Genomic DNA, 57671 nt, shown 5'->3' on the forward strand with positions numbered 1-57671 from the left:
CCCGACCCCGGCCCCCCCCGCCCGCGACGAAGCCCGCGGAGGACTCTCTGGCGGCTACCGTGCCGACTCTGCCGACTGACGCTGCGCGTTGATCCTGAGGAGGCCTTCGATGCCATACAGGAACGTCTCGGACACCATCGTCGGGTCGGAGAGGCATCCGGCCGCCATAGCGCCGTCGCGGAGCATGACGAAGTGACGCGCCGCGGGATCCGCCGTTTCTTTGTCGACCTGCGCCATGAGCATGGTGATGGTGTCCAGGAACCACTGCCGGTGGGCCATGAGTTCCTGGTGCACGGGATGGTTCGCGTCCGGATATTCCGCCGCGGCGTTCAGGAACGCGCACCCCCGGAACCCGGGGGACTGGATGTTCTGCGCGATGGAACCGGCGATGGCCAGCAGCGGATCGTTCGGCGACCGGTTGGCGGCGAGAGCCTCGTCCACCATGCCGCGTTCCATCTGCTGCACCTCACGCAGATAGGCCAGGATGAGGTCGTCTTTGCTGGGAAAATGCCGGTAGAAGGTGGCCCTGGTCACCTTCGCCTCGGCGATGATCCGGTCGACGCCGACGGAGTGGATGCCCTCCGTGTAGAAGATCCTGGTCGCCGTGCGGAGCAGCCTGAGTCGTGCCTCAGAGGGCCGGGCCTCGGGTTCTTCGCGCGTCATCCACCCATCTTAGCGAACAGAACGTTCGGTCGTGCCGTGTGACGTGCAGACCGACATTCGATGATCCACTCAATTCCACGATCTCGGCGACAGTGACCGCACGATGCTGGATTCTGAATGCGGCAATCCACCGGATCCGGGATGCGCGGCTGACGCGCGCGGCCCGGTCGATTCGGTTCCTCGCGCCGGCTCTGGCGAACGGCGAGGCACCTCGAAAGGAATCCCAAGATGAGCATCGCTCCTGACATGTCCGCCCAGGGTGCGGGGATGCCGACAGTGGTGCTGGTCCACGGGGCATTCGCCGGCTCGTCGAGTTGGAACGGGGTGATCGCCGACCTCAGGCGTCGCGGCTATCCGGTCATCGCCGTCGCCAACCCGCTGCGCGGTGTGCAGAAGGACGCCGCCTACGTTCGGGCTCTCCTGGACAGCTTGCCCGGTCCGGTCGTGATGGCCGCCCATTCCTACGGCGGGCTGGTCATGACCGAGGCCGCGGACGGCGCCGCCAACGTCAAGGCTCTGGTGTACGTCGCCAGCGTGAGCCCGGAGGTGGGCGAGAGTGTGATCGGGTTGCTCGGCAAGTACCCCGGAAGTCAGCTCGCAACGAGCATCGCGATGGTCGAGATCCCCGCCGACGGGGGCGGCACGACGATGGATCAGTACATCCTGCAGCGCTTCCTCGCCGATCGGGCGGGGTCCACGACGGTGGAGATCGCCGCCTCCCACGCTGTGGCGGTCTCCCGACCCGGCCCGGTCGCCGACCTCATCGACAGCGCCGCCCGCGCCACCATGAGTTAGGGGGTGGACGGCGTCGGTAGCCAGTTGCCGGATACCGACGCCGTCCGAGCCCGTGCCACTCAGGGACCGCCGATCACGCCCTGCCGTCAGCGGGCGGCTGGCTGGACCCGCTCGAACCGCACCCGGCTCAGCCAGCCGGGAAGGTCACTGAGCACGTACAGTTCGCCGTTCACGTCGGTGCCGATCGCGGTGGGTTGAATGGGGAAGTTGCCGATCGTCGCGGACTCGTACCCGCCGGTGGGCTTGGGACGCACGGCGAACGCGAGGGTCGAGCAGTAGTCGCTCGCCACGTAGACACCCCGCGCCTCCGGGGTGGCGGACCCTCGGTACACCACGCCGCCGGTCACCGAGCAGTTCTCCGTGAGGTAGTGCTCGTACTCGAAGACCGGGTCGGTGTACCGCGTGCCCGGCCGGCACTGCGTCTGGTCGAAGACCGGAGTGCCCTCCCGGCAGGACCAGCCGAGGTTCGCCCCACGCTGCCACGGCCGGATGTGGTTGATCTCCTCGACCAGGCCCTGGCCGACATCACCGATCCACAGCGAGTTGTCGACCGGGTCGATGGAGAACCGCCACGGGTTGCGCAGCCCGAAGACCCAGATCTCCGGCCGTGCACCTGGTGTGCGGACGAACGGGTTGTCGGAGGGCACGCAGTACGGCTTCCCGCCGCAGGCGCGGTTGACGTCGATCCGCACGATCTTGCCGAGCAGGGTGCCGAGGTTCTGACCGGACTTGAACGGGTCGTTCGCGTGACCGCCGTCGCCGAGGGACCAGTAGAGGTAGCCGTCGCGGTCGAACGCCACCTGCCCGCCGTTGTGGTTGCCGTACTCGGCGTGCTCCTGGGTGAGCAGCACCTGCACCCGGTCAGGGGCCCCGATGGGCACTCGCGCCAGGGTCAACGCCCCGGCCGGCAGGCTCGTGTAGGCCACGTAGAGGATCCCGGTCCGCGCGAAGTTCGGTGCCGGCGTGATGCCGAGCAGGCCGCGCTCGTTGTCCGAGGTGTCGATCCGGGAGGTCAGGTCGAGCACCGGCTCGGCCGCCAGGCCGGTGTCGGGGTGATAGGCGCGGACGGTGCCGTTCTTCTCCGCGATCAGCATCCGGCCGTCCGGCAGCCCGGTGATCGCGATTGGCCGTTGCAGACCGAAGGCCACCTGTTCGGAGACCACGGTCAGCTCGGCGAGGGGCACCGCGCGGGTGCGGGGTGGGCTGGCGGCGCCGGCTACCGGCGCCGGCGGTAACAACAACGCACACAGGGCCAGAATGAGCAGCCCGGCCAGCATGGTGGCCGGGCGACGACGCCGTCGCGACATGTTTCAGCTCCTCAAGCAGGGTGGAGGTACGGGACGCAATCTGGGAGCGTTCCCACGATACATCGATTCGCACCAATCTCAAGCCCGTGCTCGCGCCGCCTCGGGCTGGGTGGCCGGACGAGTCCACGTTGAATGCCGTCGATGTTGCACGAGCCGATCAGACGTGTTGGAATGGCTCATATCGCCGCAGCGCGGGGGCAACCGCGCTGGGAACGGCCAGCACGGGAGCATCGCAGTGCCAGCGGGGCGTCGCTTGTGGCGGGCGCTCGCATGGCGCATCGCCGGGCCATCTCCCTGTCGACGGGCACGTGCCGGGCAGGCACCCCTCGCCCGCCCGTGCCCATCTCCGGTCAGTGTCCCCGGCGGTTGACGTGCTCGACGTCTGACCTGCCAGGGGCGTCCGATGTGGTCTGCCAGCGCACCAGAAGCGGCGACGAGGTGAGAAGCAATCATGATTTCCCGAGAGAGTTTCGCGGGCTGGTACCGGAACCGCTTCGTGTGGGTGGCGGTGATCGTGCTGGTGGTGTCGGTCGGCGCGGTCGTACTGGTCAACCGGGCCGAGTCGACGACGGAGCCGGTGGATCTGCAGGGCCAGATCACGGCCCGGATGCGTACCACGCTCGAACAGGCGGACCCGGGGCAGCACAACCACGCGGGGCACGGTGCCCAGCAGGCGGCCACCGCGGAGAAGCCGCCGGTGATCTGCGGGGTCCGCGTCTACGGCTACGAGCCGTCCGACGTCACGGCGCTCGCCGACGTGCGCACGGTGTACGGCTTCCACCTCTGCGGCGTCGCCGAGCAGAAGCGCCCCTGGGACGTGGCGGTCAAGCTGGCCGGGCCCGTGATCATGGACATGTCCACCCAGCCTCCCGGGATCCAGGTGGTCGAGGCGACCGCCGACGTCATGTTCGTCGACCGGCTGCGGGAGATGTTCCCGGACAAGTACGAGGAGGTGGCGCTCAAGGAGGCGCTCACCGAATCGGAGATGGCCGAGCAGCGCCGTCGGTACGACGCCGCAGCCGGGCTGTGACCGTGCCGGACGGTCGGGCGGGGTGGTCGTACCCGCGGGGCCGCCGGTTCCGAACCTGCGGCTGGGTGTCTCCTTCGCGGGTCCTGCGGTAGCGGCGAGCCGAAGGGGCCCCGTCGCGCGCGATCCGTTCGACGGTGCTGCGGATCTCGGTGTGCCGGACCGTCGTTGGCGCGTCGTCGGGTCAGCGGTCAGTGCCGCGGCGCCCCGGTGGGTGTTGGTGAGGCGGCTTGTCCTTTCAGCATGCCCCGATCGGGGGACCTCGTCGGCTTGATCCACATTCGACCATTAATGAATCCGTATTGATATTTACGGCCATGGATGTAACAGTTGGTTTGGGAGCGTTCCCATTGTGATCTCTCGTACCGAAGAGCGGAGGATGAACAGTGCGTTCACACAAGCCCGATCAATCCGGTGGGCGATCTCGGTCACCCGTCCGTCAGTCCATCCGGGCGGTCGTCCTGCTGTTCGCCATGGTGGTCGGCACGCTGCCCTGGACCGGCGCGGCCCAGGCCCACGGCACCATCATCAACCCGGCCAGCCGGGCCTATCAGTGCTGGAAGACCTGGGGCAACCAGCACATGAACCCGGTCATGCAGCAGCAGGACCCGATGTGCTGGCAGGCGTTCCAGGCCAACCCCGACACCATGTGGAACTGGATGAGCCAGCTGCGCGACGGCCTCGGCGGCCAGTTCCAGGCCCGTACCCCGGACGGGCAGCTGTGCAGCAACGGCCTCTCCCGGAACGACTCGCTGAACCAGCCCGGAGCGTGGAAGGCGACCAACGTCAGCTCCAACTTCACGGTCCAGCTGTACGACCAGGCCAGCCACGGTGCTGACTTCTTCCGGGTCTACATCACCAAGCAGGGGTTCAATCCGAGCACCCAGAAGGTCGGGTGGGGCAACCTCGACCTGATCGCGACGACCGGGCGCTACGCGCCGGCGCAGAACATCTCGTTCAACGTCTCGGCCTCCGGGCGCTCCGGAAGCCACGTCCTGTTCGTGATCTGGCAGGCGTCGCACCTGGACCAGGCCTACATGTGGTGCAGCGACATCAACATCACCTGATCGGCGAGATCGACAACCGCAACGCAATCCGGCCCAGGACGGTGACGTCCTGGGCCGGATTGTTCCTGGGGCCAGAGTCCGGCGCCGACGATCGAACGTACGGCATGAAGACGTCGACCTGGCCGGTGTTCAGCCGGCGCGGATCGGCGGCGCGGGCGACTACGGCGCGAGGACCAGTTGGCCGAGTTCCTGGGTGCACCGGGTGAGCGCGACGTACAGGCCGTTCCAGCCGCGCGGTTCAGCGGCGATGCCCTGCGGGTCGACCAGTAGCGTCGCGTCCCATTCCAATCCCTTGGACTGGGTTGCGGTGAGCACCGGCACGTCACTCACCACGGAGAGGAGTTCGGCGACGCGGTCCGCGGGGGCGATGACGCCGACAGTGCCGCCCTGCCACCGTTGCCGCAACCGCCGCACCGCCTCGACGACGGCACCGGAGAGCTCGGCAGGTGTGATCGTGAGTTCCCAGGGGGCGATGCCGGAGGAGCGGACCGCCCGGGGTGGCGTGCTGTGGCTGCCAGCCTTCGCCAGGACCGGTCCGGTGAGGTCCATGACCTCGCGCGGGGTCCGGTAGCAGATGGTGAGTTCCGCAGCGGTCCAGCGGTCTCCGAAGGCGGCCCGCACCGCTTGTGCCCAACTGGTGTGCCGGTGCGCTGCCTCGGCCTGGTCGATGTCGCCCACGGCGGTGATGGAGCGGCTGGGGCACCGCCGCAGAACCATCTGCCACTGCATCTCGGACAGCTCCTGCGCCTCGTCGACGACGACGTGGCCGTACACCCAGCCGCGCTGGCGCCGGGCACGGTCGGCGACGAACTCGCCCTGTGGTCGCGGGGTTTCGACCTCGCCGAGCAGTTCGGCGAGGGCGTCGAGCAGGGGGATGTCGCTCGGTGCCCACCCGGCCGGCTCGGCCGAGACGGCAGTGATCTCCTCGGGGGACAGCTGTGGGGCGATCCGGGCCAGCCGGGCGGGATCGGTCAGCAGGCCAGCCAGCAGGGTCTCGGCATCGAGGGTGGGCCACCATGCCTCGATGAACCGGGCGACAGCGGCGTTCTCGGCGATGCGGGACCGCAGATGCTCGATCTCCTCCTCGGAGAGCAGCCCGTCGACGTCGCTGCCGGTGGACGTCCGGGGGGCGTGATGCTCGTGCTCCATGCTCTTGTCGACGCGGGCGAGGATGTCCTCGAAGCCCTCCTCCATCTCGTCCATCAGCGCCTCGCGTTGCTCGGCGACGACATCGGCGAGGAGGTGGTGCAGCTGCTCGGCGAACGCCGCGCGGGCGCGGTGGTACGGGCGTCCCTGTGTCGCCGAGGCGAGCGCCTGTGCCACCGTCGCGGCCGCGATGACGTAGAACTCGCCGTCCCAGCGCAACTTCAGCTCGCGCGGCCGGGGGAGCAGTGACGCGACGTAGCCTTCGAGCGTGGCCTGCCAGAGCGCGCGGCCCTTGATCTCGGCGAGAAGCCTGCTCTCGTCGCGACTCACCTGGACGTCGGCCAGCAGGGTGTCGCAGGTCGCCGAGACGACGGCGGTCTCACCGAGCGCGGGCAGCACCTGGGCGATGTACCGGAGGAACCGCGGCGAGGGGCCGAGGACCAGGACCGCCTGCTCGGCCATCTTCCGGTACGTGAACAGCAGGTACGCGACGCGGTGCAGGGCCACAACCGTCTTGCCCGTGCCGGGGCCACCCTGAACGATCAGCGGGCCGGTCGCCTCGGCCCGGATGATGTCGTCCTGTTCCCGTTGCAGTGTGGAGATCGCCGTCGACATGCGGCCCGTGCGCCGCTGGTCGAGAGCGGCCAGGAGGGCGCCTTCGCCGACGAGTTCGGCGGTGATGCTCCCGTCCAGCGGCTCGTCGTCCACGCCGACGACTGTTGATCCCGTGGTGCGGATGTGCCGGCGCCGTGCCTGACCCTGCGGGTCGCCGGCCGTCGCGGTGTAGAACGGCCGAGCCGCCGGGGCGCGCCAGTCCACCAGCAGTGGCTCACCGCTGTCGCCCTCGTCGCGGAGGCCGATCCGGCCGACGTGCCGCACCGTGCCGTCAAGGCTGTCGAGGCGACCGAAGACCAGCCCGTCCTCCGCTCGCCGTAGCTCGTCGTACTGCTGGCGGAGCATGCGCTGCCGGGCCTGCTCCATCGGGTCCACTGCCGCTGTCGAAAGCTCGACCCGCAGGTGGTCGGCCAGCCTGTCCCGCCGGGCGGTGGCCACGTCCAGAAACGCCTGTTCCTCGGCGACCGCGGATCGCAGTGCGGCACCCTCTGCGGTGGCGGTCAGGTGGCCGTGTGGCGTCTCGTCGCTGACGCCGGCGGTGCTGTTGCTCGGAGCAGACTTACGGCGCATTCGCGAATCCCCGTATCGGTTCCCCCTCGGCCCGGACGGGCCGCCGTGCATTCGGCGGCAAGCATAGAGTCGGTTGCCAGCACCGCCCAGGAACTCCGCCCGCAGAGACGGTAATCTCAATCCCTTGCAGGTCCCGGGGCTCAGGTGGCCTTTATCCGCTGTGGTCAGCCCAACGTGAAGGTCACGTCGTCGACGTCGAAGGCGGTGACGCCGTTGCCGGCCGTCTCGCTGCCGAGGAAGCTGACCGTCGCGGTGCGCTCGGTCGTCGCCGTCCCGCTCGACATGGTGTACTGCCGCCACAGCGCCCCGCCGTCGAAGGCCAGCGAGAACCTGGTCTTCGGCGGTATTCCGGTGACCGCCATTCCGACGTTCAGGTAGTCACCCCGGCTGATCTCCGTGGTGGTGGTCCGCACCCAGAAGCTGACCGTCAGGTCGCAGTTGGCCGGGACGGTGACGGTGGTACGCAGCAGGTCGCTGCGCGTCACGTCCAGCCCCGCGAAGGTGGCGTACCCGCGCCCGGTGTGTGCGGGCCGGGTCGCGTCGCCGAAGACGACGATGCGGGGGCCGGCGGTCCAGCCTGTCGCGCCGCGCTCGAACCCCGGGTTCGGGTGGATCTGCCCGGCGCAGGGCGGGTCGGCGACCGGCTGGCCGTGGGATGCGCTGCCCGTGGTCAGGAGCAGGGCCGCGGCCACTGCGGCGGTGACGAAGGCTTTCATCAGGTCTCCCCGCGTCGATACATTCGAGACTGTCGATATGTGTCGACGATGCGCGATGGACGTGGGCGCGTCAAGCCCTTCCCGAGATGGGCTCGCACGCGGGGCGGCAGGTGACCGGCACTACTGGCGGCGGCGGGCGTCAGCCTCTGTGTCGAGCAGGTCGTTGAGGGTCAGCGCGGAGTTGATCAGGGAGAGGTGGCTAAACGCCTGGGGATAGTTGCCGATCTGCTCCCCGGTGGCGGCGATCTCCTCGGCATAGAGGCCGAGGTGGTTGCTGAAGGTGAACATCTTCTCGAAGGTGAGTCGGGCGTCGTCGAGGCGGCCGGAACGGGCCAGCGCCTCGACATACCAGAAGGTGCACATGTTGAAGGTGCCCTCGTGGCCGGGGAGGCCGTCGGGGGAGTGGACCGGGTCGTACCGGTGGACCAGGCTGTCGGAGACCAGCTCGCGTTCGATCGCCAGCAGGGTGGACTGCCACAGGGGGTCGCTCGGCGTGACGAAACCGACCGCCGGCATGGCGAGCAGCGCCGCGTCCAGCACGCTTTCGTCGTACGCCTGCACGAACGTGCCCCGGCCCCGGTGGTATCCGCGGGCCATGACCTGGTCGTAGATGCGGTTGCGTTGCTCGGTCCAGCAGGCCATGTCCCCCGGGCGGCCGGTACGGGTGGCCAGTCGGATCGCCCGGTCCAGCGCCACCCAGGACATCACCCGGCCGAAGGTGTAGTTGCGGGGGTGGTGCCGGCTCTCCCAGATGCCGGCGTCGGGCTGGTCCCAGTTGCGGCAGAGCCAGTCGACCAGCCGCACGGTGCTCTTCCACACCTGGTGCGAGACACGGATGCCCTGCTCGTCGGCGAGGTGCATGGCGTAGAGCGCCTCGCCGTGGATGTCGAGCTGGAGTTGGTCGGCGGCGCCGTTGCCGATCCGCACCGGGCTTGATCCGCGGTAGCCCTCCAGATGGTCAAGCACCTCCTCGTGCAGGTCGGAGGAGCCGTCCACCCGATACATGATCTTCAGTGGATCCTGGTGGTCGCCGGCCTCGCGGATCCGCTCGTCCAGCCAGTTCATGTACCGGCTGACCTCCTCGGTGAAGCCGAGGCCGAGCAACGCGTGCACGGAGAAGGACGTGTCGCGTACCCAGGTGTAGCGGTAGTCCCAGTTACGGGTTCCGCCGACCAGCTCGGGCAGCGCGGCGGTGGGCGCGGCGATCATCGCGCCGGTCGGCGCGTACGTCATGAGTTTCAGCGTGATCGCCGAACGCTCGACCATCTCCCGCCAGCGGCCGGTGTAGCGGGAACGCTCAAGCCAGCGCCGCCAGTAGTCCTGGGTCCACTCGAACATGCCCTGGATCTCTTCCGGCGGGAAGATGCGCGGTTCGCTGCCGCCCGTCTCCAGGACCACCCCTCCCGTGTCACCTTCGTTCAGCGTGCCGTACGCGACCAGGTCGCCGCCCTCAAGGTGGATGTCACCCTGCTCGGAGATCAACCGCCGTACGGGGTCGACCGGGTTGAACGTCAGCGAGGCCGACCGGCTGCGGAAGACGTAGCCGTTGTGGTGGCGCTCCAGCTGATGCTCGTCGCGGGCGTAGTTGAACCGCGGTCGGCACTCCACCCGGAAGCGCATGCTGCCCCGGACCATGGTGACGAGGCGGACCAGGCGGTGCGCGTCGGTGACCCGCTCGCCGGTGACCGGCATGAAGTCCATCACCTCGGCCACACCGTCGGCGCTGATGAACCGGGTGATCAGGATGGGCGTGCCGGGGAGGTAGAGCTGCTTGGTCACGTACCGCACGTCGTGCGGCGCGATCTGGAAGTAGCCGCCCTTCTCCTTGTCCAGCAGCGCGGCGAAGATGCTCGGCGAGTCGAATCGCGGCGCGCAGAACCAGTCGACAGTGCCGTCACATGTCACCAGCGCGGCGGTCTGCAGATCGCCGATGAGCCCGTGATCCTCGATCGCCGGATAGCTGTCCACGTCTCTCCCCGGTTCGGCGGCGTCCTGCGCATCGAACCTAGGGAAAAGATTGTCGACTGAGGTGAGATTCGCGTTCTGCCACCCTGTCGCGTGCCCCGGGGCGCGCCGACGAGTTCGCCGAACCCGTCCAGGGTGCCGCGCCCGCCTCGGCGTCAGCGGTGCGGGCGGCAGGAGGAGCGGATGACCAGTTCCGTCGGGAGCCGGATGTGGGTGTCGCGCTCGACGCCGGCGATCAGGTCGACGAGCAGGCGCAACGCCTCGGCGCCCATCCGCTGCAGTGGCTGCATGATGGTCGTCAGCGGCGGGTTGACGAGCGCCGACTCCGGCACGTTGTCGAAGCCGATCACCGAGAGGTCGTCGGGCACGCACAGGCCCATGTCGCGGGCCACGGCCATCGTGGATATCGCCGAGAGGTCGTTACCCGCGAAGATCGCGGTCGGCCGGTCGGCGAGGGCGAGAAGCTCCGCCGCCGGGCCGGCGGCGGTCTCGATCCGGAACCCACCGGGGCGGACGAGCCGCTCGTCCACCGGCACGCCGGCTTCGGCCATCGCACTGCGAAAGCCGGCCTCGCGCAGCTGCGCCGACATCAGGTCGGTGCGTCCGCTGATGTGCCCGATCCGGGTGTGGCCGAGGGAGAGCAGGTAGTTGGTCGCCAGCACCGCGCCCGCGAAGTTGTCCGAGTCGACGGTGGGCAGGTGGGACGGGCCGGTGTGCGGGTCGACGGCCACGACGTGGAAGTTGTTCTCGGTCTCGACCACTGTCGGCGTGACGATCACGGCGCCGTCGATGAGGGTGCCGGAGAGTCGGGCGAGCGAGCGTCGCTCCCATCCGACCGCCGCTCCCTCGCCGTCCCCGCTGGAGTAGGCCAGCAGCTGGTAGCCACTGCCCGCGACCTCCTGGGACGCGCCCTTGAGAAGCTCGGTCGAGAACGGCTCGAACTCGGCCAACAGGATGCCGAGCACGTTGGTCCGGTGGCTGCGCAGGCTCTGCGCCCCCAGGCTCGCCTCATAGCCGAGTTCGTGGATGACCTGCTGGACGCGCTCCACCGTCGCTCGGGCCACGCCGTATCTGCCATTGACAACCTTCGATACGGTCGCGACCGAGACGCCGGCAGTGCGTGCGACATCGGACATCTTGACGCGCTGCTGAAACACCACGTCGATGATGATAGGGCCGCAGTCGACGAGGTGTCGCCGCCGATTCGAAAACGTTATCGATACCGATTGACATCAAGTTACATGACTGTAAAACTTCGCCGCAGGCCGAGTACCGCGACTGAGTAGTCGAGGAGACATCGATGGCAACGAAGCGACGTAGAAGTGCCGCCCTGGCACTGTTGATGACAGGTGTTCTCGTTGCCGCCGGGTGCAGCGGCGGCGGCGAAGAGGCAGCCCCTCAGGGCGAGCTCTACAAGGACCCGGTGACCCTGACCTGGTGGCACAACGCCTCGCAGGACGGGCCCGGCAAGACCTACTGGGAGAAGGTCGCCAAGGACTTCTCCGCACTCCACCCCACGGTCAAGATCGAGATCGAGGCGATCGAGACCAACCAGCTCCAGCGCACCCGGATCCCCGCCGCGCTGCTGAGCAGCGACCCGCCGGACATCTTCATGACCTGGGGCGGCGGTGAGATGACCGAGCAGGTGGAGGCCGACTACCTCAAGGAGGTCACCGACCAGGTCAAGGACGAGGTCGCCAACATCGGCAGCGCCGCAGAGATCTGGCAGGTGAAGGGCAAGCAGTACGGCCTGCCGTTCCGGATGGGCATCGAGGGCATCTGGTACAACAAGGACATGTTCGCGCAGGCGGGCATCTCGGCTCCGCCGACCACCTTCGAGGAGCTCAACGCAGCTGTCACCAAGCTCAAGGCGATCAACGTCGTTCCGATCGCCGTGGGTGCCGGTGACAAGTGGCCGGCCGCGCACTGGTGGTACAACATGGCGCTGCGCGCCTGCTCGGTCGACACCCTCAAGAAGGCGGCCTCGGAGAAGACCTTCGACGATCCGTGCTTCGTGAAGGCCGGCCAGGACCTGAAGGCGTTCATCGACACCAAGCCGTTCCAGCCCAACTTCATCGCCACGCCGGGCCAGAACGACCCGACCAGCGCCAACGGCATGCTCGCCAACGGCAAGGCCGCAATGGAGCTGATGGGTGACTGGAACCGCGGCACGCTGGACACCGTCGCCACGGACAAGACCAAGCTCGCCTCGTTCCTCGGCTGGTTCCCGGTGCCGGCGATCTCCGGTTCGCCGGGTGACCCGAAGGCGGCCCTCGGTGGGGGCGACGGGTTCTCCTGCTCCAAGAACGCGCCCGCCGAGTGCGTCGAGTTCCTCAAGTACATCGTGAGCCCCGAGGTGCAGAAGGGCTACGCCGAGACCGGCACCGGCCTGCCGGTGGCCAAGGGCGCGGAGGGGGCCGTGAAGGACCCCGCGCTGACCTCCATCCTGCAGGCCACCTCCGGATCGAGCTACGTCCAGCTCTGGTTGGACACCGCCTACGGCAGCACCGTCGGGACCGCGATGAACGACGCGGTCGTCGCCATCTTCGCCGGCAACGGGACGCCTGAGAAGGTCGTCTCGGCGATGAAGGCGGCCGCAAGCAAGTGACCTCCGCCAACCAGCTCCGTATGCCCGCCGGCGGCGCTTCCGCGTCGCCGGCGGGCCCCCGCCAGGCTGGGCGCGCGTCCGCCCGCCGCGCCGACAACCGTCGCAAGTGGTACGAGATCATCGGCCTCACCACGCCGGCGATCCTCGTCTACGTGATGTTCGTGCTGGTGCCGATGGGCTTCGCGGTCTACTACAGCCTGTTCCGCTGGCGCGGGGTCGGGCCGCCCACCGAGTTCGTCGGCCTGCGGAACTACACCCTCGCCTTCCAGGATCCGATCTTCCTCGACGCGTTGCGCAACAACGCCATCATCGTGTTCGGGTCGCTGCTGATCCAGGGCCCGATCGCCCTCGGCGTCGCCCTGCTGCTCAACCGTCGCTTCCGTGGGCGCGCCGTGTTCCGCCTGCTGGTGTTCGTGCCGTACGTGCTCGCCGAAGTCACCGTCGGCATCATGTGGAAACTGCTCCTGACCGGCGACGGCACCGTTGACGCGCTGCTGCGGTCCCTGGGCATGGGCGGCCTGGTGCAGGCCTGGCTCGCGGACCTGGACGTGGTCATCTGGACCCTGCTGGCCGTCCTCACCTGGAAGTACGTCGGCTTCGCCATCATCCTGCTCCTCGCCGGTCTGTCCAATGTGCCCGACGAGCTGACCGAGGCGGCGGCCATCGACGGCGCGAGCTGGTGGCAGATCCAGTGGCACGTCACGATCCCGCTGCTCGGCCCGACCATCCGGATCTGGATGTTCCTGTCCATGATCGGTTCACTGCAGATCTTCGACATGATCTGGGTGACCTCGGTGCCCGCGGTGCGGTCCCTCGGCGCATCGGCCACCATGGCGACCTACATGGTCGACAACGGCTTCTTCGCCCGGCTGTGGGGCTACGGCAACGCCGTGGCGGTAATCCTATTCGTCATCTCCTTCGTGGCGGCGCTGCTGTTCCAGCGGTTCCTGCTCCGCCGCGACATCGAGGGCGCCATCACCGGAAGGGCGAAGTGACGATGGCCGTGAACAGCGTTCTCCCCCAGTCCACCGGGCGTCGTCAGATTTCCTGGGGCACGCCGCTCACCTACGCGATAGCGCTCGCGGTCGCGGCCGTGTCGATCGCCCCGGTCATCTACGTGGTCATCGGCGGTTTCCGCACCACCCCGCAGATCGCGGCGGACCCGGCCGGCCTGCCGGACCCGTTCGTGTGGAGCAACTACGCCCGGGTGCTGACCCAGAGCAACTTCTGGCAGCAGGCGTTCAACAGCGCGGTCATCGCCCTCGGCACCACACTCGCCGTCGTCGTGCTCGGTTTGGCCGCCGCGTTCGTGCTCGCCCGCTACAGCTTCCGCGGGCGGGAAGGGCTCTACACCTTCTTCACGCTCGGCCTGCTGTTCCCGGCCGGAGCGGCGATCCTGCCGCTCTACCTCATGCTGCGGGACCTGAATCTGATCAACTCCTACTACGCGGTGATCCTCCCGCAGGTCGCCTTCTCGCTACCACTGACGATCGTGATCCTGCGTCCCTTCCTCTCGGCCATCCCGAGAGAGCTGGAGGACGCCGCCGCCATCGACGGTGCGAGTCGGCTCGGTTTCCTCTGGCGTGTCGCGATGCCGCTGTCGCGGCCCGCGCTCGTCACCGTTGGCGTGCTGGCGTTCGTGGCGAGCTGGAACTCGTTCCTGCTGCCGCTGCTCGTCCTCAGCGACGTCGACCTGCACACCCTGCCGCTGGGCGTGCAGAACTTCTCCAGCCAGTACACCACCGACACGGCCGGCGTCCTCGCCTTCACCTCGCTGGCGATGCTGCCGGCACTGCTGTTCTTCACGCTCGCGGAGAAGCAGATCGTCGGTGGCCTGCAAGGTGCGGTCAAGGGCTGAGCGGCAGCGGTACGAGCACAACCAGAGAGGCACAGCATGACTGAGGTCCACGAGGTGGTGGGCGGGCCGGCGCCGGCTCAGGCAGATCCGAACAACAGCCGACAGGACGGGTACGACGGAGGGGACCGCCTCCACGATCTCCTCGGCCGGATGACGATCGATGAGAAGATCGCCCAGCTCGTCGGCTTCTGGGAGAAGGAGGACGGCGAGGCGGTCGCACCACTGCAGGGGGAGTTCGGCGACAACTCCAAGCTTGAGGACTTCACCCGGCACGGGCTCGGTCATCTCACCCGCGCCTACGGCACCCGTCCCCAGGATCCGGTGCAACGCGCGTCCTGGCTGTGGAAGTTCCAGCGGGACCTGGTCACCGGGACCCGGCTGGGCATCCCGGCGATCGTCCACGAGGAGTGTCTCACCGGGCTGTCGGTGTGGAAGGCCGCCACCTTCCCCACCCCGCTGGCCTGGGGTGCCGCGTTCAACCCCGAACTGGTCACCGAGATGGCCGCGGCGATCGGCGCCTCGATGCGGACCCTCGGCGTCCACCAGGGGCTCTCCCCGGTGCTCGACGTGATCCGCGACCCCCGCTGGGGTCGGGTGGACGAGTGCATCGCTGAAGACCCGTACCTGGTCGGCACCATCGGCACGTCGTACGTGCGCGGCCTGCAGTCGCAAGGGGTGCACGCCACCCTCAAGCACTTCGTCGGCTACTCCGCCTCGCGCGCCGGGCGCAACTTCGCCCCCGTGCACGCCGGCCGCCGGGAGCTGGCCGACGTGCTGATGCTGCCGTTCGAGATGGCGATCATCGACGGCGACGCACGCAGCGTCATGCACTCCTACACCGATATCGACGGGGTGCCCGTCGCCGCCGACCCGACGATGCTGACCGGGATCCTGCGTGACCAGTGGGGCTTCGACGGCACCGTGGTCGCCGACTACTACGGGGTCGCGTTCCTGAACCTGCTGCACCACGTGGCGAGCGATCACGCGGAGGCGGCCGGGCAGGCGTTGACGGCCGGTCTCGACGTCGAGCTGCCGACCGGCGACGCCTATCTGACCCTGCGGGAGTCGGTACGGACCGGCAGGATCGACGAGGCGATCATCGACCGCGCGGTGCTGCGGGTGCTGCGCCAGAAGCAGGACCTGGGCCTGCTCGACGCGACCTTCAGCGACGAGCCGCCGCAGGCGATCGACCTCGACTCACCCGAGCACCGGTCGATCGCCCGCCGGCTCGCCGAGGAATCGATCGTGCTGGTCGCCAACCGGGACGCGCTGCCACTGCCGGCGGGTCGGCGGATGGCCGTCATCGGCCCCAACGCCGACCGGCAGAGTGCGCTCTTCGGGTGCTACTCGTTCCTCAACCACGTCCTCGTCCAGCATCCCGGCGTGGAGACCGGCATCGAGGTGCCGACAGTGCTCGACGCCGTGCGGGTCGAGTTCGGCGACGACCTCGTCACGTGGGCCCGCGGCTGCGACGTGGACAGTGACGACCGGTCCGGCTTCGACGAGGCGGTCGCCACGGCGTCCGCCGCGGACGTCGCCGTCCTGGTCGTCGGCGACCACGCCGGCCTCTTCGGACGCGGCACGGTCGGCGAAGGGTGCGACCGGGACGACCTGGAACTGCCCGGCGTCCAGCGCGAACTGGTCGAGGCGGTGCTGGCCACCGGCACGCCGGTGGTCCTGGTGCTGCTCACCGGGCGGCCGTACACGATCGGTTGGGCGCTGGCGCGCTGTGCGGCGGTCGTGCAGGCGTTCTTCCCGGGCGAGGAGGGCGCCGGGGCGATCGCGGGAGTGCTCTCCGGGCGGGTCAACCCGTCGGGCAAGCTGCCGATCACCATGCCCGGGCCGGCCGGCGCGCAGCCCTACTCGTACCTGCACCCCACCCTCGGTCAGGGCAACGAGGTGACCAGCCTGCCGGCGATACCCGTGGCGCCGTTCGGCCACGGGCTGTCCTACACGACGTTCGCCCACACCGATCTCACCGTGTCCGGCACGGTGCCCACCGACGGGGCGATCGGGGTGAGCGTGCGGGTGACGAACACCGGCGCTGTCGCCGGCGACGACGTGGTCCAGCTCTACGGTCGCGACCCGGTCGCGTCGGTGACCAGGCCGTTGGCGCAGCTGCTCGGCTACCAGCGGGTCCATTTGGAGCCGGGTCAGTCCGTCACTGTCGAGCTGACCGTCCCCACCACCCGCCTGGCCTTCTCCGACCGCACGTACACCCGGGTCGTGGAGCCCGGCGAGGTCGAACTCTGGGTCGGCACCAGCGTGCAGCGGGACACCCAGGCGGTGACCACGCTGGTCGGTGACACCGTCCCGGTCACCAATGCCTCCCCCCGCTGGACCGTCACCACCATCCGCTGAGACCGGTCCGCCGGCCGTCCCTCCAGGTCGGCCGGCGGACCGCGGTCATTCGGGTGCCGGCTCGCGGCTTCGCTGATCTCGCCCGGCCGGGTCGGTCACGCCGGTGCCGGTGCCCTCTCCGTCGCCGCGGTCGTGCTGCGGGCCGAGCTGGCTGATCTCGTACCCGTCGGGGTAGCTCCTGGCCCGGATGCCGTCGGCGAACAACGCCGTCGCCCGTGGCGCGCCGAACCACCGCTGCGACAGTGCGCGCGTCTTCAGGGCGAGGTGCAACCCCGCCCGGACCGGCCAGGCCGGCGTGTCCACCCGCGTCGCGCGCCGCAGCGGCGCGTCGTACATGGCACTGACCAGTGCGTTTCCCAGCGGCGCGAGCATCCGGGGGAGCCGGGCGAGCATCAGCATGCGGGTGGCCCGTTCGATGGCGGCCGCGTCGTCGTTGGGTTGCAGGTGAACCGCGTCGTGCGCGTCGAACCAGGTCTCGAACTCGTCGTACGACGCGGGGATGTCGGTGATGCCCATCCGTCGGCCGAGTTCGCGGTAGAACAGGTACGTGGCGTGCCGTTCGTGGCAGCAGGGCGGGCGCCAACCGTACGCCTGCAACCACCGGGTGGGGATCACGACCAGGCAGCCGAGGACGTAGCGGAAGTCGTCGTTGCTGATGTCGTACGGGCGGTGAATCTGGTTGACGCGCCGCAACGCGTCACGGCCCCGGGGCTGCTCGAAGCCGTTGAGCACCATCTCGTACATCAGCAGGCCGGTGTCGTCGATCCGCTTCTGGGTGCGTTCGGTCAGCTCACCGGTGGCGGTGTGCACAGTGGCGATGGCGGGGACCGAGAAGGACCGGTTGAAGGCGAGGTTGAGCCCGAGCTTCATGTCCCACGGGAACTCGTAGCGCAGCATCGTCTGGTAGATGTCCAGGTAGTCGCGCTCCGGATCGAGAGCGCGGGTACGGGTCAGGTTGTCGTAGCGGCCTCTCATCGGTGGGCGTCTCCCCTGGTCGGCCCTGGTGACCGGCGGTCCGGGGCGGCTCCCGGCGCCGGTTCCTCCTCCGGGAGGTGAGCACCCGTCCAGGTGACGGTGGCCAGCCGGGCACCGAGTAGCCGCCGTGCCCGGGCGGCCTCCCGGGCGTTCGCGTTGACCAGCACCGGCTGCTGCGCGGCGCTGAGGATGGGGAGATCCGACAGCGAGTCGCTGTAGGCCACCCGCCACGGTGGCGTCACCCCGTGCGCGGCGAGCTGCGCCACCTTGGCCGACCCGTGGTTGTGCACGATCAGCTTCGGCCCGCGAATGCGCGAGGCCACGAGCTCGACCTCGGCGAGGCCGATCACGTCGAGCACCGCGCGCGCCAGGGTGTGCTCGCAGGCGGTCACCACGATGACCCGGTCGCCCGCGTCGAGGTGGGACCGGACCCGGCGCAGGCCGGGCACGATGATCCGCCCCGGCTCTTCGCCGAGGTCCGCGCCGAAGCGTGCGAGCTCTGCGGCCAACTCGTCGGCGTTGCGGCCCGACAAGCCGATCCGGCTCACCTACCGCGCCGCCCACGGACGCGCTGCGGGAATGGCGGCGACGGGCGCGAGGAGGACCAGGAGCGCGACGGCGAGCGGCAGCCGGGCGCCGACGAAAGCAGTGCGTCGCAGGAACAGGCCGAATGCGTCGCCGCGCAGCAGCACACCGTCAAAGTCGACGATCACCGTGCCGGCGGTCGACGCCCCTGTCGCACTACCGACCACTGTGCCACCGGCGGTTCGCCATCAGTCGAGTGTACGGGCGGCCGGCGTCGACGGCGTTGTCCGGCCGCCCGGCACTCGACGGTGATCCCGCCAGCGACGCTCAGTACGGATATCCGGGAATGTTGAGTCGCACGCTGTACAGCCCGGAGTCGCCCCACGAGCCCGACGTGATGAAGAGGGTCTGCCGGTCGGGGCCGCCGAACGCGACGTTGGTCGTGCCGGTGTTGCCGGGCCGGATCGTGCCGAGCGGGGTGCCGGCCGGGGAGTAGACGTGGACCAGCGAGTCCCCACCCGAGGTCCAGTAGACGTTGCCGGCGCAGTCGACGGTGCCGCCGTCCGGACCGCCGATGTAGTTCACGAAGACGCTGCGGGCGCCGACGCTGCCGTCGGGCTGGACGACGTACTTGTAGATCTTGTTCTCGGCGTAGGCGCCCACGTACAGTGCGCTCCCGTCGGGCGACAGCGAGATCCCGTTGGGTTGGCGCAACCTGTCGTCCACCAGCGACACCTGCCCGCCGGAGACGCGGAAGACGCTGGTGCGCCCGCTCATCTGGTCGGGCCGGTTGCCGCGCTGGAAGTTCGGGTCGGTGAAGTAGACGACACCGTCCGATCGGACCGCGACGTCGTTCGGCGAGTTGAACGCCCGGCCCTGGTAGTTGGCCGCGATGGTGCTGCGGGTCCGGTCGCTCAGCCGGTACGCGGAGACGCTCCGCTGGTCGTGGGTGGCCGCGACGAGCTGCTGGGCGTCGGCGGTGAGCGCCAGCCCGTTGCTGCCGGCGTTGGCGATGAACGTGTCGAAGGTTGCCGGCGGGGTGAACCGGCGGATCGTCGACGGCTGGACGTTGTACGGCCCGGTGCCGGCGGTCATGTCGGACATCAGCAGGTAGCCACCGTCGGCGACCCAGACCGGCCCTTCGAGGAAGGTGAACCCGCCCCGGATCCGCGGGGCCGTCACGGTGCTGGCCGGCAGTGGTGGGCCGTAACTGACACCGGTCGGGCAGGCACCGGGCGGTGCACCGGGCGGACCGGCGAGCGCGGCGTGGGCGCTGGCCTGCGCAGCGTCGGCGGCAGCACCGGCGGGCACTGTGGTGGTGGTGACCGCGAGGCACAGGCCGGCCAGTGCGGCAAGGGTGGGACGCCAGGTCATCGAACACTCCAATCGGCGTCGAGGGTGGCGATGGCCGGCGTGCGAGGTCGGGGGCTGGCACGGCGTGAGGACGGGGCCGTCGACGTGAATATTCGGGAGCCTAAATCATGAAGCAGTGATCCGCAGCGGTTTCGCCGTCAGATATTTCGAAGCGGATCCGGTTTGTCGACAAAGACGCTGGTCAATGCGATAAGAGGGCCGTGGAATAGTTCCGAGCGGACCACAGTGGACCGTCCGGCGGTGGTCCGGGACATCGGGCCGGGACGTGGCCAATAGGGTTGGGCCATGACCGGCCTGCTCAGTGGTGCCCGAACCGCGGCCAATCCGCTCCGTCAGCTCACGATCGACCAGCTCCGGCAGCGGACCAGCCTCAAGTGGCGGGAACACCCGGACGACGTGCTGCCGCTCTGGGTGGCGGAGATGGACGTGCCCCTGGCCGAGCCGGTCGCACTGGCGATCACCGACGCCGTCGCGCGCGGCGACACCGGCTACACCGCCGGCACCGCGTACCCGCAGGCGTTGGCGGAGTTCGCTCGGCGGCGGTGGGGTTGGGACGGGCTGGCCGTGGAGCGCACCGCGCTGGTGCCCGACGTGATGCACGGCGTCGTCGAGGCGCTGCGCCTGGTCACCGAGCCGGGGGACGCGGTGGTCGTCAACTGCCCGGTCTACCCGCCGTTCTACGAGTTCGTGGCGCACGCCGACCGCCGGATCGTGGAGGCGCCGCTCGGCGAGGACCTGCGGATCGACCTCGGCGCGCTGGAGGAGGCGTTCCGGCGGGCCCGCGCCGGCGGACGGCCGGCGGCGTACCTGCTGTGCAGCCCGCACAACCCGGCCGGCGTCGTGCACACCGCGGCCGAGTTGACCGCCGTCGCCGCTCTGGCCGAGCGGCACGGGGTGCGGGTGGTCGCCGACGAGATCCACGCGCCGGTGGTGGCCGGCGGAGCGCGGTTCGTGCCGTACCTCTCGGTGCCCGGCGCGGAGAACGGCCTGTCGCTGATGTCCGCCTCCAAGGGATGGAACCTGTCCGGCCTGCGCGGCGGGCTCCTCGTCGCCGGCCCGGCCGCGGCCGGGGACCTCGCCCGCGTCCCGTTCGGGGTCAGCGTCAGCACCAGCCACCTCGGCGTGATCGCCCACACCGCGGCCTTCCGCGACGGCGGCGAATGGCTCGACGCCCTGCTGACCGGCCTGGACGACAACCGTCGGCTGCTTGCCGAACTGCTCGCCGAGCACCTGCCGGCCGTCCGCTACCAACCCGGTCAGGGCACCTACCTGGCCTGGCTCGACTGCCGGGCGTTGGGCCTCGGCGACGATCCGGCGACCGTGTTCCTCGACAGTGCCCGGGTGGCGCTCAACTCCGGGTTGGCGTTCGGCACCGGCGGTGGTGGGCACGTCCGACTGAACCTGGCCACCGCCCCGGAGCTCATCACCGAGGCGGTACGCCGGATGGCCGGCGTCGTCGGCTGAGACCGGCACGGGCATCGGTTGGTCGCTCCACGGTGTGCCCCGTGAACCCGCGTTAGGCCGGGCCGGGACACCCCCGGCCCGGCCGAGTGGTCCGCCTTCCGACCGTACTTCGCGGGGGACGCAACCTGATGGGCGTCCGGCCCCGTCGAGCGTGCGGAGGAGGGAGCCTTGATGGTGGATGCCGAGGGTGAGTTCGTGGAGTACGTCTCCGCGCGACTGCCGAGCCTGCATCGGACCGCGTTCCTGATGTGCGGTGACGCCCATCTGGCCGACGACGTGGTGCAGCAGACGATCACGGCGCTCTACGTGAACTGGCGCCGGGTCAGCCGGGCCGACAACGTCGACGCGTACGTCCATCGGATGCTGGTACACAAGCTCGTCGATGAGAAGCGCCTGAGCTGGGCGAAGGTCCGGTTGTTGGGGTCTGCGCCGGTGCCGGAGCGCTCGCCGGCGACCCCGCATGACGACCTGGCCGAGCGGGACAACCTGCTCACGGCGCTCGCCCGTCTGCCGCGCGGCCAGCGCACAGTGCTGGTCCTGCGGTTCCTGTGCGACCTGTCGCTGGCCGACACGGCCGCCGCGATGGGCTGCTCCGAAGGCAACGTGAAGGCGCAGACGGCCCGGGCCCTGGCGGCTGTCCGCCAGGTGCTCGACGTCGCCGAGATGTCAGTGAGGAGTCCGAGATGACCACCGTGGACGATCAGCGGATTGCCGTGCTGCTGCGGTCGGTGTCGGTTCCCGAGCCGCGGGTCGACGTGAGCCGGGCGGTGCGCGACGGCCGGCGACGCCGCCAGCGGCGCCGCGTCGCCGGGGTCGCCGCTTTGACGGTGCTGGCCGGGGTCGGCGTCGTGGGTGCGGTTCAGGTCGGCGGGACCGCCAGTTCGCCGGCGCCGACCACGCCGGCACTCGCGGTGTCGCCGGCCGCGACCGGATCGGCCGCTTCCCGCCCGCCGGTCACCTGCCAGGCGTCGTGGTTGTCGCAGCCGATCGACGGTCCGGTCGCGGTGGCCGTCGGGGTCGACCCCACCGGGCGGTACGTCGTCGGCGACATCGGCACCGGGCAGGAGGACGGGCGGGTCGTGCTGTGGTCCGACGGCAGTCCGGTCGTCCTGCCCAAGACCGCGCGGCACGCGGCAGCGGTCAACGCCAGCGGCCATGTGGTGGGCACCAACGGCGACGGCACCGGCTGGGTGTACCGGGACGGGAAGCTGCGTCTCCTGGCCACCCCGCCCGGCTTTGACGCGGTGCTCGTGCACGCGGTCAACGCCCGGGGTGACATCGTCGGGACGGCCCGCAGGTCGGACGACTCGCACCAGGCCGTGCGGTGGTCGACGGCGCAGCCCCAGACGTACCGGCTGATCGGCCAGCGGGGGTCGACCGCAACCGGGATCACCGACGACGGCACGATCGTCGGCGGGATGGACCAGCAGCCCTACCGGTGGACGCCGCAGGGCGTCGGTGCGGCGCTGGCGGTGCCCGAGGGCTACCCGCGGGCGTCGGTCGAGTCGGCACAGGGTGGGTGGGCGGTCGGGATGGTTCCCGGCGGCAGCAACGGCGGCGCCGTGCAGATGCTGCCGGTGCGGTGGAACCTCACCACCGGGGCGGTGAGCCTGCTGCCCTTCCCCGGGGCGAGCGGCATCTCCGGCGAGGGTGAGGTGCTCATCGGCGACGGAGCGCCGCTGATCGTCGCCCCGGACGGCACCTCCCGCCGGCTGCCGGGCCGACCCGAGGTCCGCGCGACCGAGCCGGGCACGTACACGGCGGAGGGGATCAGCGACGACGGTCTGACGGTGGTCGGGGCCGTCTACGAGAACCAGGCGTACCGGCCGTTGGTGTGGCGCTGCGGACGTTGACGGATTGAGCGGCCCCGTTCACCGTCGCGGTGGGAGCGTGCCGTCCGGGTCGTTTCCACCGGCCGGGCCCGTAGGTACGCTCCCACCCGGCTCAGGCGAGGGCGGACGGTCGCGGTGCCCGGGTGCCCACGGCGCTGGCGAGCAGGAGCGCCACCGCTGGGAGGAACGCGCCACCGATGCCCAGCCCGAGCAGCAGCCCCCAGCCGGTGATGACGAGCGCGGCCACCAGGTCGGCGGCCACCGTCAGCCGACCGAACCGCTGCGCGAGGACGGGCAGCACCGCCGCGACGACGGGGACGCCGAGCAGATAGCCGGCCGCGGCGCCCGAGTCGTCCACCGTGAACGGAGTCAACGCGGCGGCCACCAGCACGGTGATCGCCAGGGCCGACCAGCGGAGCACCGACCGGGTGTCGGCCGGCCGGCGGAGCAGGACCAGGAGACCGACGAGCAGGACGCCCACGACGGCCCCGACGCTCACCACACCGATCATGATGTTCTCCTCGACCGCCACAGGTGGTGTCTCATCGACGACGGCGGATCGTCGTCTCTGCGTCCACCATACGGCTGCTCCGGCCACCGACACGAGGTCAGAACGTCAGCCGGCGTCCAGCACCTCCCGCAGCCGCGCGGCGAACTCCTCGGGCTTGCCCGCGTAGCCGAACTCGCCGCCGAGGAACCCGCCGTGGTGACTCGGGAACACCACGGCCTCCTGGCCGAGCAGCGCCGCGAGGCCCATCGCGGTGCGGGCGGTGTACGTCCCGGCCGACTCCTCGCCGACCGCGACCACGATCCGGGTGGGCACGGCGGTGAGCACCTCCGCATCGGGGCGGTAGTCGGTGATCGCCCACGAGTTCTGCGACAGCAGCGGATCGTCGCGGCTGCCGTCGTCGTCGGCGGTCATGCCGAACATCGCCGGGTCGGGGGTGGGCTGGGCGAAGTAGGCGTCGGTGAACTCGCCCTGCCAGGAGGTCATCGCGATGAACGCGGCCATCCCCGCGCCCGAGCCCTTCGCCTGGTACGCCTCGTAGAAGCCGGCCCGGGCGCGCTCGGCGGCCGTGGCGTCGGGGAGCACGGCGTTGATCGGCGGTTCGTGCGCCACCAGGGTGGCGACGTCGCCGGGATGGGTGGCGACCAGTTCGAGGGCGGTCACCGCACCGCCGCTGCTGGCGAAGAGGTCGACCGGACCGACGTCGAGCGCCTCGACGAGCGCGTGCAGGTCGGCCGCCTGCTGCTGCGGCGTGTGGTCGGACCGACCGTCCATGCGGACGCTGCGGCCCAGGCCACGCGGGTCGTAGGTGAGGACCGTGCGGTCCGTGAAGTGCGGGGCGAGGGCGGTGAAGCCCTCCGCAGTCATCGGCTGGCCGATCAGGAGCAGCGCACGATGGGCGCCGGTGGGAGGTAGCGGGCCGCGGACGTCGTAGACCAGGTCGACGCCGGGAATGTCCAGGGTGTGTGTCTGGATGTCCTGCATCCGATGAGACTACGACCGGGCAGGGGAAATTGGCGGCGGCTGGCGGAGCGCGTCGTCGATGATGCCGGGCATCCGCCGGGCCACCCCCGCGAGGAGGTCCGCGACCTGGACGCGCGGATCGTCGCGGGAGTCGACCATCACCAGCCCCGCCAGGGGTGACACCCCGGTCGGCAACGCGGCAGCCCGGTTGCCGCCGACCGCCGACGCGTCGCCGTTGGCGGCCAACACCCGCTGAAGGCGGGTCAGCCGGTCGGCCGTCAGGGCACTCTGCTCGTCGTGGGTCACCAGCACCTGCCGCTGGCCGCCGCTCCAGGACAGGACCGTTTCGGCCAGCGCCGGCAGCAGCGGTTCCAGCGGAGGAGGGACCGTGCGGTCGTCGGCGTCGAGCCTGGCCACCACGGCCCGCACCTGGTTCGGGCGGAGCCCGTCGAGGACGGCGTCGGCCACCGTGCCGAGGCCGTGTCGCCGCAGCGCGTCCCGGGCCTGGAAGAAGCGCCGCACCGTCTGGTCGACCGGAAGTCGCCGCTTCATCCGGACCAGATCGACGAACGCCGACAGGAAGGCACTCCAGTCGCTTCCGGTCGAGCGTCCGGCCTCGTACAGGGCGAGAGCGGCCGGATGGTGCTCGCGAGCCAGGCGGGTGCCGGCCGCGTACGACGGCTCGGTCAGCAGGAGGTCCACGATCCGGGTGACGAGGAAGAACTCCTTGTCGATGAGGTGGACGTGCGCGCGGCCGGCCAGCGCCGCCAGGAACCACTCCAGTGCCTCCTGCGCACCGGAGCCGCGCAGGAACCGGCCGGATTTGAGCTCGTGCGGCGCGAACCGGAACCCGGACCGTAGGGCGGCGATGATCGCGACCGCCTCGTCGGCGGCCAGGTCGACGCTCGCGTGCGTGATCACCGGGGCGGTCGAGTGCAGCAGATTCGTACCCGAGAACCCCGACTCGTCGCAGGCGATCCGCACGACGGCCCCGACCACCACCGCGCCACCCGGCGGTAGTCCGCCCTGAAGGGGCGATCTCACCGCCGTCCTCCCGCCATGCCGCCCATGGTCACCCGTGATCTGGCGGAGAACAACCCGATTGTGGACGCGAGAGCGCCGTGCACGGTCGGCGTGGTGGCGGTGCTCGGCGCATAACCGCAGCCGGATCGCCGTACATCTGATGTATGTCCTTGCGGGTGGGGCGTTGGCGGCGGCATCGTGGCCCATCGCCCGGCGCTGCCGGCTCGCTCCCTCGCTGATCACCCGCCCGTGCATCTCGCTGAGCGGGCGTAGGGGCGCGGTGTCCACGCATTGATCGACCGTTGCCTATTCTGTGGCCCCGGAGTAACCTTCCCGAAACACATCGGATGTCTGGCGCGTCACTGCCGGGCGTCGGCCTGCTCAGGCAGGGTCCCGGTTGGCTTCACCAAGCGGATCCCCATGTCGAGTCCCACAGTTGTCACGCTTCGGGGTGGCCGGACTGGTCACCGTTTGGAGGATCGATGTCAGACCTGACCCGACGGCAAGCCCTCAAGATCGGCGCAGCCGGCGCGGGTGGCGCCCTCCTGCCGGTGCCCTGGACCGCCGTGGCACGTGCGGACTCGGTGGCGCCGCCGCAGGTGCTGGCCGCCGGTGACCTCGCGCTGTGGTACGACGAGGGGGCCGGCACCGACTGGCTGCGGGCGCTGCCGATCGGCAACGGCCGACTCGGCGCCATGGTCTTCGGCAACGTCGACACCGAGCGCCTTCAGCTCAACGAGGACACCGTCTGGGCCGGCGGCCCGCACGACCCCAGCAACACCCGGGGCGCGGCGGCGTTGCCGGAGATCCGGCGGCTGGTCAACGCCAACCAGTGGACCCAGGCCCAGGATCTGATCAACCAGACCATGATGGGCAACCCCGGCGGCCAGTTGGCCTACCAGACCGTCGGCAACCTCCGGCTCGCCTTCGGATCCGCCAGCGGCGCCTCCCAGTACGACCGGACGCTCGACCTGACCACCGCCACCGTCACGACGTCGTACGTGCTCAACGGTGTTCGTCACCAGCGGGAGGTGTTCGCCAGCGCGCCGGATCAGGTCATCGCGATGCGACTGACCGCCGACCGCAGCGGCTCGATCAGCTTCACCGCCACCTTCGACAGCCCGCAGCGCACCACAGTGTCCAGCCCGGACGGCACCACGATCGGCCTGGACGGCATCTCCGGGAACATGGAGGGCGTCACCGGTCAGGTCCGTTTCCTCGCACTGGCCAACGCGACGGTCAGCGGCGGCAGCGTGTCCAGCTCCGGCGGCACCCTGCGGGTGACCAACGCCAACAGCGTGGTCCTGCTGATCTCCATCGGCTCCAGCTACGTCAACTACCGCAATGTCGGCGGCGACTACCAGGGCATCGCCCGGCAGCGCCTCACCGCCGCGCGGGCCAGCAGCTACGACCAGTTGCGCAGCCGGCACGTTGCCGACTACCAGGCGCTGTTCGGCCGGGTCACCCTGGATCTGGGTCGCACGTCCGCTGCCGACCAGACGACGGACGTCCGGATCGCCCAGCACAACAGTGTCAACGACCCGCAGTTCTCCACGCTGCTGTTCCAGTACGGCCGGTACCTGCTGATCTCGTCATCGCGGCCCGGCACCCAGCCGGCGAACCTCCAGGGCATCTGGAACGACTCACTGGCCCCGGCGTGGGACTCGAAGTACACCATCAACGCCAACCTGCCGATGAACTACTGGCCGGCCAACACCACCAACCTGGCCGAGTGTCACAACCCGGTCTTCGACATGGTCAGAGACCTGGCGGTCGCCGGAGCGCGGACCGCTCAGGTGCAGTACGGCGCCGCCAGTGGCTGGGTCACCCACCACAACACCGACGCCTGGCGGGCCACCGCCGTGGTGGACGGCGCGTTCTGGGGCATGTGGCAGACCGGCGGGGCCTGGCTGTCCACGTTGATCTGGGACCACTACCTGTTCAACGGCGACATCGAGTTCCTGCGGACGAACTACCCGGCCATGAAGGGCGCGGCACAGTTCTTCCTCAACACCCTGGTCACCGAGCCGACCCTCGGCTACCTGGTGACCAACCCGTCGAACTCGCCGGAGCTGAGCCACCACTCGAACGCCAGCGTGTGCGCCGGCCCCACCATGGACAACCAGATCCTGCGGGACCTGTTCGACGGCGTCGCCCGGGCGAGCGAGATCCTCAACGTGGACAGCACGTTCCGCGCCCAGGTTCGTGCCACCCGGGACCGGCTCCCACCGATGAAGGTCGGCTCGCGGGGCAACATCATGGAGTGGCTCTACGACTGGACGGAGACCGAGCCCAACCACCGGCACATCTCGCACCTCTACGGGCTGGCCCCGAGCAACCAGATCACCAAGCGCGGCACCCCGCAACTGTTCGAGGCGGCCCGGCGGACCCTCGCCCTGCGCGGCGACGACGGCACCGGCTGGTCGCTGGCCTGGAAAATCAACTTCTGGGCCCGGATGGAGGAGGGCAAGCGGGCCCACGACCTGATCCGCTACCTGGCCACCACCGCGCGACTCGCGCCCAACATGTTCGACCTGCACCCGCCCTTCCAGATCGACGGCAACTTCGGGGCCACCGCGGGCATCGCCGAGATGCTGCTGCAGAGCCACATCGGCGAGCTGCACATCCTGCCCGCGCTGCCGCCGGCCTGGCCGAGCGGTCGGGTGACCGGCCTGCGCGGTCGGGGCGGGCACACGGTCGGCATCACCTGGAGCAACGGGCTGGCCAGCGAGGTGCTGCTGCGTCCGGACCGCGCCGGCAGTGTCCGCCTGCGTGGTCGGCTCTTCACCGGCACCGTCACGGTGGTCGACACCGCCGACGGCACGGCGGCCCGGACCACCCGGATCGAGTCCGACCTGATCGAGGTCACCGTGCAGGCCGGACGCACCTACCGGGCCACCAGTTCGGGGGGGACCACCAGCCCCACGCTGGAGCAGAGCTTCAGCAATGCCGGCATCACCAGCGACAGCAACACCAACGTCGGGAACTTCGACGGCAACGGGGCCTCCCTGTCAGCGCAGGCCCTGACGTCAGCCGGGGCCAGCCCGGGCGCCACGATCAGCCGCAACGGGGTGAACTTCCGGTGGCCCAACGTCAGCCCCGGCACCGCCGACAACGCCATCGCCTCAGGCCAGACCATCGGCATCAGCGGCACCGGCAGCACGCTGGGCTTCCTGCTCACCGGCACCTACGGCGCGGTGTCCGGCACCGGCACCGTGGTCTACGCCGACGGCACCCGCCAGACGTTCACGCTCAGCTCGCCCGACTGGTACGGCGGGCCGCACTCCGGAGGAACGGCGGCCGTCGTGTCCGCGTACCAGAACCGGCCGAACAACGTCCGCCAGAACACCGCCGCGTGCATCTACTACGTCGGTGTCGGGTTGCAGAACAAGGCGGTGGCCTCGGTCGTGTTGCCCAACATCAGCGCCCGACCGGCGACGAACGTGCCGACCATGCACATCTTCGCCATCGCGATCGGAGGCTGACGGCAGGGGCCGCAGCCTCGGGGGAGCGTGACCGGGCCCGTCCCAGCTGGGACGGGCCCGGTCACGGATTTCGGCGGCGCTGTCGGGGTGGCTGCGCCATACCGCTCATCAGCACATCGACATGCCGGGCCAGCCGGAGCGCACGGTCAGCGGACGCGTTCCCCGTGGCTCTTGATCCGGAAGTAGTCGAAGGCGACGTCGAGGTCGGTGGAGGTGCCGGCCCGGTTGAAGGCCAGCAGCCCTGCCTTCGTCGGCTCGACGTTCAGCGTCTGCGAGCCGATGTAGCGGTAGACGCTCCCGTCGCTGGAGTAGTAGGCGCGGTAGCGGTCCCCGACCTTGCTCAGGCGCAGCCAGATGGCCCCGTCGGCTCCGACGATGCGCTGGGCGTCGGCACCGGTGATCTCCAGCGTCGACGCCGTGCCGTTCTGTTCGCGCAGGAAGACGATCCGGGTCTTGTTGATGGCCGCTGTCGCGTTGCCCATCTCCCAGGCGAGCTTCACGTAGTTGTTGTCGTCCGCGTACCCGAGAACACCGCCCTGCTCGTTGTTGCCGGCGAGGGGGCGGGAGAAGACCACCCGGGACTCGGCCGTCCAGTCGCCGTCGACGTCCTGCACTGCCAGGTTCCTCGCGGTGTTGACGTTGCCCTGGAGGTCACCCTGCTGCGCGGTGACGACCAGGGACCCGTCGGCCAGTCGCCGCCTGCTCTCGTCCGGCCGGACCCACTGCCACTGCGGGCCGAGCGGGGTTGACCCGAACTCGTCGCTGCCGGTGAGGGTGGTGTTCAGGTCCACCGTGTAGACCGACGACGCCGCGCCGTTCGTGACGGTGACCCGGGCCTGCCCGGTGGCGGTGGCCGCCTGCTCCACCGCGACCGAGGCGGCGGGGTCGGCGGCGGTGGCGGTGACCGTCGGCACCGTCGTGGTGCCGGCCGGCGTGAGGGCGTTGTAGCGCAGCACCGTCGGCGCGAAGGACGTCAGGCGCTTGCCGTCGACGCGCAGCGCCGTCAGCGTGGTGTCGGGCACCAGGTTGAAGACGTAGTTCTTCACGAGGGGTCCGAAGAAACTCTCGGTCGTGACCTTGACGACCGCCTGCCCGGGTACGCCGGCCGCCTGGGAGATGATCTCGTAACGGGCCTTGCGGTCGGCGGTCCGCACCTTGGTGATGGTCGGCGACGCTCCGGCCGGCAGCGGGATGGTGTACGAGGCGTCCGAGAGGTTGAAGCCGCCGAACGTCTTCCCGTTCACGACGATCGCCGCCGACAGTGGCGCGTCGTCGACCGGGATGTCCCGCCCGCTGAACTCCTTCCAGTAGTTCACCGAGGTGTCCCGCCAGTCGGCGGCGTCCGCCTCGTGGACCGCCAGCTTGGTACGCACCTCGGCGAACCGGCGCGCGTCGATGTCGGGCTGGAGCGCGTCCCAGGTCTCCCGCATCCAGGTCACGTACTGCACGCCCATCTGGTAGCGGTAGACCAGCTCTGCCCAGAACGTCCGCCCGCCGTCCATCCGATGGCCCCACGGCACGTGGTGGAACCACATCAGCAGGTTCTCCGGGATCGAGTCGATGGTGCCGTAGCGCTGCTGCAGGCGGGGGAAGTACTGGGCGGCCAGGTTGCTGCCGGTGGGGGAGCGGTCGAAGCCCAGACCGACGCTGTCGGCCTTGTTGTAGTAGATCGGGCTCCAGTCGTCACGGCCCGCCCAGTCGGCGGGGTCGGGACGGTAGTGGGCGCCCTCGGCGAACTGGTGGCCGATGCCCAGCGGCGTCTGGTAGCTGACCAGCGACTCCCACGAGCCCATCATCATCTTCCGGATGGTGTCGACGACACGCCGGTCATTGCTCCAGGTCATCCGCGTCCAGTCGGTCGCGATGTCCGCCGAGTCGAGGGTCCAGTCCCACGCCTGACGTCCGAAGGCGAAGAGGTTCGCCTGGGCGAAGTGGTGCCCGGTCAGGTTGTCGGCGTTGCCGAGGTTCGCGACACCCACGATGGCGGTGTCCGAGTGGTGCTGCGCGGTCCCGTCGACGATGTCGCCGACCAGCCGCTCCTTGAGCAGCTTCCCGTTCGCGTCGGTCGCGTAGGTGTCGGTCTTGAGGATCTCCTCGTACATCGGGCCGAGGTAGGCCAGCATCCAGTTCTGGCCGGTGTACTCCTGCGTGATCTGGAGTTCCAGGGCCTGGTTGGTGTTCTCCATCCGGCCGAACATCGGGTGGATGGGCTCGCGGGCCTGGAAGTCCAGTGGCCCGTTCTTGGTCTGCAGGAACACGTTGTCGGCGAAGCGTCCCCGGCTGCCGTCCGGCTGGACCTCGTCGTCGATCGGCCCGAACTCCAGGTAGGCCCGCTTGAGCCGGTCGTTGTCGACGTCGGCGTTGTAGACGAACGTCCGCCAGTGCACAGTCATCCCGAGTGGCGCCACCGCGGCGGCGATGGCGTTGGCGCCGTCACCGTGGTCGTACCCGAAGTCCTGTGGCCCCGGCTGGCCCTCGGAGTTGGCCTTCACGGTGAGTCCCATGAAGTCCGGGATCGCGGCCTGGATCTGCTGGGCCCGGCGGTGCCACCAGCCCCGGAAATCCGCACCGTACGGGTCGAGCTGGCTGTTGGTCAGCGTGTCCGGCGCGAACCGGCTGTCGGTGGGCGCGGTGTACCGGATCGACAGGCCCAGCCTGATGCCGTACGGCCGCAGCGCGTCGGCGAGTGCCGCCTCCTGCGCGATGCGGGTGCTCGTCAGGTACGCGTTGTCGGCGTTGACGTTGTTGATGGTGATGCCGTTGATGCCCAGTGACGCCAGCGCGCGGGCCATGACGACGTAACGGTCGAGGATGACGGGCAGGTTCCGGCCGGCGCTGGCACCGGTCGCGGCGAAGTTGAAGATCGCCCCGCTCTCCCCGTTCAGCCCGCCCAGCCCGGAGGCGTTGTTGCCCGCGTAGAGACGCTCGGTCTCCCAGTTGTTCAACAACCGGTTTTTGATCTTCGGTGACTCCGCGACCCGGAGGTGGTCGATCGGTTTCCGGGTCTGCAGGAGCCGGAGGAAGGCGAAGGTGCCGTACAGCGCGCCGAGGTCGGTGTTGCCGGCGATGACGGTGAACCGTGCCCCGCCCTTCGACACCGTGCGGACGAGGTAGCCCTCGTCGCCCACCGTGGCCAGGTCGCGGGTCGCGATGGTACGGCCCACCAACGGTGAGCTCGCCGGTGTGCCCACCACCACCGAGCCGTCCGGGACTCCGTCGGCCGGCAGCGTCGGTGTGGACTGGTCGAGCAGCCCGTTCAGGCCGCGTACCAGCTCGTCCCGGGCGGCGCCCAGCGTGGTCTCGACGAGCTTCTCGGCGGAACCGGGAGCCATGGCGAGGTCCGTGGTGTGCCGGTGCAGCTTGGTGGCGTCGGCGTTCTCGACCACGACCGCCGTGGCCGCGCGGCGGTAGTCGCGCAGCAGCTGCGCGTCGTCGACCGGCACGTAGCGCAGCCACAGGTCGGAGCCGTCGTAGTCGTCGGGTGACGCAGCCGCGGCGACCGGTGTCGCGGCGACCGGCGTCGTGGCGACAGTGAGGGTGGCCGCGACGGTGGCGAGCACCGTGCCCAGCACGATGAGAGTTCGCCGTAGCCGGGGCACCGAAGCTCGGTTCATCGCCATCTCCTCGTTCGTCCGCTGGGGACGCCGCTGCGCCCGTCCCGCGAGCGCCCGACGTTGACGGATGGATGCGCGTCGATCGTGGGCGGCGCTGCCGCGCCTCGGCAACCAGTTGTCGTTTCTTGTCGTGGGCCGGGCGGCCTCACGGCCGGCGGGCCGCCGGGTCCGGTGCGGACCGGTCCCGCGCCCACTGCGGGCGGGCGCGACCCGGGCCCGGGTTACGCGCGGCCGTCGAGTCGCGGACCACGAGGCGTACCGGCAGGACCATCGGCCGGCCGGTGTGCCCGGGCGCCCCCGCGATCATCGTGAGCAGGTGCCGGGTCGCGGCCGAGCCCTCCGCGTAGAGCGGCGCCGCGACGGTGGTGAGCCCGGGCGTGACGATGTCGGCGGCGAGGATGTTGTCGAAACCCACCACGCTGACGTCACCCGGGACGTTGACGCCCATCCGGCTGAGACCACGGATGATCCCGATGGCCATCTGGTCGTTGAAGGCGAGGACCGCCGTCGCCGGGCGGGCGCACAGCTCCCGCGCGGCCCGCTCACCGCCGGCCATGGTGGGGCTGAACGGCCCGATCTGACGGACCTTGATCTCCAGCTCCATGCCCGCCTCGAGCAGCGAGCGCCAGCGGATGCCGTTGGGCCAGGACGCCTGCGGCCCCGCGACGTAGGTGATGTGGTCGTGCCCCAGCTCGCCGAGGTGCTCGGCGGCCCGCCGTACTCCCCGGGGGTCGTCGGTGACGACGCACGGCACGTCGGCGAGAGCGCGGTTGAGGACCACCACCGGCCGCTGTTTGGCGACCATCCGGATGGCCGAGTCGGACATCCGGCTGCTGGCCAGCACGATGCCGTCGACGGTCGACATGGTGCGTTCGACAGCCGCCCGTTCCAGCCGGTCGGACTCCTGGGCGTCGATCAGCACTGTGGTGTACTCGCCGTCGGTCGCCGCCTCCTGCGCGCCGCGCACGATCTCCGCGTACACCGGGTTGGTGATGTCGGCGATGACCAGCGCGATCATCCGCGTGCGGGAGGTGGTGAGGGCGCGGGCGAGGGGGTTGGTCCGGTAGCCCAACCGCTCGGCGACCCGTCGGATCCGATCGGCGGTCTCGGAGTTGACGCGACTCGGTCGGGAGAACGCCCGGGACACCGTCGAGGGTGAGACGTCCGCCTCGGCGGCGACGTCGTAGATCGTGACTCTCTTTTCCGGCGGCCTGGTGTGGTCGGGCATCTGCATGCTCCTCCCGGCTACGCGCAGTGATCATGGTATGGCGGCAGTGAATGGTCGGCAATGCCCCCGCAACAATCCGGTCGGCCGATCGCATTCGCGCGAGGCAATACATGGCAACCCGTTGCCGCCGTGGCGCGTCGGCTGAATCAATCAGCACCGATGACACCTGGCGGAGGGAACGGCTCATGGGTATGACGCGGCGCGGCGCTCTCCTGGTCACGGCATCGTCGCTGCTGGTGGGCGCGGTCGGGTGTGGAGCACCCGAGGCTCCCGGTGACACCACCGGTGACACCACCGGCGAGGTGCCACAGCGGCCCGGCAAGGCCGTCACCCTCAACGTCCTCGACGTGGCGGGCAACCTCCAGTTGACCCAGGGGATGATCGACGAGTTCGTCTCGAAGAACCCCGACGTGATCTCCCGGGTGACCTATTCAAAGGCACCGGCACCCGAGCTGGCCGGGAAGATCAAGGCGCAGCAGGGGGCGGACCGGGTGGACATCGGTCTCGTGCTGACCGGCGTCGACGGCCTGGCCGCCGGGATCGAGCAGGGGCTCTGGATCGACGTTCTGCCGACCTTCCAGGACCGCCTCGGCGGCATGCGCGACTACCTGGCACCGGCCGCCGCGATGCAGCAGCTCGCCGGCAACGCCGGTGTCACCGTCACCTACTACCCGTCCGGCCCGCTGCTCGAATACCTGCCGTCGCGCCTTCCGACGCCACCCACCAGCGCGGACGCGCTGCTCGCCTGGGCCAAGGCCAACCCCAGGAAATTCCAGTACGCCCGCCCGGCCAACTCCGGCCCCGGCCGGACCTTCCTGATGGGACTGCCCTACATCCTGGGCGACTCGAACCCCAAGGACCCCACCGCTGGATGGGACAAGACGTGGGCCTTCCTCAAGGAGCTGGGCCAGTACGTCGACTACTACCCGTCCGGCACCACCGAGACGATGAAGAACCTCGCCAACGGCACCGCGCACCTCATCGTCAGCACGACCGGTTGGGACATCAACCCGCGGGTGCTCGGCACCGTGCCCAAGGAGGCCAGGATCACCCCGATCGACGGCTTCCACTGGGTCACCGACGCGCACTACGCCGTCATGCCCAAGGGCGTGTCGACCGACACCCAGGCCGCGGTGCTGGCCCTGTTGGCGTTCATGCTCACCCCCGAACAGCAGGCGAAGGCGTACGACGAGGGTTACTTCTACCCGGGCCCGGCGATCAAGGAGGTCCAGCTCTCCTCGGCCCCGCAGAAGAGCCAGGACGCGATCCGGGAGTTCGGTCGCCCCGAGTACGACGCGCTGATCGCCGGAAACCCGACCGAGGTCCCGCTCGACGCGAAGAGCCTGGTGGCGGCGTTCAGCCGCTGGGACCGTGAGATCGGCGGCGGGAAGGTCAAGCAGGGATGAGCGCCTTCTCCCAGCTGCGGCTGGACGGGGTGTCCCGACGGTTCGGCGGCCAGGCCGCGCTCACCGAGCTGGACCTGACGATCGGGGCGGGGGAGTTCATCGCCCTGCTCGGCCCGTCCGGCTGTGGCAAGTCGACGGCGTTGAACTGCCTGGCCGGGCTGCTGCCGTTGACGGCGGGGAGCATCTGGCAGGACGAGCGGCGCATCGACACACTGCCGCCGGAGCGGCGCGGCTTCGGCATGGTGTTCCAGAGCTACGCCCTCTTCCCGCACCTGACCGTCCGGGCGAACATCGCCTTCGGGCTGCGCATGCGGCGACTGCCCAAGGAGGAGACGCGCCGGCGTACGGACGAGGCGGTGCGGCTGGTGCGACTGGAGGACCACGTCGACAAGCTGCCCGGTCAGCTCTCGGGTGGACAGCAGCAGCGCGTCGCCATCGCCCGCGCCGTCGTGTTCGAGCCGTCCCTGGTGCTGATGGACGAGCCGTTGAGCAACCTCGACGCGAAGCTGCGCCTGGAGATGCGGACCGAGATCCGCCGACTGCACCAGTCGCTGGGCCTCACCACCGTCTACGTGACCCACGACCAGGAGGAGGCGCTCTCCCTGGCCGACCGGCTGGTGGTGCTGCGGGAGGGGCGGGTGCAGCAGATCGGCTCGCCGCGCGAGCTGCACACCCGGCCGGCGAACTGGCACGTCGCCGACTTCATGGGCTACCGCAACCTGTGGCGGGGGCGGGTGGAGCGGCTGGACGGCGCGCGGGCCACCGTCGAGTCGTCCGGGCACCGTCTGCTCGGCGAGGTGCTGGGCGACGTCGCGGCCGAGGCGGAGGCGGTGCTCGCGGTGCGCCCCGAGGACATCCGCGTCGACGGGCCCGGCGAGACCCACAACGCCCTGTCGGCGACCGTCGAGGTGGTGGAGTATCAGGGCCGCGAGTTGGCGGCCGAGGCCCGCACCGACAGCGGGCTGCTGCTGCACCTGCGCACCGAGCGGCGGATTGCCCCGGGCGACCAGGTCAGGCTCGCAGTCGACCCGCAGCGGCTGCTCGTCTATCCCGCCGACGCGGCGGCGGCGCAGACCGACCGCGTCCCGCAGGCCTCGGGGGCGACGCGGTGAGCCGGTCCGGGAGCGGACGGCCGCTGACGCACTGGCAGCACCGGCTCGCCGAGCGGGGCGTCGACCGTCAGCTCTGGTTGCTGGTCCCGGCGCTGGTCTTCGTCATCGCCCTGTTCCTCTACCCGTTCTTCTACGGGCTGACGCTCTCGTTCCAGCCGACCAAGGGCGGGCCGTTCAGCGACTACGCCCGGTTCTTCTCCGACTCCTACGAGCGGGGCACGATCGGCATCACGCTGCGGATCGCGTTGCCCGCCGCGCTGCTGAACGTCCTCGCCGCGGTGCCGATCGCCTACCGGATGCGCGGCCGGTTCCGGGGCAAGCGACTGGTCACCACGCTGCTGGTCGTGCCGATCACGCTCGGCACCGTCCTCACCGCCCAGGGGTTGTTGAACTTCCTCGGCCCGACCGGCTGGTTCAACCGGATCCTGCTGTCCAGCAACCTCGTCGACGAGCCGGTGCGGCTGACCCACAACTACTGGGGCGTGTTCCTCTCGCTGGTGATCACCGGCTTTCCGTTCGCGTTCCTGCTGGTGCTGTCGTACCTGTCCGGCATCGACCCGACCCTGGAACGGGCCGCCGCGACGCTGGGCGCGGACTGGCGTCACCGGTTCACCCGGATCACCCTGCCGCTGCTGATGCCCGGCCTCGCCACGACCTTCTGCCTGACGTTCGTCCTGGCGTTCAGCGTGTTCCCGTCGGCCGTTCTGGTCGGCAACCCGGCCGGTGAGACCCGGGTCATCTCCCTCGCCGCCTACCAGGCGGCGTACGAGCAGTACGACTATCCGTACGCGTCGGCGATCGCCATGATCATGGGCTTCGTCGAGCTGGTCGTCATCGCTGTGGTGCTGGCCGCCCGCACCCGCTTCTACACCGGCTCCACCGGAGGCAAGGGCTGATGGCAACGACCACCCAGGCGCCACCGGCGCGGCCCCCCGCCCCCGGCACCGACCGGCGTCGGCGCATCGTCGCCCGGCCGGCCGCCTGGATCGTGTGGGGCGTCGTCATCTTCTTCTTCCTCAACCTGCTGGGCGTCGTGGCGTCCGTGCTGGTCAGCTCGTTCGGCAGGCGGTGGTTCGACACCTGGTTCCCGGACGGCTACACCACCGACTGGTACGTCCGGGCCTGGGACGAGTTCGCGCTGCTCCAGGTCATCGTCGTGACGCTGGAGGTCTCCGCCCTCGTCGTGGGCCTCTCGCTGTTGATCGGCGTGCCGGCCGCCTACGCCCTCGCGCGGCGCTCGTTCCCGGGCAAGCGGCTGATCTTCCTGGTGTTCCTGCTGCCCATCCTGATGCCCCCGATCACGTACGGCATCCCGCTGGCGACAGTCCTCTACAAGTTCGGCCTGGCCGGGCACCTGTCCGGGGTGGTGCTGGCCAATCTCGTACCGTCGGTGCCGTTCGTCATCCTGACCATGACCCCGTTCATCGAGCAGATCGACCCGCGGATCGAGAGCGCCGCGCGGATGTGCGGCGCCGGCCTGCGTACGGTGTTCCTCCGGGTCCTCACGCCGCTGCTGGTGCCGGGCATCCTCGCCTCCGCGATCCTCGTGCTGGTCCGGACCGTGGGGATGTTCGAGCTGACCTTCCTGACCGCCGGACCCGACTCGCAGACCCTGGTGGTGGCGCTGTACTACTCGATGTCCGCGTCCGGGATCCGGGCCCAGCAGTCGGTCGACGCCATGGCGGTCATCTACACCTCGATGATGCTGGTCCTGCTCGTCATCGCACTGCGCTACGTGAACCCGACCCAGCTCGTGGCGCAGGTCAAGGACGAACCGGAGCACTGAGGCCGGTGCCGGCGTCGAGGATCTCACCCAGGCGACCCGCCACCGTGACGAGCGCGGGCAGCCTGGTCCGCAGGCCGCGGTAGGCCGTGGCGAGCGCCGGGTCGACAGTGACGCGGTCGCCGCCGGCCCCCGGGTCGAGCCGGGTGACCGCCGCCTGGAGGTCGGCGGTGTGGCCGATCGCGAAGAGCCCGAGCGCCGCCGCGCCGAGGGTGACCTGATCGGCCGCGCCCGTCACCTGGACGGGGCAGTCCAGGACCGCCGCCATCACCTCGCGCCACAGCGGTGACCGGAAGGCGCCCCCGGTCAGCCGTACGCTGCGGATCGGCGTCAGCTCGGCCAGCCGGTCACGGACACCGCCGAGCTGCAGGCAGACGCCCTCCACAGCGGCCCGGACCAGGTGAGCGCGCGAGTGCTCGCCGCGCAGCCCCAGGAACGCGCCGGGCGGCGCGCAACCCTCCGGCGCGGCCGGGTCGGCCCACAGGTACGGCAGCATCACGACTCCGTCGCTGCCCGGTGCGATCCGTGCGGCGACATCCAGCAGCCCGGGGGTGGCGTTGTCGTCGCCGAGAACCCGTCCCGCCCACCGCACCACGTTGCCGCCGTTGCCGACCGCCCCGCGGACGACCCACGCGTCCTCGGTCAGCGCCGCGCAGGAGAAGGTCTCGGCCGCGTCGGTGCGGGGTGCCCTGACGACGGTCCGCAGAGCCGCGGTGGCCCCGAGCGTCAGGCCGCCGACGGTGTGCTCGGTCGCCGCCGCGCCCAGGCTCCGCAACGGACCGTCACCCGCACCCACCACGACGGGTGTGCCCGGCGGGAGGCCGACCGCGCGCCCGGCCGCCGGCGACAGCCGCAGCACCGCCGTCGTGGGCAGGACCGGGGGCAACTGGCTCTCGGACACTCCGGCGAGGTCGAGGACGGCGGAACTCCACGCCCGACGGTGCACGTCGAACATCCCGGTGCCGGATGCCGAGGACAACTCGGTCACCAACATCCCGGTGAGCCGATGGACCACATAGTCCTTGAGGCCGACCCACCACCGGGTCGCCGTGCAGAGGTACGGCTCGTGCCGGGCGAACCACAGGAGCTTGCACAGCGGGTTTCTCGGGTGCACCGGCGTACCCGTCAACCGGTGCAGCTCCCGGCTCTGACCGGACGACAGCAGTTCGCGGGCCGCCTCCGCCGACCGCGTGTCACGCCCGGTCAGCAGCGGCGTCACCGGCGTCATCGCCGCGTCCAGCCCGATGAGGCCGTACCTGGCGGAACCCAGCGCGAGGGCGACCACCTCCGCCCCGGCGGTGCCGGCCACGCACGCCGACGTGGCCGCCAGGGTGGCCGCCACGAGCACGTCCGGCTCCTGTACCCGCCAGCCGGGCACCGGCTCCACCAGCGGGTACGCCCGGGTGGCGACGTGTCGTGCGGTGCCGTCCAACGCGAACGCGACCGCCCGCGCGGCGGTGGTGCCCACGTCGACTCCGACGATCACCCGACGCTCCGGCTGCATCCGCACATGGTCGAGCGGCGCCGCGCGGGCCGGCAAGCGGTTGCGCGCAGTTGTCGTCACGCGCTGCGCGCCGGTCAGACCAGGAACTCCTCGCGCATCCGCGCACCCAGGTTGATCCCGCCGACCGTCCGTGGGCCGGCCGGATCGTGCACGGCGACGGTGTTGTTGCGACGCATCAGCTCACGGACGGCAGGTGGCAGTCGCGGCGGGTCGTCCATGGCCACGAGGACTTGCCCGGCGCTGGAGATCAGTCGATCGGCCAGGGCTGCGGCGTCGGTGTCCACCCGCACCCGGCCGTACTCCCAGCCGGAGGTGGTGAGGTCGAGCACCTCGAACACGCGGGTCAGCAACGGGTTCGGGTCGGTCACCCGGTCGAGCCGGGGCGCCCGGCTGCCGAGCACCGTGACGGCGGCGGCCACCTGCGCGTACGGGTGGAAGCCGCACGGCAGCGCGAACAGCGGCCAGCGCAGGGCCGGGCCCGCCTCCTTCCACAGCGGCCGGTAGTTACGGCGGTGCACCAGCAGTCTCCGGCCCGTCCGCCGGTGGATCTCCTGGGCCTGGGCCTGGAGGTCCACATGGGCCTCGTCGGCGACCTGACTCACGATCCGGGTCGCCACCACCAGGCCGTCGTCGCTGTCCAGCGAACCGGTGAGCGCCTCGACCTGGTCGTTGAACCGGATCCGCGCGTGGGAGCCGTACCGGGACTGGACGTCGTGCAGCAGCGCCTGCTGGCGTCCCGGGTCGAGCTGGACCCGCCTACCGCCCAGCAACCGACGGAGCCAACGCATGTCGCCTCGATTCAGCAGAGCCGTCGCGGACGGCGGCAATGCTAGTGCGTCGTCTCTTCCCGGTGTCGCCAAGGGGGTTGATCGACGCCGCTGTCCGGGACGGCGCTCACCGGCGACGCGGCGTGATCAGCCCCGACTCGTACGCCCACACGACCAGTTGGGCCCGGTCGCGGCAGTGCAGCTTCGTCATCGCCCGGTTGACGTGTGTCTTGGCGGTCAGCGGACTGATCACCATGCGCGCGGCGATCTCGTCGTTGGTCAGCCCACGGGCGACCAGCTCGACGATCTCCTGCTCCCGGGCGGTCAGGACGTCGCGGCCGGCCGTCGGCTCGGCCGGCGGTGGGCCGGCCACGAACTCACTGATCAGCGTGCGGGTGACGGTCGGCGCGAGCAGCGCGTCCCCGCGCGCGACGACGGCGACGGCGTGCAGCAGGTCGGCGGGGTCGGCGTCCTTGAGGAGGAAGCCGCTCGCGCCGGCGCGCAGGGCGGCGAAGACGTAGGAGTCGAGCCCGTAGTTGGTCAGGATGAGAACCCGGATGCCGGTGAGGTCGGGATCGGCGGCGATGCGCCGGGTGGCCTCGATGCCGTCGAGACCGGGCATCTGCACGTCCATCAGGACGACGTCCGGGCGCAGGCGTCGCGACAGGTGGACGGCCGAGCTGCCGTCGGTCGCCTCGCCGACGACCTCCAGGTGGTCCTCGGCGTCGAGCAGTGCCCGGAAGCCGGCCCGCATCAGCGCCTGGTCGTCGGCGAGCAGCACCCGGATCATCGCGGCCCCGGCGGCCGGCGGGCGCCCCGCGCCCCGGCCTGGCTCGCTCGGGCCCGGCTCGCTCGGGCCTGGCTCGCTCGGGCCTGGCTCGCTCGGGCCTGGCTCGCTCGGGCCTGGCTCGCTCCGGCCCGGCTCGGTTGGCCGGTCACCGCGGGTCGTCCAACGGGAAGGTGGCCCGCACGGTGAACCCGTGGTCGTCGTGCGCGGCGGCCTGCAGGGTGCCGCCCAGTGCGCTGACCCGCTCCCGCATGCCCCGCAAACCCACGCCCGGGGTCAGCGGTTGGCCCGGTGACGCCCGGCCGTCGTCGGTGACCGCGACGGTCAGCCCCGCCGGGGCGTACTCCACCTGGATGTGCGCGGTCGCGGGGCCGGCGTGGCGGGCCACGTTGGTCAGTGCCTCCTGGATGACCCGGTATCCGGCCTGGTCGACCTCGTCGGGCAGGTCCCCGCGCTGACCGGTGACCGTCACCTGCACCGGTACGCCGACCGCCCGGGTCCGCTCGGCCAGCTCGTCCACCCGGGCCAGTCCGACGCGATCGGCGTCGGTGGGCGCGCGCAGGACGTCGAGGGTGGTCCGGAGTTCCCGCATGGCAGCGCCGCTGGCCTCCTGGATCGCCAGCAGGGCGGCCGACGGCGCCTCGCCGTGTTTGCGGGCCAGGTGCACGGCGATCCCGGCCTGCACCTTGATCACCGAGATGCTGTGGGTCAACGAGTCGTGCAGGTCTCGGGCGATGCGCAGGCGCTCCTCCCCGGCACGCCGCAACGCCATCTCCTCGCGGGTGCGCTCGGCTTCGACCGCCCGCTGCTCGACCTGCTCCAGGTACGCCCGACGCTGCCGCCCGACGAGCCCGGCGACGTTGGCCGCCACGAACCAGCCGAACAGCAGGGCCGTCCGTTCGAGGATCACCTGCCCCGGCTGGCCGGGCGGCGCCACCGAGACGTCGCGGGCCAGGAAGCCGCCGAGGAAGACGAGGCTGGCCACGACCGCCGCCGACCGGTGCCCCTGCCAAGCGGCGAGGTACACCGCGCCGAGAACGGGGAACGCGGCGGACACCCCGGGGTGCACCCGGAGGTGAACGGCCAGCATGGCGACGGTGACCACGCCCAGCGCCACCACCGGGTAGCGCCGGCACGCCGCCAGGGCCACCGCCATGGCCAGGACCAGGGCGACGTCGAGCACCTCGACCGTCGCGGCGTCCGGGGTGAGCGCGGCGTTGCCGAGCAGGAGGACGCCGAGGGCGAGACCGCCGAGGGCGTACGGGAGGTCGCGGCGCATTGTCGCACTGTAGAACGGCCGCCGCCGGTGCAGCATCCCGCGAACGTGGTACCTGCCGCGTACCACGGGCGCGGTATCGGCGACCCGGCAAGTGTCTGCGCCGGCACGACGCTTTCCCGGCCCGCCGCAACAAGCATCGAGCCCATGACATACCGCTTCTTCACCCCCACGCCGACGAGGGCGGCCACCGGCCTCACCGCGGCGGTCTACCAACAGTTGCGCGACGACTTCCTCGGGCCGTTGCCGACCTTCCAGGCGTTGTCGGCGGTGCCGGAGGTGCTGGCCGCGACCTGGGCGTTGATGCGGGAGGCGCTGCTCGCCGGCGACGCATCCCGGGTCGAGCGGGAACTCGTCGCGACCGCCGTGTCCCGGGCCAACCGCTGTCAGTTCTGCGTCGACGCCCACGTGCTGCTGCTGCACGCGCTGGGCGCGTCGAAGCTCGCCGAGGCCGTCGCCCGGGGTGAGACGCCACCCGAGCCGGGACACGCCCGGCTCGTCGAGTGGGCACAGGCCAGCCGCAGCCCCGGAGCCGCCGACTGGACCAGCCCGTACCGGGTGGAGATCACCGGCACCCTGCTGGTGTTCCACTTCATCAACCGGGTCGTCTCGGCGTTGCTCGACCCCGATCTGCTCCCCGGCGGCCTACAACGCTCCCCACTGGTGCGCTCGGTCGGGGGCCGGCTCTACGCCAGGGCGGCCCGGGAGCCGAAGGAACCCGGCCGAAGCCTCCCGCTGCTCGACGCCGACGCGACGGCGGCGCCGGCCTGGGCGGGGGACAGCCCGGTGGGTGTCGCCTACGCGTCGTTGCGCGTCGCCGCCAACCGCGGTGGGGAACTGCTGGGCGAGACGGCGCGCGAGACCGTCACGGCGACCGTGCGCTGGGAGGACGGGCGGTTCCCGGCCCGGCCCGCGGACTGGGCCGTCGACCTGGTGCGGGACGTGCCGGGCACGGACCGCATCGGGACACGGATCGCGTTGCTGGCGGCGTTCGCCCCCAGCGCGATCAGCCCGGGCGACGTCGCGCTGTGGCGGCTCTCCCACCCGGCCGACGCCGACCTCGTGCGGCTGGTCGCGTACGGGGCGATCACGGCCACCGACCATGTCGCCCGGGCGCTCGCCTCGGCGCACCTCTAGGAGGTATTCCATGCGCAAGGCTCTCGTCGTCATCAGCGCGCTGACGCTCGTCGCGTTCGCCCTTCAGTTCATCTTCGCCGCGGTGGGAGGGTTCACGAAGCCGGCCGGCGACGGCGCGTACGCGTTGCACAGCGTCAATGGCATCGCGGTCATCCCGGTTCTCACACTGCTCACCGTCCTGTTCGCCGCGCTGGCGAAGGCGCCGGGACGGCTCATCGGGCTGGCGGTGCTGCCGGTCGGCCTCGTCGTCCTCCAACCGCTCATCGCCATGCTCGCCAACGCGTTCGCCGACGCGTCGGGCGTCAGCACTCCGCTCGGCCTCACCATCGGCGGGCTGCACGCGCTCAACGGAATCATTGCGGTGCACGTCGTGGTCGGCGTCCACCGGGCGGCCCGGAAGCTGGCCGGCCTGGTGCCGGCCGAGGCCGGGCTGCCCGCCCGGGAAGTGGAGCCGGCGTGAGCACCGGGTCGCTGCTCGCGGTCGACCTCGTGATCGCGGTCCTCGCGGCCGGCGCCTGGTTGGGTGGTGGTGCCGCGTCCGTCGCGCGACGCCGCCCGCTCGCACTGGGACTGGCGGCGGTCGCGCTGGTCGCGACGCTCGCCCGCGCGATCACGATCACCGCCCTGGCCCGCGCCGGCTGGTGGTTCGCCGCGGAGAAGGTCCTCATCGCCGCACCCCTGTCGCTCGCGGCGGTGGCCGTCGCCGGTCCGCGGCTGTTGCGGGCCCGGGGTGACGTCCGGGCCGTCGCGGTTGCGCTGCTCTTCGCCGGGTACGCCACGGGCAGCGCCCTGCTCGTGACGGTCCTGCACGGCTATCCGGCGTCGGCGGGGGCGGGGCTGCTCGCGGTCGCCGGGGTCGTCGCGGCGACGGTGATCTCGGGGCGTGCCCTCGGCGCGCGCCCGTCGCGGCCGGTGTCCCGGGCGGCGGTCGCGGTGGCGGTCGCGGCGCTGGTCACCGGCACCGGGCTGACCGTCACCCCGGAGGCCACGCCCGCCGTACCGCACAATCATGGCTTTCCGGCGGCGGCCCGGATCTCCGCCGAACCCACCAGACGGTTCACCCTGACGGCCGGGACCGCCACTGTGAACGCGGATGGCCGGGACGTGGCGGCGTGGGCGTTCAACGGGCAGGTACCCGGACCGGAGTTGACCGCCACCGTCGGCGACATCCTGGAGGTGACGCTGCGCAACCGGGACATCGGGCGCGGCGTCACGCTGCACTGGCACGGGTACGACGTGCCGAACGACCAGGACGGGGTGCCCGGGGTGACCCAGGCGGCGGTGCGGCCCGGGCAGGAGTTCGTCTACCGGTTCCGCGCCGACCAGGCCGGAACGTACTGGTACCACACGCACTCGGCCTCCGATGTCGGCGTCCGGATGGGTCTCTACGGTGTGCTGGTGGTGCGACCGGGGCCGGTCAGCGGCCTCGACGTCACAGTGCCGGTGCACACCCTGGCGGGGCGTCCGCTGCCCGCGCCAACGGTGCAGCGGGTGGAGGCCGGCGTGCCGGTGCGGCTGCGGCTGATCAACACCGACAGCACCACGCACCGGTACGCCCTGGCGGGGACCGCGTTCCTGGTGGCCGCGATCGACGGCGTCGACCTGCGGGGCCCGACACCGCTGGTGGACACCGCCGTGCTGATCCCCGCCGGGGGCCGCTACGACCTGGTCTTCGACGCGCCGGCGACCCCGGTGTCGCTGTTCGTCGACGGGCGGGCGGTCTACTCGACCGGCCCGGTGTCGACGGCGACCGGCGCCTGGCCGGTGCTCGACCCGCTCGGCTACGGCGCTGCCGCGGCGGTTCCCTGGCCCCGGTTCGACCGGACCTTCACCCTCGTTCTCGACCGCGGCCTCGACCTGCGTGGATTGCTGCCGCGCTACGCCCACACCGTCAACGGCGCGGCCGACCCGGACATCCCACCGCAGGTCGTACGCCGGGGCGACGTCGTGCTGTTCACCATCGTCAACCGCTCGCAGGTGGTGCACCCGTGGCACCTGCACGGCCACCACGTCCTGGTGCTGGCCCGCGATGGGGAGCCGGCGACCGGCAGCCCGCTGTGGCTGGACTCGTTCGACGTCCGTGCGGGCGAGGTGTGGAAGGTGGCGTTCCGGGCCGACAACCCCGGGATGTGGGCCAACCACTGCCACAACCTGGCGCACGCCGATGCCGGGATGACGCTGCATCTCATGTACTCCTGATCACGGATGCCGGTAGGTTTCAGCCATGACTGAGGACACCTTCCGCTCGGTGGCGATCGAGCGCACCAGCCTGGGTAGCTACGTCGTGCGGAACGTCCGTGGCGGGTCGGTGTCGTTGGGCACGGGCAAGGACGGCAGTTTCACGCCGGTGGAGCTGCTGTTGGCCGCCATCGGCGGCTGCACCGCCGTGGACGTGGACCACATCACCAGCCGCCGCGCGGAGCCGACCGGGTTCACCGTCGCCGTCACCGGTGACAAGATCCGCGACGAGGCGGGCGGGAACCGGATGCAGAACCTGCGGGTCGAGTTGACCGTGACGTTCCCGGAGGGCGCGGACGGCGACCAGGCCCGTGCGGCGCTGCCCCGGTCGCTCCAGCAGTCGCACGACCGGTTGTGCACCGTTTCCCGTACCGTCGAGCTCGGCACCGCCGTGTCGATCGTCGAGTCGTCCGCGCCCACCGCGGAGTGATCGTCACTGAGCCCGGCTACTCAGGTCCGATGCGGTCGTTCGTGTGAGGGTGGCGGCATGCGTCGACTACTTGTGCCACTGCTGATCGTCCTCGCCGCGGCGGTGGCCTGCGCCGAGCCGAACGCCCGGCCGGGGCAGCCGGACCCGACGGTGGCGGAGCCGGTGCCCACCGAACTGCTCGCCGACGGCAGCGTCCCCTGGGCCGACCTGAAGATCACCGGCGAGGACCTCAACGGCCGCCCCGCCGAGCCGAGGAGGCCGGCCCGTGGCAGCGAGCCGTGCCGTGCGGAGCAGCTGACCGGCCGGCTCACCAGCTGGACCCGGCCGGGCACCGGCGGTGAGAAGCCTCGCGGCTTCGACGCCGCCATCGGCAAGCTCATCGGCGAAGTGGACGTGCGGAACGCGTCGAAGAAGGAGTGCACGCTGCAGGGCGAGGTGCCCACCAGGATGCTCGTCGGCGGCCGCGAGGTCCCGATGCTCTACACCCACGGCATCAACGAGGAGGGCCGCTCCCGGGTCGTTGCCGTGCCGGCCGGTGGCCACGCCAGCCTGCGCCTGGACTGGTCCGGGCCGTTCTGCCAGCCCCTCGCGCTGTTGGAGCTCGCGATCGAGCTGCCGCACGACGGGGGCACCCTGCGCGCGCCGGTCACCGCCGACGAGCGCCCGGGCTGTCCGCAGGGGGAGGGGGTCAACCCCCGCGCCCGGGCGACGCTGTCCGCAAGTGGGTTCACCGAGCCGGTGGCGGTGTCGGAGCCCTCGTCCTCGCCGCTCGACCAGCTCACCGTCGCTGTCCAGGGGCCACCAACCGCCGCCGCCGGGTCGCGGGTCTCCTTCCGGGTGACGCTCGGCAACCCGACCGACGGTCCCCTCGCGTTGGACCCCTGCCCGGCGTACCTGATGGAACGGTTCTCGCTCGGCGACGCGACGAACGACGCGGTGAACTCGGCCCAGCTGTACCGGCTGAACTGCCGCCCGCTCACGCAGATCCCTGCCGGTGGCAGCGCGGTGTTCGAGATGGTCGCCGAGGTGCCGGCCTCGATGCGGGCCGGGCGCGAGCTGACGGTGACGTGGAAGTTCTATCTGCCGCACTACGTGCAGGGCAGCGGTCAGTTCGGGGTGCTCACCCTCACTGTCGGCTGAGGAGTGTCGCTCCGGTCGGCGCAACGGGAAAGTCGGCGGTGAACGAGAAGCAGGCATCGATGTAGTTGATGGTATGGGAGCGCTCCCGTAACATACCCGACGCGGCCTGTTAACGCTCACAATCAGTTACTGAGCAGCGACCACCACCACCGGGTAGGCCGCCGTCCCGCGAGGAGGGTGCAATATGACCAGATCCAGAGCCACTACTGCCGGTCTGGTTGTGGCCGGCGTCGGTTTACTGGTGTCGTCGACAGTCGTCGCCGCACTGCCGGCCGGCGCCGCGGCCGAGGGTTGTTCGGTGAGCTACGCCGTGTCGTCGCAGTGGCAGGGCGGCTTCGGCGCCAACGTGGCGATCACCAACCTGGGCGATCCGTTGACCAGCTGGACGTTGACCTGGTCCTACGGTGCCGGGCAGACGGTGACGCAGGCCTGGAACACATCGCTGACGCAGAGCGGGTCAGCGGTGACGGCGAGGAACGTGAGCTACAACGGGTCGGTCCCGACCAACGGCACCGTGTCGTTCGGGTTCAACGGCTCGTGGACGAGCAGCAACCCGAACCCGACGAGCTTCGCTCTCAACGGCGTCACCTGCACCGGTGGCACGACGACCCCGCCGACCACCCCGCCACCGACCGACCCGCCACCCACCGACCCGCCACCGACGACTCCACCGCCGACCCAGACGTGTGACCTGCCCTCGACGTACCGGTGGTCGTCGACGGGTGCGTTGGCGCAGCCGAGGTCGGGTTGGGTGTCGTTGAAGGACTTCACCGTCGCCCCCTACAACGGCCAGCAGCTCGTGTACGCCACCACCCACGACTTCGGGACCAGGTGGGGTTCGATGAACTTCGGGTTGTTCTCGAATTATTCGCAGATGGGTTCGGCGAGTCAGAACGCGATGAACTCGGGGACGGTGGCGCCGTCGTTGTTCTACTTCGCGCCGCGCAACATCTGGGTGTTGGCGTATCAGTGGGGTGGGCCGGCGTTCTCGTACCGGACGTCGTCGGATCCGACGAACCCGAATGGGTGGTCGTCGCCGCAGACGTTGTTCAGTGGGAGCATCACTGGTTCGGGTACGGGTCCGATTGATCAGGCGGTGATCGGTGACGGGACGAACATGTACCTGTTCTTCGCCGGTGACAACGGGAAGATCTACCGGGCGAGTATGCCGATCGGGAACTTCCCGGGCAGTTTCGGGTCGAACTACACGACGATCATGAGTGACACGACGAATAACCTGTTCGAGGCGGTGCAGGTCTACAAGCTGCAGGGCCTGAACAAGTACCTGATGATCGTGGAGGCGATCGGGTCGCAGGGTCGCTACTTCCGGTCGTTCACCGCGACCAGCCTGGGTGGTTCGTGGACGCCGCAGGCCACCAGTGAGAGCAACCCGTTCGCGGGTAAGGCGAACAGTGGCGCGACCTGGACCAACGACATCAGCCACGGTGAGTTGTTGCGGACCAGCGCTGATCAGACGATGACCGTCAACGCCTGCAACCTCCAGTTGCTGTATCAGGGTCGGTCGCCGAACTCGGGTGGTGACTACGGTCTGCTGCCGTACCGGCCGGGTCTGCTGACGCTGCAGCGCTGACACGGTTGATCACGCTCGACTGACAGGGAACGGGCGGGCTCGGCAGCACGCCGAGCCCGCCTGTTCCACGCGGAGCGCTGTGCTCCCCTCGCGACCGGTAACCGGTCGGTTCCCGCCGTTCCGGCCGGTGCCTTCATCCGTGCAAGGATGGTGTGTGAGCTGCGAATCGACAATTTCGCCGGCGGTCGATCCCACCGCCTTCCCTCTCGTTCTGAAAGGGGAGGGAATTGTGCTGCGCGACTGGCTCGACGCGGATCTGCCGTCGATGCCGGGCCTCTTCGACGCGCCGGACATCGCCGCGAACACCGACATCCCCTCGCCGTTCGACGCGGACGCCTTTCTCGGCAGGATCCGGCGGCGCCGCGCGCAGGGCGTCGTCGACCTGGCCGTGACGCGCGACGGTGGGGAGCCGCTCGGCCTCGTCGCGCTGCACGTGGCGACCGGGGTGCTCGGGTACGCCATCGGCCCGGCGCACCGCGGCCGGGGTATGGCGTCGCGTTCGCTGCGGTTGATGACGGGGTTCTGCCACGAGGAACTCGGCTTCACCCGACTGCGGCTGAGCATCGTGCAGGGCAACGTGCCCTCGCAGCGGGTCGCCAGGTCCGCCGGATACCTCCGAAGCGACGACGACGTGGTCGAGAGGACGAACGGGTTGGGGCAGTCGAAGCTGCTCGAAACGTGGCACTGGCTCGCTCCCGTGACGTCCGGCTGACAAAAGACGGGATATGACACGCGTCATCGGGGCTGTCGGTGGCCGACGAGTTTGGGACGATGCGCCGGTCGACATCACCGACGCGAAGGGATCCCCCGCGATGGCAAAGGTCATCTCCACGCTGTTCATCTCGGCCGACGGCGTGGCCGAGATCGACCCTGACTGGCACTTCCCGTACTTCGACGAGAACATGGGACGCGCCGTCACCGAGGACTACGACACCGCCGACGTGCTGCTCATCGGCCGCGAGACGTACGACAGCTTCGCCGGGGCCTGGCCCGACCGGGAGGCCGCCGGTGGCGAAGACGCACCGTTCGCCAAGCAACTCGGCGACATGCGCAAGGTCGTCGTCTCGCGTCAGCCGCTCAAGTTCTCCTGGCGCAACTCGGAGCTGATCAACGGGGACCTCCTCGACGCCGTCAGCACGCTCAAGGCCGATGCCGACGTCCGGGGCATCCTCATCCCGGGGTCGATCTCGGTGGTGCAGCAACTGCTGGCCGCGGGCCTGGTCGACGAGCTGCGCCTGCTGGTGCACCCGGTGGCCGCGCGCAAGGGCCGCAGGCTGTTCGACGAGGGTGACGCGGCGTACCACCTGCGGCTGGTGGCTTCGGAGGCGTTCCCGACCGGCGTCCTCCGCGTGATCTACGCCCCGGGCACGGCGCCGACGCCGGTCGGCTACGACGAGGTCAAGGATCAGGTGCCGGCCGGCAACTAGGGCCTGTGTCAAAGCCCCTGGCCGGCCTGCGGCGGGCCCAGACGACGACCGGCCGCGTTGGAAATTCGTCCGGATACGACACCGGTATCCAGACGAATTTCCGCCTTGCCGGACCGCCGCCTGGACTCCGCCTCGGCTCGACCGAAGGCTTTGACACAGGCCCTAGGGCGTTCCGGGGCCGGTCGCTCGCGGACCGGGGTCGTCGTACGCCCATGTGAAGATCTCGTCGTGACCGAGTGGACGTACAACGACCGCCCCGAGGGCGTCAGCTTCCTCACCGATCGGGTCCCCGAGCCGGGCCGCAGCGCCGTCGACGACGAGCTGTGGGGCTGGGTGGTGCGGGGTGAGAGCGACCCGGACGAGTTCGTCGACGCCTTCGACGACCCCGACGAGCGGTGCGGCGCCACCGACGACGACCTCAGGGCGGCGTACGAGGCGGCGTTGGCGGTTCGGCGGGAGCAGCAGCGCGGGTGGGGCGAGGTGCGCGGCAACCTCACCCGTGCCTTCGCCGAGCTCAATGAGCTGGGGGTGTTGGCCCGGGAAGACTTCAGTTGCTGCGGCACCTGCGCGAGCGCCGAGATCCACGACGAGCGGGACGACTCCCGCCACTGGCACGGGTTCCTCTGGTACCACCAGCAGGACACGGAGTCGCTGATCGCAAGCGAGGACGGCGAGGTCTACCTCGGCTACGGCGTCTATCCCGCGGCCGACTTCGACGAGGTCGCCTATGCCGCCCTGTCGGAGGCCGAGCAGCAGGCCAGCTACCAGGCCGACCTGGAACGACTGCTGGACGAGGTCGCGTTTCCGGTGCTCCGCAAGCACGGCATGCGGGTGGAGTGGAACCGTAAGCAGTCCCGGCGGATCCGGGTCACCGGCGCCCGATGGTATGCGCCGCTGGATTGATGGCTACCGATCTATCCCACACTCCGGACGGGTGTTTAGTGAGGCCGATCGATATTGACGGCGGCGGTCGGTGGCGACAGGATCTCGGGCACCACCACCTCTGATCCCCTCCTGGGAGTCTCCATGACCCGTCCCCGCCTGCCCCTGATGCGGGCAGCCACCCGGTTGGCCGCCCTCGCCCTCGCCACCGCCGGTGTGCTGCTCACCGTCGCCACACCCGCCAGCGCGGCCGTGCCCACCGGCCGATACGTCGCGCTGGGCGACTCGTACACCTCAGGTCCGCTGATCCCCACCCAGGTCGACCTCAACTGTCTGCGGTCCAACCGCAACTACCCGTCGCTGGTGGCGACGTCCGCCGGCTCGTCGTCGTTCGCCGACGTGAGCTGCTCCGGCGCCACCACCGACGACATCCTCTACGGCGGTGGCGGCGCACTGGGCATCACGCTGCCGCCGCAGCTCAACGCGGTCACCTCGAACACCTCGCTGGTGACGGTGCAGATCGGCGGCAACGACATCGGCTTCTCCGGCATCATCGGCGACTGTGCGGAGGCCAGCGTCAGCAGCCCGCTCGGTTCGCCGTGCAAGAACCGGTACACCGCCGGAGGGGTCGACCAGTTGCAGGCGCGGATCGTCGCCACCACGCCGAAGGTCACCGCCGTGCTGCAGGCGGTCCGGCGGGCCGCTCCGAGCGCGCGGGTCGTGGTACTCGGGTACCCGGCGATCCTGCCGGACACCGGTTACGGCTGCTGGCCGGTCGTCCCGATCGCCTACCAGGACGTGCCGTACCTGCGTGGCATCGAGAAGTCGCTCAACGCCATGCTGGCCAGCACCGCGAGCGCCAACGGCGCCACCTACGCCGATGTCTACACCCCGTCGATCGGCCGCGACGCGTGCAAGAGCAGCGGCACCCGGTGGGTCGAGGGTCTGGTGCCGCAGAACTCGGCCGCGCCGTTCCACCCCAACGCCCGGGGTGAGCAGGGCATGGCCACCGCCCTGCTGGCCAGGCTGAACAGCTGACCGGACCCGGTTGAGCCGGCCCCGTCGGAAACGGCGGGGCCGGCGCCGCACCGTCGGCGCTGACGGTGCTTCCCGACGCGGCACCACCACCCGACGCGACGTCGCGGTGCTTGAGATCGCGCAGTCCGGGGTACCGAACGTGTCATGCCGAGCGTGGGGCAAGTCATCGGAGGCCGTTACCGCCTGGTCGAGAGCATCGCCAGCGGTGGGATGGGTGACGTCTGGCGGGCGGTCGACGACACCCTGGACCGCTGCGTAGCGGTCAAGATGCTGCAACCCAGGCTGGTCGCCGACGCCGGCTTCGGCGAACGCTTCCGCCGCGAGGCGCGGGCCATGGCGGCCCTGCGTCACCCCGGCGTGGCCCAGGTCTACGACTACGGCGAGGTGTCCCAGGCCGACGCGCCGATCCTCGCGTACATCGTGATGGAGTGTGTGCAGGGACAACCCCTGTCGGAGCGGATCGCCGAGGTCGGCCGGCTGGGGGTGGCCGAGACGATGTCGATCGCCGCGCAGACCGCCCGTGCGCTTCAGGCCGCACACGACGCCGGCCTCGTGCACCGGGACGTGAAGCCCAGCAACCTGATCATCGAGCCGGACGGGCACGTCGTACTCGTCGACTTCGGCGTCGCGGTGACGGCGGAGGCGGCGAGCCTGACCGGTACGAACCAGGTCGTCGGCACCGCCCACTACATGGCCCCCGAGCAGATCACCAGGAACGAGACCACCTCGGCGATCGACATCTACGCGCTCGGTGCGGTCGTCTACCACTGCCTCGCCGGTAGGCCCCCGCACCAGGGCGAGCACGCCGTCGCGGTGGCGCTGCGGCATCTCGAAGAGGAGCCACCGGCGCTGCCCGAGGACGTTCCGGCGGAGGTCCAGCGCCTGGTCGCCACCGCGATGGCCAAGGAGCCGACCCGCCGTTTCCCGACGGCGGCGGCGATGGCCACCGCCGCGCAGACGCTCGCGGAGCCGTCCGACGAGTTGGTGCGGACGGCCGTCGGCGCGCCGATCGCGGCGGCGGCCGGGCGCTTCCAGGACGGGCGCTCGGTTGCCGGCGGCGCGGCGAAGCGGTCGGGGGGCCCCGGGCCGAAGGTGCTCGCGGTGCTTCTCGGATCGATGGCCGCCGCGGCTGCCGTCCTGGTGTTCGCCGATCCCACCGGCATGATGCCGGGCCCGGCCGGGCGATCGTCGACGCCCCCCGGAGCGCCGTCCCCGGTGTCGCCAACGGCGCCCGCGCAGCAGGAGCCCGGCCCCGGCGTCGGCCCCGGCGGTGGCGGCGGTGAACCGGCCAACCGCGGTTCAGCAGGCGTGCCGGTGCGTGCGCCCGGATCGCCGACGCCCAGCCGTTCGGCGGGCGAGGGGGCGGCGGGCCGACCGACACCCTCCAGCACGAGCACCTCGGACGCGCCCGGACCCACCACCTCCGAGAGCCCGGATGCGGAGCCGACGACCGACCCGACCGGTGGAACAACGGCGCCATCCTCGGTGGCGCCGACCGAGGCACCAGCGGCCGACACCGACGAATCCGACGACACCGAGGAGTCATCGGAGCGGGAGACGGTGGCCGGCGAGAACGCCGCGCCGCAGGTCTAGCGGACGGCGGTGACTGTCACGGCCGGGGGTGCGCCCCTGAGGACCGGCTCTGGCGTGACGGCCGGCACATCTCTGGCGTGACGGCCGGAGCCGCCACGCCAGAGGTGGTGTCAGGTGGTGCGCGGCGTCAACTGGTACGGCAGGTGACCGTCGGCCAGGTCCAGTTGCCGTTGGCCATGATCGTCACACCGAAGTTGTTGCCGTTGCCGTTCGGCGTCGCGGTGACAGTGCCGCTGTTGCCGTTCACCGCGGCGTTCCAGCTGTTCTGGATGCTCTGGCCGCCACCGAGGCCGAGGCTGACGACCCAGTTGTTGGTGCCGCTGACCGCGACGTTGAGGTTGAACCGGTCACCCCACTGCTGGCCGGCGGAGAGCGTCGCGGTGCAGTTGCCGGTCCCCGGGTTGCCGGTGGTGGGCCCGGACGTCGGGTTGCCGCTACCGCCTTCCCGGACGGTGATGTCGGAGCTGCCGCTGCTCTGGTAACCCTCGGTGGCCATGATCTGGTAGCTGTGGTTGCCGAGGTTCAGGCCGGCGCGGGCCCAGGCGTCGAAGTGGTTGGCGGTGGTGATGGTGCCGCTGGAGCGCTTCTGCTGGCGGACGCTCCAGTACTGGTAGAACGTCTGGGTGCCGTCGATCGACGGGGCGTTGACCCGCTGGCTGCGGAGGATGTCGTAGGTGCCGCCGTCGGTGGTGACCGTGCCCAACCGCTGGGCGCCACTGCTCGGGTTGTAGCTGCCGAAGTTCTCCACCACGTAGTACTCGACCAGCGGGTTGCGGGTCCATCCGTACAGGGCGAGGTAGGTGTTGTTGTTGCCCGGGTTGTAGCTGCCCGAGTAGCTGACCGTCCGTCGGTTGCCGGTGGCCCAACCCTTGCCGCCGACCCAGTTGTTGGTGCTCCGGTCCCAACTGCTGGTGTACCGGCCGTCGGCGCGCAGCGTCATGCTGGCGTTGCCGCTGTCCTTCCAGAACGAGAAGTAGTACCCGTTGTGCGTGCCGGTGAGGTTCGAGGTGAGCGTCCGGTCGGCCTCGGCGTACGCATTCGTGGCCGTCATCGTGCCGGCGACGGCCAGGACGGCGGTGCATGCGGCGCCGAGGAGCAACCGCATGCGGCCGCGACTTCTCGGTCTGGTGTGGCTGGTGTCGGTCATGGAACTGTTGCCTCCTCGTGACGGCTGGCGGGGGCCAGCGGCGCGGTACGCCTCGGCAGGCTGCCGGTGGTCGGGTAAGGGCCACGGCGTCATACCGCTCTGGTGGTGGGGCCGGTCGTCCTGCACGACGACCGGAGAAGTGGGTCGCGGTGGTTGGTGCTGACGACGATTGAGCGCCGTCGATGGCGACCGTATGACCCGGTCCACGGCTTGTCAACAATTTTCGGAAACACAATGGCAACACGGCCGTCGTCGCTGATCCCACATTCATCCAGGTCAGTAGTGGATCAGGGCGCAGGGTGGTCATCGGACGTTCACAGTGGCGGAGCGAGGGCGCGGCGGAAGATCGCTGAAACTTCCGGAGACTTTCCGGACCTCGTGCGCCGACAGTGGCACATGGTGCGGACAACGACCCGTGGTGCGACCGGTCAGCGACGCCCGAGCGCGTTGAGCCGGGCGGCCTGGCGGGTCAGGTGGTCGCGTTCGGCGAGGTTGAGGGCCTGCCGGGCCGCCTCGGCGTACCGCCGTGCCGCCGTCGTCAGGTCGCCGTCGCGCTCGTGCAGGTACGCCGCCACCGCCGCGTACCGGGGCAGTGTGTCGTCCAGCGCCGCGAGAGCCCTCAGGCCGGCCCGGGGACCGTCGGCCTCACCGACCGCCACCGCCCGGTTGAGTCGGACGACCGGGTTGTCGGTCAGGCGCACGAGTTCGTCGTACCACTCCACGATCTGCACCCAGTCGGTCTCGGCGGCGGTGGGCGCGTCGGCGTGCAGCGCCGCGATGGCGGCCTGAGCCTGGAACTCGCCCAGTTGGTCGCGGGCCAGGGCCGCCTGGAGGATCTCGACGCCCTCGGCGATCAACCGGGTGTCCCAGCGGCTGCGGTCCTGCTCGGCGAGGGGCACGAGGCTGCCGTCGGGCGCGGTACGGGCGGCGCGGCGGGCGTGGTGCAACAGCATGAGGGCGAGCAGCCCCGCCACCTCGGGGTGGTCGATCGCGGCCGCGAGCTGTCGGGTGAGCCGGATGGCCTCGGCGGCCAGGTCCACGTCACCGGAGTAGCCCTCGTTGAAGACCAGGTAGAGAACGCGGAGCACGGTGGCTACGTCGCCGGGTCGGTCGAACCGCAGCCCGGAGACGGTGCGTTTCGCCCGGCTGATGCGCTGCGCCATGGTCGCCTCGGGCACCAGGTAGGCGTGCGCGATCTGGCGGGTGGTCAAGCCGCCGACGGCGCGCAGCGTGAGCGCTACCGCCGACGACGCCGTCAGCGACGGGTGGGCGCACAGGAAATAGAGCGCAAGGGTGTCGTCCACGGTGGGGGCGGGCCCCGGCGCCGGCTCCTCGTCGACGAGATCCTCACGCCGACGGCGAGCGGCGTCGGCTCGGGCCGCGTCGAGGAACCGTCGCCACGCCACAGTGGTCAGCCAGCCCAACGGGTCGCGCGGCGGGTCGACCGGCCAGACGCGGACCGCCTCGACCAGGGCGTCCTGCACGGCGTCCTCGGCCGCCGCGAAATCGATTCCGCGGCGGACGAGGATCCCGAGGACGCTCGGCGTGAGGTTGCGCAGCAGCGTCTCGTCCATCGGAGCTGTCACTCCGTGATGGTCGGCGGCTCGCTGAGGAACGGGCGCAGCTCCAGCCACTCGTGGATCGGCTTGCCGCCGGCGCCGGGCGCGGCCGACAGCTCCCCGGCCAGCTCGACGGCCCGGTCGTAGCTGTCGACGTCGATCACCATCCAGCCGGCGATGAGATCCTTGGTCTCGGCGAAGGGGCCGTCGGTGACCGGCGGTCGGCCCGGGCCGTCGTACCGGACGAACGTCCCCTCCGGGGCGAGTGCCTGGCCGTCGACGAACTCTCCGGTTGCCTCGAGCCGGGCCGCGAAGTCGCGCATGTACTGCATGTGGGCGGAGATCTCCGCCGGCGTCCACTGGTCCATCGGCACGTCGTGCACCGCCGCCGGGCCGCCCCGGTAGTGCTTGAGCAGCAGGTACTTGGCCATCGTGATGCTCCTTGAAGCTGGCTGCGACCCATCGTGGTCACGTTCACCCCGGGGACGGAGCCGGTCGGGACTTCTCGACATGGCTGTCCGCTTTTTCTTCCCCCGCAGGTTAACCTCGGGTGAATCGTCCGCCGTTGGGGTACCTCGGGTGGGCCCAAAACTTGATTCGTTCCAAAAAAGTGAGCTAGTGTTCGTACCCGTGATGTCCGACTTCGAGGCGCAACTGCGGGCTGCCTCGTTGCGCGTGACCCGGCCCCGGTTGGCGGTGCTCGCGGCGCTGCGCGACCACCCGCACATCGGCACCGAGGCGGTGATCTCGCTGGTCCGGGCGGGTCACCCCACGGTTTCCCACCAGGCGGTGTACGACGTGCTGCGCGTGCTCACCGACGCCGGGCTGGTGCGGCGCATCCAGCCCGCCGGGGCGACCGCCCGCTACGAGTCCCGGGTCGCGGACAATCACCACCATGTCGTGTGCCGCTCCTGCGGCACCATCGCCGACGTCGACTGCGCCGTCGGTCACGCCCCCTGTCTCACCGCCTCGGGCGACCACGGTTTCGTGGTCGACGAGGCGGAGGTCGTCTACTGGGGCACCTGCCCCGACTGCGCGACCGAACGCACGCCCCAGAGATCCGCAAGCTCGGAAGGAAGCACATGAGCGACACCCAGGAGAACCGCCCCACCAGTGCGCAGGGCGTGGACCAGAAGGCGGCGGCCGGCTGCCCGGTCGCGCACGA

50 protein-coding genes (1 of these 50 running past the window's edge) are annotated in these 57671 nt (G+C 70.5%); 28 read left to right on the forward strand and 22 right to left on the reverse strand.

Features of this window, described 5'->3' with window-relative positions; translation table 11 throughout:
• Positions 1-54 precede the first annotated feature (54 nt).
• A complete protein-coding gene (locus QCZ28_RS18335; protein ID WP_279517791.1) occupies positions 55-663 on the reverse strand; it encodes a helix-turn-helix domain containing protein in 609 nt (202 codons plus the stop codon).
• A 228-nt stretch (positions 664-891) separates the two neighbouring features.
• Here QCZ28_RS18335 and QCZ28_RS18340 point away from each other — a divergent pair, with 228 nt between their 5' ends.
• Positions 892-1458, forward strand: a complete 567-nt coding sequence (locus QCZ28_RS18340; protein WP_279517792.1) for an alpha/beta fold hydrolase — start codon at positions 892-894, stop codon at positions 1456-1458.
• Between the two features lie 86 nt (positions 1459-1544).
• On the opposite strand, the gene QCZ28_RS18345 is transcribed toward QCZ28_RS18340, so the two are convergent.
• Positions 1545-2765, reverse strand: coding sequence for a PQQ-dependent sugar dehydrogenase (locus tag QCZ28_RS18345; protein WP_279517793.1), 1221 nt, complete (start codon positions 2763-2765; stop codon positions 1545-1547).
• 451 nt (positions 2766-3216) lie between these two features.
• Between QCZ28_RS18345 and QCZ28_RS18350 the strand changes: the two genes are divergently transcribed.
• Together QCZ28_RS18350 and QCZ28_RS18355 are read left to right on the forward strand one after the other, a co-directional pair.
• Complete coding sequence (locus QCZ28_RS18350; protein WP_279517794.1) at positions 3217-3795, forward strand: hypothetical protein; 579 nt, start codon at positions 3217-3219, stop codon at positions 3793-3795.
• Positions 3796-4178: 383 nt separating this feature from the next.
• On the forward strand, positions 4179-4859 hold the full coding sequence (locus QCZ28_RS18355; RefSeq protein ID WP_279517795.1) for a lytic polysaccharide monooxygenase: 681 nt from the start codon (positions 4179-4181) through the stop codon (positions 4857-4859).
• 159 nt (positions 4860-5018) lie between these two features.
• Here QCZ28_RS18355 and QCZ28_RS18360 read toward each other — a convergent pair whose 3' ends face one another.
• From QCZ28_RS18360 to QCZ28_RS18375, 4 genes are all read right to left on the reverse strand, one after another.
• A complete protein-coding gene (locus QCZ28_RS18360; protein WP_279517796.1) occupies positions 5019-7190 on the reverse strand; it encodes a UvrD-helicase domain-containing protein in 2172 nt (723 codons plus the stop codon).
• 164 nt (positions 7191-7354) lie between these two features.
• Positions 7355-7906: a hypothetical protein gene (locus QCZ28_RS18365; protein WP_279517797.1), complete on the reverse strand. Its 552-nt coding sequence runs from the start codon at positions 7904-7906 to the stop codon at positions 7355-7357.
• 120 nt (positions 7907-8026) lie between these two features.
• Positions 8027-9874: a glycoside hydrolase family 15 protein gene (locus QCZ28_RS18370; RefSeq protein ID WP_279517798.1), complete on the reverse strand. Its 1848-nt coding sequence runs from the start codon at positions 9872-9874 to the stop codon at positions 8027-8029.
• 152 nt (positions 9875-10026) lie between these two features.
• Positions 10027-11007 (reverse strand): LacI family DNA-binding transcriptional regulator, encoded by a 981-nt coding sequence (locus tag QCZ28_RS18375; RefSeq protein WP_279517944.1) that lies wholly within the window; start codon positions 11005-11007, stop codon positions 10027-10029.
• 164 nt (positions 11008-11171) lie between these two features.
• On the opposite strand from QCZ28_RS18375, the gene QCZ28_RS18380 reads away from it, so the two are divergent.
• From QCZ28_RS18380 to QCZ28_RS18395, 4 genes are read left to right on the forward strand one after another with little or no spacing between them, the layout of a single operon-like run.
• Positions 11172-12479, forward strand: a complete 1308-nt coding sequence (locus QCZ28_RS18380; protein ID WP_279517799.1) for an extracellular solute-binding protein — start codon at positions 11172-11174, stop codon at positions 12477-12479.
• On the forward strand, positions 12476-13474 hold the full coding sequence (locus QCZ28_RS18385; RefSeq protein ID WP_279517800.1) for a sugar ABC transporter permease: 999 nt from the start codon (positions 12476-12478) through the stop codon (positions 13472-13474). The genes QCZ28_RS18380 and QCZ28_RS18385 overlap by 4 nt, the downstream gene beginning before the upstream one ends.
• Positions 13471-14337: a carbohydrate ABC transporter permease gene (locus tag QCZ28_RS18390; protein ID WP_279517801.1), complete on the forward strand. Its 867-nt coding sequence runs from the start codon at positions 13471-13473 to the stop codon at positions 14335-14337. The genes QCZ28_RS18385 and QCZ28_RS18390 overlap by 4 nt, the downstream gene beginning before the upstream one ends.
• 36 nt (positions 14338-14373) lie before the next feature.
• Positions 14374-16698: a glycoside hydrolase family 3 N-terminal domain-containing protein gene (locus QCZ28_RS18395; protein ID WP_279517802.1), complete on the forward strand. Its 2325-nt coding sequence runs from the start codon at positions 14374-14376 to the stop codon at positions 16696-16698.
• A gap of 45 nt (positions 16699-16743) precedes the next feature.
• Here the strand turns inward: QCZ28_RS18395 and QCZ28_RS18400 are convergent, their stop codons facing one another.
• From QCZ28_RS18400 to QCZ28_RS18415, 4 genes are all read right to left on the reverse strand, one after another.
• Positions 16744-17673, reverse strand: coding sequence for an oxygenase MpaB family protein (locus tag QCZ28_RS18400; RefSeq protein ID WP_279517803.1), 930 nt, complete (start codon positions 17671-17673; stop codon positions 16744-16746).
• Positions 17670-18221 carry a haloacid dehalogenase-like hydrolase gene (locus QCZ28_RS18405; protein WP_279517804.1) on the reverse strand — a complete coding sequence of 184 codons (552 nt, stop codon included), beginning with the start codon at positions 18219-18221 and terminating at the stop codon, positions 17670-17672. Before QCZ28_RS18405 ends, QCZ28_RS18400 begins: the two co-directional genes overlap by 4 nt.
• A complete protein-coding gene (locus QCZ28_RS18410; RefSeq protein ID WP_279517805.1) occupies positions 18222-18386 on the reverse strand; it encodes a hypothetical protein in 165 nt (54 codons plus the stop codon).
• Between the two features lie 139 nt (positions 18387-18525).
• Entirely contained in the window at positions 18526-19572 is a 1047-nt protein-coding gene (locus QCZ28_RS18415) for an SMP-30/gluconolactonase/LRE family protein (RefSeq protein WP_279517806.1), read from the reverse strand.
• Positions 19573-19857: 285 nt separating this feature from the next.
• Between QCZ28_RS18415 and QCZ28_RS18420 the strand changes: the two genes are divergently transcribed.
• The 3 genes from QCZ28_RS18420 to QCZ28_RS18430 all read left to right on the forward strand — a co-directional run bounded on the left by QCZ28_RS18420 (position 19858) and on the right by QCZ28_RS18430 (position 22889).
• Positions 19858-21036 carry an aminotransferase class I/II-fold pyridoxal phosphate-dependent enzyme gene (locus QCZ28_RS18420; protein WP_279517807.1) on the forward strand — a complete coding sequence of 393 codons (1179 nt, stop codon included), beginning with the start codon at positions 19858-19860 and terminating at the stop codon, positions 21034-21036.
• Between the two features lie 171 nt (positions 21037-21207).
• Entirely contained in the window at positions 21208-21723 is a 516-nt protein-coding gene (locus QCZ28_RS18425) for a SigE family RNA polymerase sigma factor (protein ID WP_347815119.1), read from the forward strand.
• Complete coding sequence (locus QCZ28_RS18430) at positions 21720-22889, forward strand: hypothetical protein (protein WP_279517809.1); 1170 nt, start codon at positions 21720-21722, stop codon at positions 22887-22889. Before QCZ28_RS18425 ends, QCZ28_RS18430 begins: the two co-directional genes overlap by 4 nt.
• 91 nt (positions 22890-22980) lie before the next feature.
• On the opposite strand, the gene QCZ28_RS18435 is transcribed toward QCZ28_RS18430, so the two are convergent.
• From QCZ28_RS18435 to QCZ28_RS18445, 3 genes are all read right to left on the reverse strand, one after another.
• Complete coding sequence (locus tag QCZ28_RS18435; protein WP_279517810.1) at positions 22981-23379, reverse strand: hypothetical protein; 399 nt, start codon at positions 23377-23379, stop codon at positions 22981-22983.
• 105 nt (positions 23380-23484) lie between these two features.
• Entirely contained in the window at positions 23485-24360 is an 876-nt protein-coding gene (locus QCZ28_RS18440; protein WP_279517811.1) for an alpha/beta hydrolase, read from the reverse strand.
• A gap of 9 nt (positions 24361-24369) precedes the next feature.
• The gene (locus tag QCZ28_RS18445) at positions 24370-25383 is read right to left on the reverse strand and encodes a hypothetical protein (RefSeq protein ID WP_279517812.1); all 1014 of its coding nucleotides are present in this window, start codon (positions 25381-25383) and stop codon (positions 24370-24372) included.
• 461 nt (positions 25384-25844) lie between these two features.
• Between QCZ28_RS18445 and QCZ28_RS18450 the strand changes: the two genes are divergently transcribed.
• Positions 25845-28847, forward strand: coding sequence for a glycoside hydrolase family 95 protein (locus tag QCZ28_RS18450; protein WP_279517813.1), 3003 nt, complete (start codon positions 25845-25847; stop codon positions 28845-28847).
• Positions 28848-28993: 146 nt separating this feature from the next.
• On the opposite strand, the gene QCZ28_RS18455 is transcribed toward QCZ28_RS18450, so the two are convergent.
• Positions 28994-32461, reverse strand: a complete 3468-nt coding sequence (locus QCZ28_RS18455; protein ID WP_279517814.1) for an alpha-glucuronidase family glycosyl hydrolase — start codon at positions 32459-32461, stop codon at positions 28994-28996.
• Between the two features lie 145 nt (positions 32462-32606).
• Positions 32607-33689, reverse strand: a complete 1083-nt coding sequence (locus tag QCZ28_RS18460; protein WP_279517815.1) for a LacI family DNA-binding transcriptional regulator — start codon at positions 33687-33689, stop codon at positions 32607-32609.
• A 185-nt stretch (positions 33690-33874) separates the two neighbouring features.
• Between QCZ28_RS18460 and QCZ28_RS18465 the strand changes: the two genes are divergently transcribed.
• The 4 genes from QCZ28_RS18465 to QCZ28_RS18480 are packed head-to-tail and all read left to right on the forward strand — an operon-like array spanning position 33875 to position 37993.
• Positions 33875-35095, forward strand: coding sequence for an extracellular solute-binding protein (locus tag QCZ28_RS18465; protein WP_030328246.1), 1221 nt, complete (start codon positions 33875-33877; stop codon positions 35093-35095).
• A complete protein-coding gene (locus tag QCZ28_RS18470; RefSeq protein WP_279517816.1) occupies positions 35092-36207 on the forward strand; it encodes an ABC transporter ATP-binding protein in 1116 nt (371 codons plus the stop codon). Before QCZ28_RS18465 ends, QCZ28_RS18470 begins: the two co-directional genes overlap by 4 nt.
• Positions 36204-37103: an ABC transporter permease gene (locus QCZ28_RS18475; protein ID WP_279517817.1), complete on the forward strand. Its 900-nt coding sequence runs from the start codon at positions 36204-36206 to the stop codon at positions 37101-37103. Before QCZ28_RS18470 ends, QCZ28_RS18475 begins: the two co-directional genes overlap by 4 nt.
• Complete coding sequence (locus QCZ28_RS18480) at positions 37103-37993, forward strand: ABC transporter permease (protein ID WP_279517818.1); 891 nt, start codon at positions 37103-37105, stop codon at positions 37991-37993. Before QCZ28_RS18475 ends, QCZ28_RS18480 begins: the two co-directional genes overlap by 1 nt.
• Here the strand turns inward: QCZ28_RS18480 and QCZ28_RS18485 are convergent.
• The 4 genes from QCZ28_RS18485 to QCZ28_RS18500 form a co-directional block, all read right to left on the reverse strand.
• On the reverse strand, positions 37971-39494 hold the full coding sequence (locus QCZ28_RS18485; RefSeq protein ID WP_279517819.1) for a gluconokinase: 1524 nt from the start codon (positions 39492-39494) through the stop codon (positions 37971-37973). The two genes, QCZ28_RS18480 and QCZ28_RS18485, sit on opposite strands and share 23 nt — an antisense overlap.
• A gap of 74 nt (positions 39495-39568) precedes the next feature.
• Positions 39569-40282, reverse strand: a complete 714-nt coding sequence (locus QCZ28_RS18490; protein ID WP_279517820.1) for a hypothetical protein — start codon at positions 40280-40282, stop codon at positions 39569-39571.
• Positions 40283-40388: 106 nt separating this feature from the next.
• Positions 40389-41051: a response regulator transcription factor gene (locus QCZ28_RS18495; RefSeq protein WP_279517821.1), complete on the reverse strand. Its 663-nt coding sequence runs from the start codon at positions 41049-41051 to the stop codon at positions 40389-40391.
• 145 nt (positions 41052-41196) lie between these two features.
• Entirely contained in the window at positions 41197-42327 is a 1131-nt protein-coding gene (locus QCZ28_RS18500) for a sensor histidine kinase (protein WP_279517822.1), read from the reverse strand.
• A 144-nt stretch (positions 42328-42471) separates the two neighbouring features.
• On the opposite strand from QCZ28_RS18500, the gene QCZ28_RS18505 reads away from it, so the two are divergent.
• From QCZ28_RS18505 to QCZ28_RS18555, 11 genes are all read left to right on the forward strand, one after another.
• Entirely contained in the window at positions 42472-43461 is a 990-nt protein-coding gene (locus QCZ28_RS18505) for a carboxymuconolactone decarboxylase family protein (protein ID WP_279517823.1), read from the forward strand.
• Positions 43462-43471: 10 nt separating this feature from the next.
• On the forward strand, positions 43472-43921 hold the full coding sequence (locus QCZ28_RS18510; RefSeq protein ID WP_279517824.1) for a DUF6220 domain-containing protein: 450 nt from the start codon (positions 43472-43474) through the stop codon (positions 43919-43921).
• Positions 43918-45660, forward strand: coding sequence for a multicopper oxidase family protein (locus QCZ28_RS18515; RefSeq protein WP_279517825.1), 1743 nt, complete (start codon positions 43918-43920; stop codon positions 45658-45660). The genes QCZ28_RS18510 and QCZ28_RS18515 overlap by 4 nt, the downstream gene beginning before the upstream one ends.
• A gap of 25 nt (positions 45661-45685) precedes the next feature.
• Positions 45686-46129, forward strand: a complete 444-nt coding sequence (locus QCZ28_RS18520) for an OsmC family protein (RefSeq protein ID WP_279517826.1) — start codon at positions 45686-45688, stop codon at positions 46127-46129.
• A gap of 57 nt (positions 46130-46186) precedes the next feature.
• Positions 46187-47269, forward strand: a complete 1083-nt coding sequence (locus QCZ28_RS18525; RefSeq protein WP_279517827.1) for a hypothetical protein — start codon at positions 46187-46189, stop codon at positions 47267-47269.
• A gap of 184 nt (positions 47270-47453) precedes the next feature.
• The gene (locus QCZ28_RS18530; RefSeq protein WP_279517828.1) at positions 47454-48860 is read left to right on the forward strand and encodes a non-reducing end alpha-L-arabinofuranosidase family hydrolase; all 1407 of its coding nucleotides are present in this window, start codon (positions 47454-47456) and stop codon (positions 48858-48860) included.
• Between the two features lie 229 nt (positions 48861-49089).
• The gene (locus tag QCZ28_RS18535; RefSeq protein ID WP_279517829.1) at positions 49090-49572 is read left to right on the forward strand and encodes a GNAT family N-acetyltransferase; all 483 of its coding nucleotides are present in this window, start codon (positions 49090-49092) and stop codon (positions 49570-49572) included.
• 100 nt (positions 49573-49672) lie between these two features.
• The gene (locus tag QCZ28_RS18540; protein WP_279517830.1) at positions 49673-50287 is read left to right on the forward strand and encodes a dihydrofolate reductase family protein; all 615 of its coding nucleotides are present in this window, start codon (positions 49673-49675) and stop codon (positions 50285-50287) included.
• 228 nt (positions 50288-50515) lie between these two features.
• Positions 50516-51190, forward strand: coding sequence for a hypothetical protein (locus tag QCZ28_RS18545; RefSeq protein ID WP_279517831.1), 675 nt, complete (start codon positions 50516-50518; stop codon positions 51188-51190).
• Between the two features lie 123 nt (positions 51191-51313).
• Positions 51314-52207: an SGNH/GDSL hydrolase family protein gene (locus QCZ28_RS18550; RefSeq protein WP_279517832.1), complete on the forward strand. Its 894-nt coding sequence runs from the start codon at positions 51314-51316 to the stop codon at positions 52205-52207.
• 144 nt (positions 52208-52351) lie between these two features.
• Positions 52352-53800: a serine/threonine-protein kinase gene (locus tag QCZ28_RS18555; protein ID WP_279517833.1), complete on the forward strand. Its 1449-nt coding sequence runs from the start codon at positions 52352-52354 to the stop codon at positions 53798-53800.
• Positions 53801-53927: 127 nt separating this feature from the next.
• Here the strand turns inward: QCZ28_RS18555 and QCZ28_RS18560 are convergent, their stop codons facing one another.
• From QCZ28_RS18560 to QCZ28_RS18570, 3 genes are all read right to left on the reverse strand, one after another.
• Entirely contained in the window at positions 53928-54947 is a 1020-nt protein-coding gene (locus QCZ28_RS18560) for a glycoside hydrolase family 11 protein (protein ID WP_030337688.1), read from the reverse strand.
• 428 nt (positions 54948-55375) lie between these two features.
• Positions 55376-56521, reverse strand: coding sequence for a DUF6596 domain-containing protein (locus tag QCZ28_RS18565; protein ID WP_279517945.1), 1146 nt, complete (start codon positions 56519-56521; stop codon positions 55376-55378).
• Between the two features lie 8 nt (positions 56522-56529).
• A complete protein-coding gene (locus tag QCZ28_RS18570) occupies positions 56530-56937 on the reverse strand; it encodes a YciI family protein (RefSeq protein WP_030337686.1) in 408 nt (135 codons plus the stop codon).
• A 199-nt stretch (positions 56938-57136) separates the two neighbouring features.
• On the opposite strand from QCZ28_RS18570, the gene QCZ28_RS18575 reads away from it, so the two are divergent.
• Both QCZ28_RS18575 and katG read left to right on the forward strand, forming a co-directional pair.
• The gene (locus QCZ28_RS18575; RefSeq protein ID WP_279517946.1) at positions 57137-57592 is read left to right on the forward strand and encodes a Fur family transcriptional regulator; all 456 of its coding nucleotides are present in this window, start codon (positions 57137-57139) and stop codon (positions 57590-57592) included.
• Positions 57589-57671, forward strand: the start of a protein-coding gene (gene katG / locus QCZ28_RS18580; RefSeq protein ID WP_279517834.1) for a catalase/peroxidase HPI. 2194 nt of this gene lie beyond the right edge of the window; the window shows 83 of its 2277 coding nt (coding positions 1-83); its start codon is at positions 57589-57591; its stop codon lies off the right edge, out of view. The genes QCZ28_RS18575 and katG overlap by 4 nt, the downstream gene beginning before the upstream one ends.

This window comes from Micromonospora sp. DH14, assembly GCF_029809455.1.
GTDB classification, from domain to species: Bacteria; Actinomycetota; Actinomycetes; order Mycobacteriales; family Micromonosporaceae; genus Micromonospora; species Micromonospora parva.

Coding starts and splice junctions, on each gene's coding strand:
- QCZ28_RS18485 (WP_279517819.1), bottom strand. CDS start 39,494: ATGCAGCCGGAGCGTCGGGTGATCGTCGGAGTCGACGTGGGCACCACC.
- QCZ28_RS18420 (WP_279517807.1), top strand. CDS start 19,858: ATGACCGGCCTGCTCAGTGGTGCCCGAACCGCGGCCAATCCGCTCCGT.
- QCZ28_RS18365 (WP_279517797.1), bottom strand. CDS start 7,906: ATGAAAGCCTTCGTCACCGCCGCAGTGGCCGCGGCCCTGCTCCTGACC.
- QCZ28_RS18435 (WP_279517810.1), bottom strand. CDS start 23,379: ATGATCGGTGTGGTGAGCGTCGGGGCCGTCGTGGGCGTCCTGCTCGTC.
- QCZ28_RS18520 (WP_279517826.1), top strand. CDS start 45,686: ATGACTGAGGACACCTTCCGCTCGGTGGCGATCGAGCGCACCAGCCTG.
- QCZ28_RS18455 (WP_279517814.1), bottom strand. CDS start 32,461: ATGAACCGAGCTTCGGTGCCCCGGCTACGGCGAACTCTCATCGTGCTG.
- QCZ28_RS18360 (WP_279517796.1), bottom strand. CDS start 7,190: ATGCGCCGTAAGTCTGCTCCGAGCAACAGCACCGCCGGCGTCAGCGAC.
- QCZ28_RS18530 (WP_279517828.1), top strand. CDS start 47,454: ATGACCAGATCCAGAGCCACTACTGCCGGTCTGGTTGTGGCCGGCGTC.
- QCZ28_RS18400 (WP_279517803.1), bottom strand. CDS start 17,673: ATGAGAGGCCGCTACGACAACCTGACCCGTACCCGCGCTCTCGATCCG.
- QCZ28_RS18430 (WP_279517809.1), top strand. CDS start 21,720: ATGACCACCGTGGACGATCAGCGGATTGCCGTGCTGCTGCGGTCGGTG.
- QCZ28_RS18470 (WP_279517816.1), top strand. CDS start 35,092: ATGAGCGCCTTCTCCCAGCTGCGGCTGGACGGGGTGTCCCGACGGTTC.
- QCZ28_RS18560 (WP_030337688.1), bottom strand. CDS start 54,947: ATGACCGACACCAGCCACACCAGACCGAGAAGTCGCGGCCGCATGCGG.
- QCZ28_RS18425 (WP_347815119.1), top strand. CDS start 21,208: ATGGTGGATGCCGAGGGTGAGTTCGTGGAGTACGTCTCCGCGCGACTG.
- QCZ28_RS18570 (WP_030337686.1), bottom strand. CDS start 56,937: ATGGCCAAGTACCTGCTGCTCAAGCACTACCGGGGCGGCCCGGCGGCG.
- QCZ28_RS18395 (WP_279517802.1), top strand. CDS start 14,374: ATGACTGAGGTCCACGAGGTGGTGGGCGGGCCGGCGCCGGCTCAGGCA.
- QCZ28_RS18375 (WP_279517944.1), bottom strand. CDS start 11,007: ATGTCCGATGTCGCACGCACTGCCGGCGTCTCGGTCGCGACCGTATCG.
- QCZ28_RS18565 (WP_279517945.1), bottom strand. CDS start 56,521: ATGGACGAGACGCTGCTGCGCAACCTCACGCCGAGCGTCCTCGGGATC.
- QCZ28_RS18380 (WP_279517799.1), top strand. CDS start 11,172: ATGGCAACGAAGCGACGTAGAAGTGCCGCCCTGGCACTGTTGATGACA.
- QCZ28_RS18550 (WP_279517832.1), top strand. CDS start 51,314: ATGACCCGTCCCCGCCTGCCCCTGATGCGGGCAGCCACCCGGTTGGCC.
- QCZ28_RS18525 (WP_279517827.1), top strand. CDS start 46,187: ATGCGTCGACTACTTGTGCCACTGCTGATCGTCCTCGCCGCGGCGGTG.
- QCZ28_RS18495 (WP_279517821.1), bottom strand. CDS start 41,051: ATGATCCGGGTGCTGCTCGCCGACGACCAGGCGCTGATGCGGGCCGGC.
- QCZ28_RS18450 (WP_279517813.1), top strand. CDS start 25,845: ATGTCAGACCTGACCCGACGGCAAGCCCTCAAGATCGGCGCAGCCGGC.
- QCZ28_RS18505 (WP_279517823.1), top strand. CDS start 42,472: ATGACATACCGCTTCTTCACCCCCACGCCGACGAGGGCGGCCACCGGC.
- QCZ28_RS18555 (WP_279517833.1), top strand. CDS start 52,352: ATGCCGAGCGTGGGGCAAGTCATCGGAGGCCGTTACCGCCTGGTCGAG.
- QCZ28_RS18465 (WP_030328246.1), top strand. CDS start 33,875: ATGGGTATGACGCGGCGCGGCGCTCTCCTGGTCACGGCATCGTCGCTG.
- QCZ28_RS18490 (WP_279517820.1), bottom strand. CDS start 40,282: ATGCGTTGGCTCCGTCGGTTGCTGGGCGGTAGGCGGGTCCAGCTCGAC.
- QCZ28_RS18345 (WP_279517793.1), bottom strand. CDS start 2,765: ATGTCGCGACGGCGTCGTCGCCCGGCCACCATGCTGGCCGGGCTGCTC.
- QCZ28_RS18540 (WP_279517830.1), top strand. CDS start 49,673: ATGGCAAAGGTCATCTCCACGCTGTTCATCTCGGCCGACGGCGTGGCC.
- QCZ28_RS18350 (WP_279517794.1), top strand. CDS start 3,217: ATGATTTCCCGAGAGAGTTTCGCGGGCTGGTACCGGAACCGCTTCGTG.
- QCZ28_RS18480 (WP_279517818.1), top strand. CDS start 37,103: ATGGCAACGACCACCCAGGCGCCACCGGCGCGGCCCCCCGCCCCCGGC.
- QCZ28_RS18440 (WP_279517811.1), bottom strand. CDS start 24,360: ATGCAGGACATCCAGACACACACCCTGGACATTCCCGGCGTCGACCTG.
- QCZ28_RS18510 (WP_279517824.1), top strand. CDS start 43,472: ATGCGCAAGGCTCTCGTCGTCATCAGCGCGCTGACGCTCGTCGCGTTC.
- QCZ28_RS18415 (WP_279517806.1), bottom strand. CDS start 19,572: ATGACCTGGCGTCCCACCCTTGCCGCACTGGCCGGCCTGTGCCTCGCG.
- QCZ28_RS18340 (WP_279517792.1), top strand. CDS start 892: ATGAGCATCGCTCCTGACATGTCCGCCCAGGGTGCGGGGATGCCGACA.
- QCZ28_RS18335 (WP_279517791.1), bottom strand. CDS start 663: ATGACGCGCGAAGAACCCGAGGCCCGGCCCTCTGAGGCACGACTCAGG.
- QCZ28_RS18460 (WP_279517815.1), bottom strand. CDS start 33,689: ATGCCCGACCACACCAGGCCGCCGGAAAAGAGAGTCACGATCTACGAC.
- QCZ28_RS18500 (WP_279517822.1), bottom strand. CDS start 42,327: ATGCGCCGCGACCTCCCGTACGCCCTCGGCGGTCTCGCCCTCGGCGTC.